This is a genomic window from Amycolatopsis sp. MJM2582, assembly GCF_000754115.1.
Lineage (GTDB): Bacteria > Actinomycetota > Actinomycetes > Mycobacteriales > Pseudonocardiaceae > Amycolatopsis > Amycolatopsis japonica.
This window is the reverse complement of record NZ_JPLW01000002.1, coordinates 1167758-1224291: the sequence shown is the minus strand read 5'-3', so window position 1 is coordinate 1224291 and position 56534 is coordinate 1167758. Positions and strand designations below refer to the sequence as shown.

55 protein-coding genes (2 of these 55 running past the window's edge) are annotated in these 56534 nt (G+C 69.0%); 38 read left to right on the top strand and 17 right to left on the bottom strand.

All coding sequences use genetic code 11. The annotated features are described in order from the left end of the window. Nucleotides 1–337: the 5' portion of a (d)CMP kinase gene (gene cmk, locus ED92_RS15890; protein ID WP_037338623.1), read on the bottom strand. It extends 338 nt beyond the left edge of the window; only the first 337 of its 675 coding nucleotides appear in the window; its start codon is at nt 335–337; its stop codon lies off the left edge, out of view. Between the two features lie 577 nt (nt 338–914). On the opposite strand from cmk, the gene ED92_RS15885 reads away from it, so the two are divergent. Together ED92_RS15885 and katG are read left to right on the top strand one after the other, a co-directional pair. Continuing rightward, nucleotides 915–1346 (top strand): Fur family transcriptional regulator, encoded by a 432-nt coding sequence (locus ED92_RS15885; protein WP_037340115.1) that lies wholly within the window; start codon nt 915–917, stop codon nt 1344–1346. 32 nt (nt 1347–1378) lie between these two features. Next, entirely contained in the window at nt 1379–3613 is a 2235-nt protein-coding gene (katG, locus tag ED92_RS15880) for a catalase/peroxidase HPI (protein WP_037338620.1), read from the top strand. 53 nt (nt 3614–3666) lie between these two features. Here katG and ED92_RS15875 read toward each other — a convergent pair whose 3' ends face one another. Next, entirely contained in the window at nt 3667–4185 is a 519-nt protein-coding gene (locus tag ED92_RS15875) for a DUF4383 domain-containing protein (RefSeq protein ID WP_037338617.1), read from the bottom strand. 102 nt (nt 4186–4287) lie between these two features. Between ED92_RS15875 and ED92_RS15870 the strand changes: the two genes are divergently transcribed. Then, nucleotides 4288–5040 (top strand): ZIP family metal transporter, encoded by a 753-nt coding sequence (locus ED92_RS15870; RefSeq protein ID WP_037338614.1) that lies wholly within the window; start codon nt 4288–4290, stop codon nt 5038–5040. Nucleotides 5041–5055: 15 nt separating this feature from the next. Here the strand turns inward: ED92_RS15870 and ED92_RS15865 are convergent, their stop codons facing one another. From ED92_RS15865 to ED92_RS15855, 3 genes are read right to left on the bottom strand one after another with little or no spacing between them, the layout of a single operon-like run. Beyond that, nucleotides 5056–5511: an ester cyclase gene (locus ED92_RS15865; RefSeq protein ID WP_037338611.1), complete on the bottom strand. Its 456-nt coding sequence runs from the start codon at nt 5509–5511 to the stop codon at nt 5056–5058. Further along, nucleotides 5508–6404 (bottom strand): hypothetical protein, encoded by an 897-nt coding sequence (locus ED92_RS15860; protein WP_037338609.1) that lies wholly within the window; start codon nt 6402–6404, stop codon nt 5508–5510. The genes ED92_RS15865 and ED92_RS15860 overlap by 4 nt, the downstream gene beginning before the upstream one ends. A 12-nt stretch (nt 6405–6416) precedes the next feature. Further along, nucleotides 6417–7427 (bottom strand): hypothetical protein, encoded by a 1011-nt coding sequence (locus ED92_RS15855; RefSeq protein ID WP_037338606.1) that lies wholly within the window; start codon nt 7425–7427, stop codon nt 6417–6419. A 192-nt stretch (nt 7428–7619) separates the two neighbouring features. On the opposite strand from ED92_RS15855, the gene ED92_RS15850 reads away from it, so the two are divergent. From ED92_RS15850 to ED92_RS15835, 4 genes are read left to right on the top strand one after another with little or no spacing between them, the layout of a single operon-like run. Then, nucleotides 7620–9020, top strand: coding sequence for a fatty acid desaturase (locus ED92_RS15850; protein WP_016334611.1), 1401 nt, complete (start codon nt 7620–7622; stop codon nt 9018–9020). After that, on the top strand, nt 9017–9211 hold the full coding sequence (locus ED92_RS15845; RefSeq protein ID WP_037338602.1) for a ferredoxin: 195 nt from the start codon (nt 9017–9019) through the stop codon (nt 9209–9211). Before ED92_RS15850 ends, ED92_RS15845 begins: the two co-directional genes overlap by 4 nt. A 2-nt stretch (nt 9212–9213) precedes the next feature. After that, nucleotides 9214–10545, top strand: coding sequence for an NAD(P)/FAD-dependent oxidoreductase (locus ED92_RS15840; RefSeq protein WP_235213286.1), 1332 nt, complete (start codon nt 9214–9216; stop codon nt 10543–10545). A 1-nt stretch (nt 10546) separates the two neighbouring features. After that, entirely contained in the window at nt 10547–11173 is a 627-nt protein-coding gene (locus ED92_RS15835; RefSeq protein WP_037338600.1) for a TetR family transcriptional regulator, read from the top strand. Here ED92_RS15835 and ED92_RS15830 read toward each other — a convergent pair. Next, nucleotides 11147–11728 (bottom strand): AAA family ATPase, encoded by a 582-nt coding sequence (locus ED92_RS15830; protein WP_037338597.1) that lies wholly within the window; start codon nt 11726–11728, stop codon nt 11147–11149. The two genes, ED92_RS15835 and ED92_RS15830, sit on opposite strands and share 27 nt — an antisense overlap. 70 nt (nt 11729–11798) lie before the next feature. Here ED92_RS15830 and ED92_RS15825 point away from each other — a divergent pair, with 70 nt between their 5' ends. Continuing rightward, nucleotides 11799–12101, top strand: coding sequence for a DUF1905 domain-containing protein (locus tag ED92_RS15825; protein WP_037338595.1), 303 nt, complete (start codon nt 11799–11801; stop codon nt 12099–12101). 3 nt (nt 12102–12104) lie between these two features. Here the strand turns inward: ED92_RS15825 and ED92_RS15820 are convergent, their stop codons facing one another. Next, the gene (locus ED92_RS15820) at nt 12105–13085 is read right to left on the bottom strand and encodes a metalloregulator ArsR/SmtB family transcription factor (RefSeq protein ID WP_235213285.1); all 981 of its coding nucleotides are present in this window, start codon (nt 13083–13085) and stop codon (nt 12105–12107) included. A gap of 66 nt (nt 13086–13151) precedes the next feature. Here ED92_RS15820 and ED92_RS15815 point away from each other — a divergent pair, with 66 nt between their 5' ends. Then, nucleotides 13152–14336 carry an MFS transporter gene (locus tag ED92_RS15815; protein ID WP_037338592.1) on the top strand — a complete coding sequence of 395 codons (1185 nt, stop codon included), beginning with the start codon at nt 13152–13154 and terminating at the stop codon, nt 14334–14336. On the opposite strand, the gene ED92_RS15810 is transcribed toward ED92_RS15815, so the two are convergent. Together ED92_RS15810 and ED92_RS15805 are read right to left on the bottom strand one after the other, a co-directional pair. Next, nucleotides 14323–14544: a hypothetical protein gene (locus ED92_RS15810; RefSeq protein ID WP_037340107.1), complete on the bottom strand. Its 222-nt coding sequence runs from the start codon at nt 14542–14544 to the stop codon at nt 14323–14325. The genes ED92_RS15815 and ED92_RS15810 overlap by 14 nt on opposite strands. 25 nt (nt 14545–14569) lie before the next feature. Continuing rightward, nucleotides 14570–16600 (bottom strand): efflux RND transporter permease subunit, encoded by a 2031-nt coding sequence (locus ED92_RS15805; protein ID WP_052120593.1) that lies wholly within the window; start codon nt 16598–16600, stop codon nt 14570–14572. A gap of 100 nt (nt 16601–16700) precedes the next feature. On the opposite strand from ED92_RS15805, the gene ED92_RS15800 reads away from it, so the two are divergent. From ED92_RS15800 to ED92_RS15780, 5 genes are read left to right on the top strand one after another with little or no spacing between them, the layout of a single operon-like run. Next, on the top strand, nt 16701–17174 hold the full coding sequence (locus tag ED92_RS15800) for a MarR family transcriptional regulator (protein ID WP_037338589.1): 474 nt from the start codon (nt 16701–16703) through the stop codon (nt 17172–17174). A gap of 12 nt (nt 17175–17186) precedes the next feature. Beyond that, complete coding sequence (locus ED92_RS15795) at nt 17187–18653, top strand: SDR family oxidoreductase (protein ID WP_037338587.1); 1467 nt, start codon at nt 17187–17189, stop codon at nt 18651–18653. Between the two features lie 45 nt (nt 18654–18698). Then, nucleotides 18699–19376 (top strand): response regulator transcription factor, encoded by a 678-nt coding sequence (locus tag ED92_RS15790; RefSeq protein ID WP_037338585.1) that lies wholly within the window; start codon nt 18699–18701, stop codon nt 19374–19376. Continuing rightward, a complete protein-coding gene (locus ED92_RS15785; protein ID WP_037338582.1) occupies nt 19369–20763 on the top strand; it encodes an ATP-binding protein in 1395 nt (464 codons plus the stop codon). The genes ED92_RS15790 and ED92_RS15785 overlap by 8 nt, the downstream gene beginning before the upstream one ends. Before the next feature lie 57 nt (nt 20764–20820). Beyond that, on the top strand, nt 20821–21948 hold the full coding sequence (locus tag ED92_RS15780; protein WP_037338579.1) for an acyltransferase: 1128 nt from the start codon (nt 20821–20823) through the stop codon (nt 21946–21948). Nucleotides 21949–21957: 9 nt separating this feature from the next. On the opposite strand, the gene ED92_RS15775 is transcribed toward ED92_RS15780, so the two are convergent. Next, entirely contained in the window at nt 21958–23406 is a 1449-nt protein-coding gene (locus ED92_RS15775) for a DHA2 family efflux MFS transporter permease subunit (RefSeq protein ID WP_037338577.1), read from the bottom strand. 221 nt (nt 23407–23627) lie between these two features. Between ED92_RS15775 and ED92_RS15770 the strand changes: the two genes are divergently transcribed. Both ED92_RS15770 and ED92_RS15765 read left to right on the top strand, forming a co-directional pair. Next, nucleotides 23628–24479, top strand: a complete 852-nt coding sequence (locus ED92_RS15770) for a maleylpyruvate isomerase N-terminal domain-containing protein (RefSeq protein WP_081975805.1) — start codon at nt 23628–23630, stop codon at nt 24477–24479. A gap of 21 nt (nt 24480–24500) precedes the next feature. Continuing rightward, nucleotides 24501–24995, top strand: coding sequence for a MarR family winged helix-turn-helix transcriptional regulator (locus ED92_RS15765; protein WP_037338575.1), 495 nt, complete (start codon nt 24501–24503; stop codon nt 24993–24995). Here the strand turns inward: ED92_RS15765 and ED92_RS41365 are convergent. Both ED92_RS41365 and ED92_RS15750 read right to left on the bottom strand, forming a co-directional pair. Next, nucleotides 24992–25591 carry a DUF6506 family protein gene (locus ED92_RS41365; protein ID WP_052120587.1) on the bottom strand — a complete coding sequence of 200 codons (600 nt, stop codon included), beginning with the start codon at nt 25589–25591 and terminating at the stop codon, nt 24992–24994. The two genes, ED92_RS15765 and ED92_RS41365, sit on opposite strands and share 4 nt — an antisense overlap. 80 nt (nt 25592–25671) lie before the next feature. Beyond that, entirely contained in the window at nt 25672–26055 is a 384-nt protein-coding gene (locus ED92_RS15750) for a helix-turn-helix domain-containing protein (RefSeq protein WP_037338572.1), read from the bottom strand. A 95-nt stretch (nt 26056–26150) separates the two neighbouring features. Between ED92_RS15750 and ED92_RS15745 the strand changes: the two genes are divergently transcribed. Beyond that, nucleotides 26151–26558, top strand: coding sequence for a RidA family protein (locus ED92_RS15745; RefSeq protein ID WP_037338571.1), 408 nt, complete (start codon nt 26151–26153; stop codon nt 26556–26558). 3 nt (nt 26559–26561) lie between these two features. Here the strand turns inward: ED92_RS15745 and ED92_RS15740 are convergent, their stop codons facing one another. After that, nucleotides 26562–27041 (bottom strand): cupin domain-containing protein, encoded by a 480-nt coding sequence (locus ED92_RS15740; RefSeq protein ID WP_037338568.1) that lies wholly within the window; start codon nt 27039–27041, stop codon nt 26562–26564. Nucleotides 27042–27439: 398 nt separating this feature from the next. Next, nucleotides 27440–27871 carry a VOC family protein gene (locus ED92_RS15735; protein ID WP_016334582.1) on the bottom strand — a complete coding sequence of 144 codons (432 nt, stop codon included), beginning with the start codon at nt 27869–27871 and terminating at the stop codon, nt 27440–27442. 102 nt (nt 27872–27973) lie between these two features. On the opposite strand from ED92_RS15735, the gene ED92_RS15730 reads away from it, so the two are divergent. The 20 genes from ED92_RS15730 to ED92_RS15635 all read left to right on the top strand — a co-directional run bounded on the left by ED92_RS15730 (nt 27974) and on the right by ED92_RS15635 (nt 54094). Further along, entirely contained in the window at nt 27974–28630 is a 657-nt protein-coding gene (locus ED92_RS15730; RefSeq protein WP_037338566.1) for a GntR family transcriptional regulator, read from the top strand. Nucleotides 28631–28656: 26 nt separating this feature from the next. Continuing rightward, nucleotides 28657–29151, top strand: coding sequence for a hypothetical protein (locus ED92_RS15725; RefSeq protein ID WP_235213284.1), 495 nt, complete (start codon nt 28657–28659; stop codon nt 29149–29151). Between the two features lie 142 nt (nt 29152–29293). Then, nucleotides 29294–30607 (top strand): sugar ABC transporter substrate-binding protein, encoded by a 1314-nt coding sequence (locus ED92_RS15720; RefSeq protein WP_037338564.1) that lies wholly within the window; start codon nt 29294–29296, stop codon nt 30605–30607. Then, nucleotides 30607–31563: a carbohydrate ABC transporter permease gene (locus tag ED92_RS15715; protein WP_037338561.1), complete on the top strand. Its 957-nt coding sequence runs from the start codon at nt 30607–30609 to the stop codon at nt 31561–31563. Before ED92_RS15720 ends, ED92_RS15715 begins: the two co-directional genes overlap by 1 nt. Continuing rightward, nucleotides 31556–32395: a carbohydrate ABC transporter permease gene (locus ED92_RS15710; RefSeq protein ID WP_037338559.1), complete on the top strand. Its 840-nt coding sequence runs from the start codon at nt 31556–31558 to the stop codon at nt 32393–32395. Before ED92_RS15715 ends, ED92_RS15710 begins: the two co-directional genes overlap by 8 nt. A gap of 32 nt (nt 32396–32427) precedes the next feature. After that, complete coding sequence (locus ED92_RS15705; protein ID WP_037338558.1) at nt 32428–33759, top strand: GH1 family beta-glucosidase; 1332 nt, start codon at nt 32428–32430, stop codon at nt 33757–33759. Nucleotides 33760–33967: 208 nt separating this feature from the next. Next, nucleotides 33968–35443, top strand: coding sequence for an amidohydrolase family protein (locus ED92_RS15700; RefSeq protein WP_037338557.1), 1476 nt, complete (start codon nt 33968–33970; stop codon nt 35441–35443). Continuing rightward, nucleotides 35440–36582: a M20 family metallopeptidase gene (locus tag ED92_RS15695; protein ID WP_037338556.1), complete on the top strand. Its 1143-nt coding sequence runs from the start codon at nt 35440–35442 to the stop codon at nt 36580–36582. Before ED92_RS15700 ends, ED92_RS15695 begins: the two co-directional genes overlap by 4 nt. Before the next feature lie 31 nt (nt 36583–36613). Then, nucleotides 36614–37498 (top strand): hypothetical protein, encoded by an 885-nt coding sequence (locus tag ED92_RS15690; RefSeq protein WP_037338555.1) that lies wholly within the window; start codon nt 36614–36616, stop codon nt 37496–37498. Further along, complete coding sequence (menC, locus tag ED92_RS15685; RefSeq protein WP_037338551.1) at nt 37495–38601, top strand: o-succinylbenzoate synthase; 1107 nt, start codon at nt 37495–37497, stop codon at nt 38599–38601. Before ED92_RS15690 ends, menC begins: the two co-directional genes overlap by 4 nt. A gap of 76 nt (nt 38602–38677) precedes the next feature. Then, a complete protein-coding gene (locus ED92_RS15680; protein ID WP_037338548.1) occupies nt 38678–40348 on the top strand; it encodes a CdaR family transcriptional regulator in 1671 nt (556 codons plus the stop codon). Between the two features lie 139 nt (nt 40349–40487). Then, on the top strand, nt 40488–41756 hold the full coding sequence (locus ED92_RS15675) for an MFS transporter (RefSeq protein WP_037338545.1): 1269 nt from the start codon (nt 40488–40490) through the stop codon (nt 41754–41756). Nucleotides 41757–41999: 243 nt separating this feature from the next. Then, the gene (locus tag ED92_RS15670; RefSeq protein WP_037338542.1) at nt 42000–42911 is read left to right on the top strand and encodes a serine hydrolase; all 912 of its coding nucleotides are present in this window, start codon (nt 42000–42002) and stop codon (nt 42909–42911) included. A 121-nt stretch (nt 42912–43032) separates the two neighbouring features. Then, nucleotides 43033–44421: a serine hydrolase gene (locus ED92_RS15665; RefSeq protein WP_037338539.1), complete on the top strand. Its 1389-nt coding sequence runs from the start codon at nt 43033–43035 to the stop codon at nt 44419–44421. Then, the gene (locus tag ED92_RS15660; protein WP_037338537.1) at nt 44418–45320 is read left to right on the top strand and encodes a serine hydrolase; all 903 of its coding nucleotides are present in this window, start codon (nt 44418–44420) and stop codon (nt 45318–45320) included. Before ED92_RS15665 ends, ED92_RS15660 begins: the two co-directional genes overlap by 4 nt. Nucleotides 45321–45330: 10 nt before the next feature. Then, nucleotides 45331–46929 (top strand): ABC transporter substrate-binding protein, encoded by a 1599-nt coding sequence (locus ED92_RS15655; protein ID WP_037338534.1) that lies wholly within the window; start codon nt 45331–45333, stop codon nt 46927–46929. Further along, entirely contained in the window at nt 46929–47909 is a 981-nt protein-coding gene (locus ED92_RS15650) for an ABC transporter permease (protein WP_037338531.1), read from the top strand. The genes ED92_RS15655 and ED92_RS15650 overlap by 1 nt, the downstream gene beginning before the upstream one ends. Before the next feature lies 1 nt (nt 47910). Beyond that, a complete protein-coding gene (locus ED92_RS15645; RefSeq protein ID WP_037338529.1) occupies nt 47911–49797 on the top strand; it encodes a dipeptide/oligopeptide/nickel ABC transporter permease/ATP-binding protein in 1887 nt (628 codons plus the stop codon). After that, a complete protein-coding gene (locus ED92_RS15640; protein WP_037338526.1) occupies nt 49794–50786 on the top strand; it encodes an ABC transporter ATP-binding protein in 993 nt (330 codons plus the stop codon). The genes ED92_RS15645 and ED92_RS15640 overlap by 4 nt, the downstream gene beginning before the upstream one ends. Beyond that, on the top strand, nt 50783–54094 hold the full coding sequence (locus ED92_RS15635; RefSeq protein WP_037338523.1) for a serine hydrolase: 3312 nt from the start codon (nt 50783–50785) through the stop codon (nt 54092–54094). Before ED92_RS15640 ends, ED92_RS15635 begins: the two co-directional genes overlap by 4 nt. A gap of 41 nt (nt 54095–54135) precedes the next feature. On the opposite strand, the gene ED92_RS15630 is transcribed toward ED92_RS15635, so the two are convergent. From ED92_RS15630 to ED92_RS15620, 3 genes are all read right to left on the bottom strand, one after another. Beyond that, nucleotides 54136–54330, bottom strand: a complete 195-nt coding sequence (locus ED92_RS15630) for a hypothetical protein (RefSeq protein ID WP_037338520.1) — start codon at nt 54328–54330, stop codon at nt 54136–54138. Between the two features lie 263 nt (nt 54331–54593). Continuing rightward, nucleotides 54594–55241, bottom strand: coding sequence for a response regulator transcription factor (locus tag ED92_RS15625; RefSeq protein WP_037338517.1), 648 nt, complete (start codon nt 55239–55241; stop codon nt 54594–54596). Then, complete coding sequence (locus ED92_RS15620) at nt 55229–56428, bottom strand: sensor histidine kinase (protein WP_037338515.1); 1200 nt, start codon at nt 56426–56428, stop codon at nt 55229–55231. The genes ED92_RS15625 and ED92_RS15620 overlap by 13 nt, the downstream gene beginning before the upstream one ends. Nucleotides 56429–56503: 75 nt before the next feature. On the opposite strand from ED92_RS15620, the gene ED92_RS15615 reads away from it, so the two are divergent. Further along, a protein-coding gene (locus tag ED92_RS15615; RefSeq protein ID WP_037338511.1) for a putative quinol monooxygenase crosses the window boundary here: on the top strand, nt 56504–56534 show its beginning. Its footprint extends 296 nt past the window's final position; 31 of the gene's 327 nt are visible here — the first part of the coding sequence; it begins with the start codon at nt 56504–56506; its stop codon lies off the right edge, out of view.

Here is a 56534-nt window from a genome sequence, read left to right as displayed (position 1 = left end):
TGGTCACCCGCTGGCGGACCTCGGCGATTTTGGCGACGGCGGAAACGGCCACGTTGACCCGGGTCGCGCGCAGTTTGTCCTGGGCGTAGCGGTCGGAGGTCAGCAGGCTCTCGGAACGGCTCGCCGTGATCAATTCGTCGCAGAGTCCGGTGACTTTCGTGGCGTTTTCGACGGGAATGCGACGTTGCAGGGCCTCGAAAGCGATGATGCGATAAGTCCTTCCGCTTTCGAGATAGCGTAGATCGAACGATTTCGACAGCGCCAGACAGGTGGTGGTCTTGCCCGCCGCCGCCGGGCCGTCCACCGCCACGACGGTGCCGAGACCTTGTTCGGGCATGGTTTTCCCTTGCTGGTGCACGATGGGTGAAGCCGGACTGTGGGGAACAGGGCGCAGACGCTACCACGGGGGAAGCGTGCCGTGGACGGCCGTGCGAGTGGCCCTGTAGCTGCGGAGACTTCGAAAATCATTCCCTGGCAAGGGTTTGTGTCACTCAGAGGGAGGTGAGCGCGGCCGCGTTCGGCAACGCTCCGGCGCGGCCTCTCACTCGACCAGGGTATCGCGGGGGCACCGGTTTGTGTTTGGAGTACGCGGAAAACCTGCTGTGGTGGTGGAGATTCCCTTTCGTGGGTGCAAGTTTCATCCGAATTTCGCACCTTCGGGTAAGCGTGCGGTCCAGACCAGTTCGGGATATCGCGAGACGCTTCGCAACGCGTTTTCCTCCCGGTTGTTCGTCGAAGAGTGAAATTCGTGACGGGATCTGTAACGAAGGCCACGGCGACGGCGTCGTCAAGGGTGACCGCCCCTCCGGCCCCAGGCACGCGAGGTCCGGCGCCAGGCGCGACTGTGCGGGGTCGAGACACGCCCGGGATCCTGCGAACTTGATTCATTCCAGAAAATGGGTCAGACTGCGGCCGTGCCCACGACCCCGGAGTTCGAGCGGATGCTGCGCGGGGCCTCCCTGCGCGTGACGCGTCCCAGGGTGGCCGTGCTGACAGCGGTACGCGACCATCCTCACGCCGACACCGACTCGATCATCGGTGCCGTGCGTGCGGAGCTCGGAGAGGTCTCTCACCAGGCCATTTACGACGTGTTGCGGGCACTGACCGCCGCGGGTCTCGTACGGCGGATCCAGCCGTCGGGGTCCGTGGCACGCTACGAGTCCCGGGTCGGGGACAACCACCATCACGTCGTGTGCCGGACCTGCGGTGCCATCGCCGACGTCGACTGCGCAGTCGGCCCCGCACCCTGTTTGACCGCGTCGAACGACCAAGGCTTCCTGATCGAAGAGGCCGAGGTCATCTACTGGGGCCTGTGTCCCGACTGTGCGATCGAACCCCGTTCCTGAGCCCTGCAGTTCTGATTCCCGGAAGGATTCCCGTGTCTGACAGCCCGGACGCCGTCATCGGCGAAATGAACGAAGAGAGCGCGGGCGGCTGCCCCGTCTCGTCGGGCCGCCGCAACCATCCCACCGAAGGCGCGGGCAACCGTGACTGGTGGCCGAACCAGCTCAACCTGAAGATCCTCCGGAAGCACTCCGCCGCCTCGGACCCCATGGACGCCGGGTTCGACTACGCCGCCGAGTTCAAGACCCTCGACCTCAATGAACTCGCCAAGGACGTCGACGCCGTCCTCACGACTTCGCAGGACTGGTGGCCCGCGGACTTCGGCCACTACGGCGGCTTCATGATCCGCATGGCGTGGCACAGCGCCGGCACCTACCGGATCGAGGACGGCCGCGGTGGCGCTGGCGCGGGCATGCAGCGCTTCGCCCCGCTCAACAGCTGGCCGGACAACGGCAACCTCGACAAGGCCCGCCGCCTGCTCTGGCCGGTCAAGAAGAAGTACGGCCGCAAGATCTCGTGGGCCGACCTGATGATCTTCACCGGCAACCGCGCGCTGGAGACCATGGGCTTCAAGACCTTCGGCTTCGCCGGTGGCCGCGCCGACGTCTGGGAGCCGGACGAGGACGTGTACTGGGGTCCCGAGCGCACGTGGCTCGGCGACGAACGCTACAGCGGTGACCGTCAGCTCGAAGGCCCGCTGGCCGCCGTGCAGATGGGTCTCATCTACGTGAACCCGGAAGGCCCGAACGGCAACCCGGACCCGCTGGCCGCGGCCCGCGACATCCGCGAGACCTTCGGCCGGATGGCGATGAACGACGAGGAGACCGTCGCGCTGATCGCCGGCGGCCACACCTTCGGCAAGACCCACGGCGCGGCCGACCCGGACAAGTACGTCGGGCCCGAGCCCGAGGGTGCTTCCATCGAGGAGCAGGGCCTCGGCTGGAAGAACAGCTTCGGCAGCGGCAAGGGACGCGACGCGATCACCAGTGGCCTGGAGGTCACCTGGACGCCGACCCCGACCCAGTGGAGCAACTGGTTCTTCCACAACCTCTTCGAGTACGAGTGGGAGCTGACCAAGAGCCCGGCGGGCGCCCACCAGTGGACGCCGAAGGACGGCAAGGCGAAGAACACCGTGCCGGACCCCGAGGACGGCAAACTCAACCGCGCGCCCGGCATGCTCACCACCGACCTGGCGCTGCGTTTCGACCCGGTCTACGAGCAGATCTCGCGCCGGTTCTACGAGAACCCGGACCAGTTCGCGGACGCCTTCGCCCGCGCCTGGTTCAAGCTGACCCACCGCGACATGGGCCCGATCCAGCGCTACCTCGGCCCGCTGGTGCCGCAGGAGACGCTGATCTGGCAGGACCCGGTGCCCGCCGTCGACCACGAGCTGATCGACGACGCGGACATCGCCTCCCTCAAGGAGAAGCTGCTCGCTTCGGGCCTGTCGGTCTCGCAGCTGGTCTCCACCGCGTGGGCGTCGGCCTCGACCTTCCGCGGCAGCGACAAGCGCGGTGGCGCGAACGGTGCCCGCATCCGCCTCGAGCCGCAGCGTGACTGGGAGGTCAACGACCCGCAGACGCTGTCGCAGGTGCTGCGGACCCTCGAAGGTGTCCAGGAGGCGTTCAACGGCGCCCAGACCGGCGGCAAGAAGGTCTCGCTCGCCGACCTGATCGTGCTGGGCGGCGTCGCCGCCGTCGAGCAGGCCGCCAAGGACGCGGGCCACGAGGTCACCGTGCCGTTCACGCCGGGCCGTACCGACGCGACGGCGGAGCAGACCGACGTCGAGTCGTTCGCGCCGCTGGAGCCGACCGTGGACGGGTTCCGCAACTACCGGGGCAAGGGCCACCGTCTCCCGACGGAGTACCTGCTCATCGACCGCGCGAACCTGCTGAACCTGAGCGCGCCCGAGATGACCGTGCTCGTCGGCGGTCTGCGGGTCCTCGGCGCCAACGCCCAGCAGTCGCAGCACGGCGTGTTCACCGAGAAGCCGGGGGCGCTGACCAACGACTTCTTCGTGAACCTGCTCGACATGGGCGTGCAGTGGACGGCCACGTCCGCCGACGCGGAGGTCTTCGAAGGCCGCGACTCGGCGACCGGCGAGGTCAAGTGGACCGGTACCCGGGCCGACCTCGTGTTCGGGTCGAACTCCGAGCTTCGCGCGGTGGCGGAGGTCTACGCCAGCGACGACGCCAAGGAGAAGTTCGTCCGCGACTTCGTGGCGGCGTGGGACAAGGTCATGAACCTCGACCGCTACGACGTGGCGTGATCTAGGTCTGAAAAAGTCCGGGCCCGTCGCTTCCGCGGCGGGCCCGGACTCTTTCACTGGTGCTGCAGATCCGGTTCCGGATAGTCGCCCGCCTTGCGTTCGAGCGCTGTCGTGAAGACACCGAGCGCCATCATGCCGACGCCGAGGCCCAGATGCAGCCAGTTGTCGGCGACGTTGAACGGGAGGAAGTTCCCCGGGCTGCTCTGCGGGATCGCCAGGCCGACGATCCACAGGAGCAGGTAGATACCGCCGCCGACCATGAGGAAGACGCGGGAAGCGGCGCGTTTGCGCGCGGCGAGCACGCCCACCACGCCGAACAGCAGGTGCACCAGGTTGTGCAGGATCGACACCGCGAAAACGCCGAACAACCGGGCTCCGGCATGGTGTCCGGCGAACTCCAGCCCGTCGTAGCCGGTGGTGATGCCCGGGATGAAACCGAGGACGCCGACAAGCAGGAACGCCGCGCCGACGACGAGTGCCGCCACCTGCGGCGGACGCCGCGCGTCACCCCGCTTGAAGCTCTTGCGTTGCTCCGCCGGGCGGGAATCGCGCGCCGTGTCTTCTCGTTCCATGGCGGCCGGGTACCCGGGCCGCTTGGGCGTAATCCTCCGGCGCGCGTCCGGCCACCTGGTCGTCCAGACTGAGGTGTCCGGATTTCGAGCGAGGGGGAACGTGTGGCGGATCTGCTGGCGGCGGGAGGCTGGGGCCTCCTGGCCGGATCGGCACTGCTGCTCGGGGCCGTGGCCGGTTTCCTGGTCCGGATCCCGGGCAGGGTCGTCGCCGGCATCATGGCCTTCGGAAGCGGTGTGCTGATCTCCGCGGTCTCCTTCGAGCTGATCGCGGAGGCACACGAAAAGGGTGGTTTCCTGCCGACCGCGCTCGGTGCGCTCGGCGGCGCGGTGATCTACACCCTCGCGAACGTCGGACTCGCCCGGCGAGGTGCCCGCCATCGCAAACGCTCGGGTGACCAGCAGCCGTCCGAAGCCGAGCAGGCGGGCTCAGGTACCGCCATCGCGCTCGGCGCCCTGCTGGACGGGATCCCCGAATCGATGGTGATCGGCACCAGCCTGCTCGGCGGCGGAAGTGTCAGCGTCGTGACCGTGGCCGCGGTGTTCATCAGCAACGTCCCGGAAGGGCTGTCCAGCGCCGCCGGGATGAAGCGGGCGGGCCGGAGCCCGCGCTATGTCTTCGCGCTCTGGGGTGGCATCGCCGTGATCAGTGGCGTGGCCGCGTTGCTCGGTTACGGCGTTCTCGGCGAAGCTTCCGGTGCCACTCTCGCGGTGATCACCGCGATCGCGGGCGGCGCGATCCTCGCCATGATCGCCGACACGATGATCCCCGAAGCCTTCGGCGACGCGGGGTTGTGGACGGGGCTGATCACCGTGGCGGGCTTCCTGACCGCGTTCGGTCTCTCCCACATCGGGTGATCAGCCGCCGTCGGTTCACACGTCGCCGGACGCCAGCAGGGTCAGCAGTTCGGCGTGCCCGGCCTGGGTGATCAGGCTGGCGGCGTCGAAGTAGATGCGCTCGTTGGTGATCCGGTCCCCGTCGAAGAAGAACACGGCGATGATCGGCACCCGGAACGCCTTGCCGGTCGGCGGACGGCCGTAGAACTCGCCGAGGTTGGTGCCGAGCAGGTCGAACTCGACGATGACCGACTCGTCGGCGAAGTGGTACCGGACGTTGTCGTGCCGCTGGTCCGGAAAGGCCGTCCGGGTCATGCGGTAGTACGCCATGACCTCTTCGTCGCCGTCGAAGATCTGCCCGGTCGCCATGATCTCGTAGTGCGGATGACCGTTGAAGGTGCCCAGCGTGCGGTCGAACTCGTGGGCCACCTCGGTGTCCATGTGCTCTTCGATGATCTTGTGGCGGCGCTCGCGCAGGTCTTCGCTGATCACTGGTCCTCCGGGTCGTTCCTGGTCGCGATCCGGAGCCTACCGCCCGCGGCCTCGTCGTCGGTGCCGTAGAGCAGGCTGCCGCACGAGCGGGAAAGGCAGGTCATGGCCTCGATCTTGTGGCCGGGGAAGTCGCCGATCCGCACCGGAGCCGGGGCGAGCGCGATCGAACCGTCGGCGCGGAGCACGCCCGCCGCGTAGACGGCCGAATCGAACGGTCCCTCGTCACCCGGGTCGGAGGCCGCCGAGACCAGGACGCGGTCGTCCGCGGTGATCTCGACGTCCGACGTGTGCCGGACGTCCGCGGCCGGGTACGGGACCCGGAACGGGATCGACTTCGGCTTCTTGAAGGACAGCTTCGAGACCGAGAACTCCGCGGAGTAGAGCGTGGCGGGCCGGGTGTCCTGACCGCGGTCCGCCCAGACCGCGAACACGCGGTCCTTGACCTTCTTCAGCGCGAAACCCTCGTAGTTGTCTTCCGGATCGCCTTTCGGTACCTGGAAAGTGCCGAGCACCTTCAGGTTCCGGTCCTTCAGCTTGAAGTGGAAGCCCTTGCCGTCGCTGGCCAAAGCGATGAATTCGCCGGTCTTTCCCGGCACCGCTTCGGCCGCTTCCAGGTCGACCGGGAGCTCGCCCGGCCAGTCGATCGAGTCCACCTTGGACACTTCGCCGCGATCGAGCCGGACCCGAGCCGCTCGGTTCTGGCCGGGTTTCTTGTTGTCCCGCAGGACAAGGGCGTCGATCCGGTCGTCGTCCCGGTCGAGGACGGCGATACCGCTGGCGCCGGAGGTCATACCGGTGCCGATGGATTCCCAGCCGTCGCCCGCGAGCGCGACGGACGGCAGGAGCAAGGGGAAGACCAGAGCCGGAAGAATCGCGAGGGAGGCGAGTTTCATGGAGCGCCCCACTCAGCCGCAGGAGAGGGTGCCGGCGCGGAGCGCGTGGCCGCTTTCGTTCCCGTCGTCGGCCCAGACCACCTGCTTGGTCCCGGAGGCGCACGTGGCCGAAATCGCGAAGCCTTCGTTGTTGTAGTCCGGCATTCCGCTCGGACGGTCGTAGGTGGCCGTGACGGCGAACGCGCCCTGCGCGTCGACGGCGAGTGTCGCCGAGTCGCCGCCGCAGTTGTCGTCGCAGACCGCCCACAGCCTTCCGGTGGAAGCCTCGTACTCGAGTTCCATGATCGAGTCGAGCCCGCTCGCGAAGCTCGCGACTCGGGTGTACTTCCCGCCGGCCTGGTCCAGCGCGTAGGCGTAGATCATCCCGTTGCTTTCGAGGCCGACCAGGTAGAGACCGGTCCCGTGGCCGGGGTAGCTGCCCGGGTTGTACGGCGCCTTCGTGCGCTGGTCGACGAACCCCTTGGCGGTGAGGGCGCTGTCCGGGATCCACGAGACGGCTTCGAGACCGTCGTTGGCCGACACCTTCGGCAGGTCCGCCGTCAGATCCCATTCGGCCTTGGCGCTGAGGGTCTTGGCCGTGCCGGAGACGTCGTACCGGAGCACCTTGAGCGCGCTCGTCTTGCTGTTGTCGCCGTCGCGTTCGGTGGCCGCGACCACGCCGTCCGGGGTGGCCACGACAGCTTCGGCGTCGGGGTCGCCCTTGCCGCTGCGGTAGCGCAACTGCTTGCCCGACGACCAGCCGTTGGCGGTGTCCGGCTGCCATTTCGAGCCGTTGCGCACGAGGCGGTACAGCGTGCCGGGGCCGTTCTTGACCGCCCAGAGGACGTCCGGGCCGCCGAACGACAGGCCGCTCATGTTGCCGCCGAGGACGTTCGACCCGTCGGCGTTCGTGACGGCCGACCCTCCCGGCCACGGGCTGTTCGCCGTCGTGGACGCGGTGGCGGTGGTGGCGGGCAGGACCAGCAGGGTCGCGGCGACGGTGGCCACGGCGGCGGGTCGGATCCGGCGGGATGATCTGGGCATTCGCGCTCCTTCGGGGCGGACGAAGTGGGTCGCGGCGGGTCATCACAAGTTAAGTAAGTTTCCTTACGAATACAAGATATCGCCAGATTCTCACGAAATGAAGCAACGCTGGGTTTACAAAGAGTGTCCTCTTGTCAAACTGGCTGTACATCACCTATGGTTTTGTAAACCCAGCCAATGGAGGAGGGTGCGATGAGCGAGATGACGGGCACGATCCCGGCGGGCTCGACCGAACGCTGGACCGACGGCAAGCGGTATCTGTGGCTGATCGGCCTGGTGGTGCCTTCGCTCGCGTTCCTGGCCATCGGCCTGCACGCGGCCACCGGCTGGGGGGTGTGGTTCTGGATCGGGCCGATCGTGATCCTGGTGATCGTGCCGCTGATCGACCTGGTGGCCGGGCTGGACCGCAGCAATCCGCCCGACGACGTGATCGAACGGCTGGAGCGGGATCGCTACTACCGGTGGATCACCTTCGCGTTCCTGCCCATCCAGTACGCGGGTTTCGTGGTGGCGTTCTGGCTGATCGCCCGGGGTGACCTGTCCGTCGCGGACAAGATCGGCCTGGCGATCTCGATCGGCTGCATCGGCGGGATCGGCATCAACACCGCGCACGAACTCGGGCACAAGAAGGAGAGCCACGAGCGCTGGCTGTCGAAGATCGCGCTGGCGCAGAGCTTCTACGGCCACTTCTACATCGAGCACAACCGCGGCCACCACGTCCGGGTGGCCACCCCCGAGGACCCGGCCAGCAGCCGGGTGGGGGAGAGCTTCTACCGATTCTGGCCGCGCACCGTGTTCGGCTCGCTGAAGTCCGCGTGGGGGCTGGAGCGCAAGCGCTACGCCCGGCGCGACCGGCATCCGTTCCGGATCGGCAACGACGTGCTCAACGCCTGGCTGATGTCGGCGGTGCTGTGGGCGGCGATGGCCGTGTGGCTGGGGCCGGGGATCCTGCCGTACCTGGTGATCCAGGCGGTGGTCGGGTTCTCGCTGCTGGAGGTCGTGAACTACATGGAGCACTACGGCATGCGTCGGCAGATGGTCGGCCCGCCGAACCGCCGGCGGTACGAACGCGTGGACCCCAGCCACAGCTGGAACTCCAACAACATCGCCACCAACGTACTGCTCTACCACCTGCAGCGGCACAGCGATCACCACGCCAACCCGACCCGCCGCTACCAGACGCTGCGCGATTTCGCGGAATCGCCGGTGCTCCCGACGGGCTACGCCGGGATGATCGTGCTGGCGCTGGTCCCGCCGGTCTGGCGGCGCGTGATGGATCCGCGGGTGCTCGCGCATTTCGACGGCGACATCTCCCGCGCCAACATCCAGCCGTCGAAGCGGGCCAAGGTGCTGGCGCGGTACGGAACGCGGGTCACCGCGCCGTCGCGGCACGTCGCCGACACGCACGGCGACGCGACCGAGGGCGGGATGTGCCCCGGCTGCGGCTATGTGTACGACGAGAAACTCGGCGACCCACGGGAGGGTTTCCCCGCCGGGACCCCGTGGTCGGCGATCCCGGACTCGTGGTGCTGTCCGGACTGCGGCGTGCGGGAGAAGGTCGATTTCGTGGCACCGGGAAGGGTCGGAGCATGATGAAGATCGAGGCGGACCGCGCGAAATGCGACGGGCTGGGCATGTGCGAGGCGATGGCACCCGACTTCTTCGAAGTGGGCGACGACGGCACGGTCGTGGTGCTCGACGAACAGCCCGGTGAGGAACACCGCCAGGACCTGTCGGCCGCCGTCGACGCCTGCCCGGTCCTCGCCCTGAAACTGCGGGACTGATCATGGCACTGGTCGTCGTGGGTGCGTCGCTGGCCGGGTTGCGCGCGGTGGAGGCGGCGCGCCGGGACGGATACCGGGGGCGGATCGTGCTGATCGGCGCGGAGGACCACCCGCCGTACGACCGGCTCCCGCTGTCGAAGTCGTTCCTGGACGCGGAAGGACCCGGCGAGGTCGAGCCGTTCCACGGCGAGGACGCGTTGCGCGACGAGTTCGGTGTCGAGCTGATGCTCGGCGCGCCCGCGGACGGGCTCGACACCGCCGCCCGCGAGGTTTCGGTGGCGGGAAGGACGGTTCCCTACGAGGCATTGGTGATCGCGACCGGCGCCACCGCGCGGCGGCTGCCCGGTAGTGAGGGGATCGCCGGCGTCCACACGTTGAGGACGGCCGAGGACGCACTGGCGGTCCGTGCGGCGCTCGACGCAGGGGCACGCACGGTCGTGATCGGCGCGGGCTTCATCGGCTCGGAGGTCGCGGCCGCGGCTCGGAAACGCGGGCTGCCGTCGACGATCGTCGAGACGCTCGACGTCCCGCTCGTCCGGTCCGTCGGCGCCGAGGCCGGCGCGGTGTGCGCCTCGCTGCACCGGGAGGCGGGTACGGAACTGCGGTTGTCCACCACGGTCACCGGCCTGGAGTCCGATGGCGGTGCGGTGACGGGGGTCCGGCTCTCGACCGGCGAGGTGCTGCCCGCCGATCTGGTGGTCGCCGGCATCGGCGTCGTCCCGGCCACCGGCTGGCTGGCCGGAAGCGGGGTACCGCTGCACGAGGGCGACGGCGGCGTGGTGTGCGACGCCACGCTCGCGACCGGGGTGCCCGGCGTGTATGCCGCCGGGGATGTCGCACATGCGGCGAATCCGTTGTTCGGCGGCGAGTCGATGCGGCTGGAGCACTGGACGAACGCCGCGGAACAGGGTGCCGCGGCCGCTCGTCACGCGCTCGCGCCGGAAGCGGCGAAGACGTTGTCGCCGGTGCCGTACTTCTGGTCGGACTGGTACGACCATCGGATCCAGTTCGTCGGCACCCCGCGTGCGGACGAGGTGGTGGCCGCCGTCCCGGAGTCCGGTGGTTACACCGCGCTGTACCGGCGCGGGGACCGGATCGTGGGGGCGCTGACCGTCGACCGGCCGCGGGAGATCATGAAGTACCGTCGGCACATCGCGGGGCGGGCGCCGTGGCGTGAGGCGCTGGCGTTCGCTGCGAAGACGGCGCGCGTCTCTCTTCGGCCGGAGGCCTCGGATTTCCGGAGGCGGGCCGCCGATGTGGATGAGCGAGTGACCGGCGAATACCGCGGCCCGGCTACGGAAATCCGAAAGCGCGCCTGGAAAGGCACAGCCTAGAATGACGATCATGAGTGAGGCACCGGTTACGGGAGGTCCGTACCGTCAACCGATCGTCGCGTCGGCGATCGAGCTGACCGTGCGTTCCGGCTGGTCCTCGGTGACGATGAGCAAACTCGCGGAGATCGTCGGCGTCAGCCGCCAGACCGTCTACAACGAACTCGGCTCGAAGACCCAGCTCGCCGAAGCGATGATCTCGCACGAACTCGCCCGGTTCCTCTCGGTGGTCCGGGATGCCTTCGAGCGGCACCCCGAAGACCTCGTCGAGGCGATCCACGACGCCGTCCGCGGCGTCCTCGAACTCGCCGACGACAATCTCCTGCTGCGTGCCATCGTCTCGGCCACGCACGGCGCCGACACCGAGTTGCTGCCGCTGCTGACGGTGCGGGCCGGGAGCCTGCTGAGCGAAGCGACCGTCATGCTGCGCGGGCGAGTCCGCGCCTACGGGCCGCCGCTGGACGCCGCGCAGCTGGACGTGGCGATCGACGTCGTGGTCCGGACCGTGCTGAGCCACATCATGCAGCCGTCGGACACTCCGGCACGCACGGCCGACGCCCTGGCGTGGATGGCCTCACGGGTGCTCGGCGCGACGACGACCCGTTCATTGCGGCATCTCTCGGAGAATTAGCGCCGCGGTCTCCGCCGGGGTCAGCCGGGTGTTGTCGATACGCACGTGATCGTGCCGCTCGATCAGGTCCTGGGCGTGGGTGCGCCACGTGTCGTCGGTGTTCATGACGTAGTCGCGGTCGAGTTCGAGCAGATTGGCGCGGGAGAAGTCGAGGTCGCGCTTGCTGGGTTTGCGGTCGAGGCGGAGTTCGGTGGTGTTCCGTTCGAGGCGTTCGTCGAGATCCGCGTACAGCTCGACGAAACGCGTCCTGCCGCCCCGCGACCGGACGATGTCGACGTACGAGGTGATGAGGTCGGTGTCCTCGGGGAGATCGAGACCCCATACGTAGGTGAAGACGAGGCCGGGCAACGCGGCGTCGGCCGCCTCCTCGATGACGCGGCGGCGGAACTCGTTCACGAGCCTGCCGAACGGCGGTGAGCCGAACGGGAAGATGCCGAGCACCGGCTCGACGGTCATGTGGTTGTGGAACAGCTTGAACCCGGTGAGCTTGCACAACTCCTCGCCGACGGTCATCTTGCCGACGGCGGGCGGTCCGAAGATCACGAAGAAGTCCACTCGGCCACGGTAGTGGGCTCCCGATTCGGGGCGCGCGGAATTTGTCGGTGCCGTGTGCGACGCTCCACCGATGATCGTCGTGTTCGATGCCGAGCTCTGGGTCTGGGACGCCCGCCGTGGGGAGACCTGGACCTTCGTCAGCCTGCCCCAGGACATCTCCGAGGAGATCCGCGAAATCACCGACGGGCCGCGCCGGGGGTTCGGAGCGGTCCGGGTCCAGGTCGGTATCGGCGGTAGCAAATGGAAGACGTCGATCTTCCCGGATGCCAAACAAGGTGCCTATGTATTGCCGGTCAAGAAAGCGGTTCGCAAGGCCGAAGGAATCGAGGAAGGTGATATGGCGAAAGTGACCGTCGAGCTGATCGATCTCTGACCGTCAGAGGAGGCGTTCACCGAGCGGCGTCGTCCGGTAGAGGACGCCGCGGCCGGAGCGTTCACGCGTGACGAGTCCGCTGTCCCGCAGGACCTTGAGGTGCTGGGAGACGGCGCTCGGCGTCACGCCCAAGGCGCGCGCGAGGTCGGTCGTGGTCGCGGGGGAGGACAACGCGGTCAGGAGAGTGGCTCGCGTCCGGCCGAGAAGTCGTATCGTCGTGGACCCGGGTGCCCGGGTTCCGGCGGCCCACAGGGTGCCGGTTCCCCGCGCCGGATAGCGGATCGTGGTCTGGGTCGACGTGTTCTTCTTGACCAGGACGTACGGCGAGCCGAGGACGACGGGGATCAGCACGAGACCGCCGGGTCCTCGCGTGACGACACGATGCTGATCGCGCCACCGCTCGCCGGCCAGGATCACCCGGTCGTCGTGCCAGCGCAGATCCGGATGCAGATCCGCGAACAACCGCTCGGCCCCACCCGCGGTCAGTTGCCGCGCGCGGAACCCGATGTCGGCGTCCAGTGCCGCTCGCATCCGCGGCCAATGCGGCGCGACGAGACGGTCGTGGGCTTCGCGCAGTTCGTTGGCGATTTCGCGCAGGCCGGATCGCGGGTTGTCGGCCAGTGCTGCCGCGGCGCGGGGAAGCTTCGCGCCGAAGACCCGGTCGAGGCTGGCTCTCACCCGGGCTTCGGGGGTTCGCCGCACCGCGTCCAGGTCGTTTTCGAGCGAAGCTCTCGAACCCCGCGGAGCAGGGACAAGGAACTCGGGCCAGCTGAGCCTGCCGTTGACGAGCAGCGGCCAGGTCCGGGGAAGATCGAGCGGCGCGCGATCGAGTTCCTCCCGTGCCCACCGTAGCCAGGGCAGATTGACCGGATTCCGGTCGAGGCCGGCGATCTGCAACAGGCAGGCCACGGTCTCGGACAGTGGCGAGATCGCGAACCGGGTCGCGGCCAGTTCGGAGACGCCCAGCTCGATGGTCATCGGCATCGCTCGAGTATGTAGCCATGAGCTAAATGGTGTCTCCGGAACACCGGACGTCGCCACGATCCGACCATGCCCGACCTACCCCCTGCCTACCGGCGGCTTTGGTGGGCCACCGGGATCGACAGCCTCGGCAACGGCGTCTTCGCGGCGGCGCTGCCCTTGCTGGCGGTGACGGTGAGCCACGACGCCAGAGACGTCGCCCTGGTCTCCGCGGCGACGTACCTGCCGTGGCTTCTGCTGTCGCTCACCGCCGGTTCCGTCGTCGACAAGGTCGACCGAACGAGCCTCATGTGGCGAACGCAGACACTCCAAGCCCTGATCGTCGGTGTGCTCACCGCGCTCGTCGCGGCAGGGGCCGTCACCGTGCCCGTGCTCGTCCTGCTCGCCTTCGCGCTGGGGGCGTGTGACGTCTTCTACGACAACGCGGCGCAAACGGCGGTTCCGGATCTCGTGCCGGAAGGCCTGCTGCACCAGGCGAACGGCAGGCAGCAGGTGGCGATGATCGTGGGCAGGCAGTTCCTGGGCCCGCCGCTCGGGAGCCTTTTCTTCGCACTCGCCTGGACGTTGCCGTTCGCCGTCGACGCCGCGTCCTTCGTCATCGCCGCGGTGCTCCTGGCGAAGCTGCCCGGACGAGGCGGTCAGGCGGAAAGCGCGAAGGTCCTCGATGGGGTCCGGTGGCTGATGAGGCACCGGTTGCTGCGCGCTCTCGCGTTGCTGTTGGGCGTCAACACCTTCTGTGGGCAGCTCGGGAACGCGACGCTCGTCCTGTTCGTGACCGACGTGCTGCATCTCGGCACGGGGGTGTTCGGTCTCCTGCTCGCCGGTGCGGCGATCGGCGGTGTGGTGGGCGGGCTGGTGGTCACCAGGCTGGTCGCCTGGCTCGGCGACCTCCGCGCGCTGCTCGTCTCGCTCGCCGTGAACGCCGTGGTCTTCCTCGGAATGGGGTTCAGCCCGAACATCGCCGTACTCGGCGGGTTCTGGGCTGCGAGCAGCTTCGTGACGACCATTTGGAACGTCGTCACCGTCGGCGTCCGGCACCAGGAGGTGCCGTCCGCTCTGCTCGGCCGGGTCAACAGCGTCTACCGGCTGCTCGGCTGGGGGCTGATGCCGCTCGGCGCGCTGACCGGAGGGCTGCTCGCGCACAGGTTCGGGCTTCGCGTTCCCTATCCCGTCGCGGGCGTCGTGCGCGGCCTCGCGCTCTTGGCCGCGCTTCCGGTGATCGTTCCGGCGATGCGGGGCACTACTCCTCGGTGAGCTCGGCCAGCTGATCCGCGGCGTCCTGGTTCCCGGCCGCGGCCAGCCTCCGCAGTTCGTCCAGGGCGCCCAGTTCGGTCGCCGTTTCGATCAGCTGGTCCGCCGCGTCTCTGCTGCCGCCGTCGGCCAGCTGCCGGAGTTCGGCCAGGTCGCCGCTTTCGGCGGCGGCCTGGATCCGTTCGTCGATGGCGTCTTGATCAGCGCTCATGGTCACCAGGTTACGGGCACGGTGCTCATTCCCGGCCGGTCTTCGCCAGTTTCGACGGCCACCAGATCTTCCGCCCGACGTCCACTGCCAGTGCCGGTACCAGCAGGGAGCGCACCAGGAGCGTATCGAGCAGGACGCCGAACGCGACGATGAAGGCCAGCTGCGCCAGGAAGAGGATCGGCAGGACGGCGAGGGCGGCGAAGGTCGCGGCGAGTACGACACCCGCGGACGTGATCACGCCGCCGGTGACGCGCAGACCGCGCAGCGTGCCTTCCCGCGTGCCGATCTCGCCCGCCTCTTCGCGGACCCTGGTCATCAGGAAGATGTTGTAGTCGATCCCCAGCGCGACAAGGAAGACGAAGCCGAACAGCGGGACGACGGGGTCCGCTCCGGGGAAGTCGAAGACGTGGTTGAACACCAGCGCTGAGACTCCCATCGTCGCGGCGAACGACAGCACCACCGTGCCGATCAGCAGCAGCGGTGCCAGCAGTGACCGCAGCAGCAGCGCGAGCACGAGGAAGATCACGGCCAGGACGATCGGGATGATCACCGTCCGGTCGTGCTCGGAGGTCTCCCGCGTGTCGAGCAGGGTGGCCGTGGGGCCGCCGACCTTGGTGCCGTCGACGGTGTGCACGGCGTCGCGGATCCGCTGCACCGTCGCGACGGCCGCGTCGGAGTCCGGGGGATCGGCGAGAACGGCGTCGATCTTCGCGAGCCCGCCCGCTTCGGTGCTTTGGCGGACGTCCGAGACGCCGGGGACACGCGCCAGCGCGGTGACGGCCTGAGCCTGGCCGGCGGGAGCGATGATCACCGTCGGCGAGCCGGAGCCGCCGGGGAAGTAGCGCGAGAGGACTTCCTGTCCCGCGACGGAATCGACCGGGGTGAGGAAGACGTCGGACTGCGCGGTGCCGGAAGCCTTGAGCTGGGGGAGGAACGCGCCGCCCGCGAGCAGGACGACGGTCGTGACGATCCAGATCGTCCGCGGTGCGCGGGAGACCAGGCCGGAGACGCGTGCCCAAAGCCCGCCGGTCTCGTCGCGCGGCGGGGCCACCGCCGGACGGAAGGGCCAGAAGGCGTTGCGCCCGCACAAGGCCAGGACGGCGGGCAGGAACGTGATGGTGGTGAGGAAGGCGGCGCCGATGCCGATGGCGGCGACCGGGCCGAGTCCCTTGTTGGAGTTCAGATCGCTGAACAGCAGGCACAGCACGCCGAGGATGACGGTCCCGGCGGAGGCCGCGATCGGCTCGATGGTCGAGCGCCAGGCCGTGCGGAGTGCGGTGCGGGCGTCGTCTGTCGTCCGGAGTTCTTCGCGGTAGCGCGAGATCATCAGGAGCGCGTAGTCGGTGGCGGCGCCGAAGACGAGGATGAACAGGATTCCCTGGCTCTGCCCGTTCAGCGCCAGCACGTCGTGCTCCGCGAGCAGGTACACCGCGAGACTCGCCGTGCCCAGCGCGAACACCGCCGACAGCAGCACGAGCAGGGGGAGGAGCGGGCTCCGGTACACGATGATCAGGATGAGCGCGACCACCGCGCCCGCGACCAGGAGCAGCAGCCCGTCGATCCCGCCGAACGCCTCCTTGAGGTCGGCGACCTGCGCGGCGGGACCGGTCACGAGCACTTTCAACCCGTCCGGGGTGTCACGGGCGAGAGACTCCCGCAAAGCCTCGACGCCGTCACCGGGGTCGGTCGTGGCGTCGAGGAGCACGACCACCTGCGCGCCCGCGTTGCTCTGCGGAGCCGGGACGAGCCGTGCGTTCGACGTCCGGTCGGCGAGGAACCGCTTGTCGGCCTCGGTCAGGCCCGACGGCCGCTCGGCGACGACGATCGCCGGGATGACGGCGGCGCTGGAGAACTGCTTCTGGAGCTCGCCCACTTCGGTCGCTTCGGCCGACGCGGGCAGGAAACTGCTGCTGTCGTTCTCCGTGACCTGGCTGAGCTTCCCCGCGTACGGGCCGCTGAAGCCGCCGAAGATCAGCCAGGCGACCGCCACCAGGGCCGGCAGCAGCCACCGCAGACGTGACCGGGTGCGGGCGGGACGTTCGACTTCCGAGATCATGAGCGGATGGCTCCAGTGCTACTTCGACGAGTGAATAGTTCGACCATCGAAATAGTAGAGTGGTCATCCGGGCGGGGCAACGTGAGGGGAGCTACCCGACATGGCTGAGGACGCCGAACAGGTCACGGACGACCTGCTCGTACTCCTGCTGCGGCAGCTGACCGTCGAATCGGACCGGTTCGCGGAACTGTTCGGAGAGAAGCACGGCCTGCACCGGACCGACCTCAACGCGCTCGCGGTGATCATGGACGCCGCCAGGATGGGGGCGCCGATGAGTCCGAGCACGCTCGCGAGCGCGTTGCACCTGAGCGCGTCGGCGACCACGGCGGTGCTGGACCGGCTGGAGCGGGCCGGGCACCTGCATCGCGACCGGAGCGCGACCGACCGGCGCAAGGTCGAGTTGCGGATGCACGAGAAGGCGCGCGAGATCGGGGCCGAGTTCTTCCTGCCCCTCGGACGGCGCTACGCCGAAGCCTGGCGGGAGATGGGGGAGGACGAGCGGCGGGCGGTCGCCCGGTTCCTTCGGGGCACCATCGCCGCGACCGTCGAAGTGCGAGGCCGGCTCGCACCGTGAAGACTCGGGAGCATGCGATGTGTGGTGCTCGGGGCGACGGGATATGTCGGTGGACGGCTGGTGCCGCAACTGCTCGAAGCGGGGCACGAGGTCCGCGTGGTGGCCCGGTCGCCTGAGAAGGTCGCCGAGGAGCCGTGGCGCGACCGGGTTGAGGTCGAACGCGGCGACGTCACGGATCCGTCCTCGATCGAGACGGCGCTGACCGGCTGCGAGGTCGTCTACTACCTCGTGCATTCGTTGGCGCGCAAGGACTTCGTCGACGTCGACCGCGAGGGGGCCAAGACGGTCGCCGAGGCCGCGAAGACGGCGGGCGCGCGGCGGCTGGTGTACCTGGGCGGCATCGTGCCGGACGACGAGGAGTTGTCGCCGCATCTCGCGTCGCGCGCCGAAGTGGGCCGGGTCCTGCTGGACTCCGGGGTGCCCGCGATCGTCCTGCAGGCCGCGGTGATCATCGGCTCCGGCTCGGCGAGTTTTGAGATGCTGCGCTACCTGACGGAGCGGCTCCCGGCGATGGTCACGCCGCGCTGGGTGCGCAACCGCATCCAGCCGATCGCGATCCGGGACGTGCTGCACTACCTCGTGCACGCGGCCGAACTGCCGTCCGAAGTGAACGGTGCCTTCGACATCGGCGGGCCCGACGTGCTGACCTATTTGGACATGATGCGCCGCTACGCCGTCGTGGCGGGCTTGCCGCGACGTGCCGTCGTCCCCGTGCCGGTGCTGACCCCGTGGCTGTCCGCGCAATGGGTCAACCTGGTCACGCCCGTGCCGAAGGCGATCGCGGTGCCGCTGATCGAGTCGCTGGTGCACGAGGTCGTCTGTCACGACCACGCGATCGCCGAGCACATCCCCGATCCGGAGGCGGGGCTGACCCACTACGAGCGCGCCGTCGAACTGGCGCTGTCCCGGATCCGCAACGCCGACGTGCCGACCCGCTGGTCGGACGCGTCGGGTGACGTGGCGCCCTCGGATCCGCTGCCGAGCGATCCGGACTGGGCGGGCGGGACCGTGTACGAGGACAAGCGTGAGCAGTGGACGGACGCCTCGCCGGAGGCACTGTGGGACGTCATCGAGTCCATCGGCGGGGAACACGGGTGGTACTCGTTCCCGCTGGCCTGGTCGGTGCGCGGCTGGGCGGACCGGCTCGTCGGCGGTGTCGGGTTGCGGCGCGGCAGGCGGGATCCGCGACGGCTGCATCTCGGTGAGGCGCTGGATTGGTGGCGCGTCGAGTACCTCGACCGGCCGCGGCTGCTGCGGTTGCGGGCGGAGATGAAGCTACCGGGCCGTGCCTGGCTCGAACTCGGCGTCGAGTCCGATGAGGACGGTCGGACGATCTACCGGCAGCGCGCGGTGTTCGAGCCGCACGGGCTGGCCGGGCACGCGTACTGGAAGGGGATCGCGCCGTTCCACGGCGTCGTCTTCGGTGGCATGGTCCGCAACATCACCGGTGCGGCGCAGAAAGCGAGACAAACGGGGTGAAGGGAGCCTCCATCCGGACAGCGGGCCGTATGGGATCGTGAGCGGATGAGGATCTTGCTCGTGGAGGACGAGCGACGCCTGGCCGAGTCGCTCCGGGCGGGATTGAGCGCCGAGGGTTACGCCGTGGACGTCGCGCACAACGGCCGCGACGCGCTCTGGTACGCCGCCGAACATCCGTACGCCGCGATGATCCTCGACATCATGCTGCCGGGGCTGAACGGGTACCGCGTGTGCCGGCGGTTGCGCGAACGGGGCGACACCACCCCGATCCTCATGCTGACCGCGAAGGACGGCGAGGACGACGAGATCGAGGCGCTCGACACCGGCGCCGACGACTTCCTCCCGAAGCCGTTCTCCTACGGCGTCCTGCTCTCCCGGCTGCGTGCGCTGATCCGGCGCGGGGGAGCGATCCGGCCGGGCACACTGCGCCTCGGCGACCTCGAGCTGGACCAGGCGAGCCACACCTGCCGTCGCGGCGGCGCCGAGATCCCGTTGACCACCAAGGAATTCGCCCTGCTGGCGTATCTGATGAAACGGCAGGGCGAGGTGGTCACCAAGGCGGAACTGCTGGAGAACCTCTGGGATTTCGCGGCGTCGGCGACCGCGAACCTGGTGGAGGTCCACGTGAGCGCGTTGCGGCGGAAGATCGACCTGCCGTTCGGCGCGGAGACCATCCGGACGGTACGCGGTGCCGGCTACCACGTGGTGGGCTCCGGTGCCTAAGGCGTGGCGGTCGACCCGCTTCCGGGTCGCGCTGACGTCGTTCGTGACGTCCCTTGTCGCGCTCAGCGTCGTGTCGGCATGGCTGGTGCTCGATGCCCAGAACCGGCTGGGCAGCGGCGCCGCGCAGGTGGCGAGGGAGCGTGCGGCCGCGGTCGTCCAGGTACTCAACACCGGCGCTGCCCCGGCCGACCTGCGGCTCCTCGTGCGGGCTTCGATCTACGAGGTGACCACCCAGACCGGTGAGCGGGTCGCGTCCTGCCCCGGCTTGCGGTTCGGGACGATAGTTCCGGACGGAGGCTTCGAGTACGGCGACAGTGTCCAGAACCTCAAGCCCGGCGCCGTCGACCTCGCCAGCCGGGAATCCGTCGGCTGCGCGCGTGAGCTCGGGGAAGATCCGGAGAGGAACGGGATCCGGCTGCACGTGGCGGCCACCGTGAGCGGCGACAGCAAGTACCGGATCTACGGCGCCGCCATCGTCGACGAGTCCGGACAGGCGGCGCTCGATTCGGTGCGGGTGACGCTGCTGGTGGGTGTCCCGGTGATCGCCCTGCTGATCGGGGCGATCGCGTGGTTCGCGGTCCGCCGGTCACTGCGCCCGGTCGAGGCGATCCGTTCCGAGGTGGCGGAGATCGGCGCGCACGACCTCTCCCGCCGGGTCCCGGCCCCGGACAGCGCCGACGAGATCGCGAAGCTCGCCGAAACGATGAACACGATGCTCGCGCGCCTGGACACCGCGGTCACCCGGCAGAGCCGGTTCACCTCGGACGCGTCGCACGAACTCCGTACTCCGCTGGCGTCCCTGCGGACGCAGCTGGAGGTGTTGCTCGCGCATCCGGACCGGCTGGACTGGCGCGACGCCTGCCGTAACGCGCTCCTCGACATCACGCGGCTGCAGGATCTCGTCGGAGACCTCGTCCTGCTCGGCAAGCTGGACAACGCCGAGCCGGAACGGTCCGCCCCGGTGCGACTGTCCGAAGTGGTCGAATCCTGTCTGTCCGGGCGGCAGGGTGTCCGCGCCGAGATCGGGGACGATCCGATGGTCTTCGGCGACCGCGGCAGGCTGGAGCGGCTACTGCGGAATCTGGTGGACAACGCGCAACGCCATGCCAGGACCGGGGTCGAGGTACGAACGTCCATTGTGGACGTATTCGCCGTGGTGACGGTGACCGACGACGGACCCGGCATTCCCGCTGCGGACCGCGAGCGGGTGTTCGACCGTTTCGTGCGGCTGGACGACGGACGTGCGCGTGACGAAGGCGGCGCGGGTCTCGGGCTGGCGATCGTGGCCGAGATCGCCCACGCGCACGGCGGCACCGTCGAGGTCGCCGACTACGACGGCGGCGCCCGTCTCGTCGTCCGCCTGCCGTTGGCGGAAATGCGAAGCTGAAGACGTCTTCAGCTTCCTTAAGCTTCGGTTCAGCGTCCGGGCTCGAATCTTCGGGCCATGTTCGCTCCTTCGCTCCGTTCGTGGTGGCGGCCCCTCGGCCACGCCGACTACCTGGCCTCGTCGTGGTTCCCCGGCCTCACCGGTGTGCGCGCGCTCGCCGCCGTGGCCGTCGTGTTCTTCCACTACGGAGGTCCCGTCGTGGACCGCCTCCAGGGCTGGATCGCCGTGCAGCTGTTCTTCGTGCTGTCCGGTTTCCTCATCACGACACTGGCCCTGCGCGAGGAAGACCGTGACGGCCGGATCTCGCTGCGCGGGTTCTACCTGCGCCGGATCTTCCGGATCATGCCGGTGTACTTCCTGCTCCTGGCGCTGACCACGGTCGCGGTGGCGATCGCCGGGACGTATCAGAGCAGCAGGCTCGCCGACGCCATGCCGTACTACCTCGTCTTCGGCAACGAACTCGTCGACTTCAACACGCCGTATCCGACCTCGTGGTCACTGGGGGTGGAGGAGAAGTTCTACCTGGTGTGGCCGGCGCTGCTGGTGCTGACGTCGTTCGCCAGAAGCGGGAAGGCCGCGTTGCGCCTGCTGCTGGGCGTATCGGCCGTTCTCGGCGTGGTGCTGTTCGCGGTGCCGCTGGCACCGTCGCACACCTGGGCGAGCCTTTCGGTGCATTACTGCTCGCTGGTCGTCGGCTGTCTCTTGGCGATGACGCTCCACCATCCGCGCGGGTTCGCCCTGGTCCGGCCCTTGACCAGCCCGGCAGTCGCCACGGTGATCGGCTGCGGGTTCATCGTGCTCCAGTTCTCCGTCGGTCCGCTGGCGAAGGCGCTCGGCGGGCATTGGCAGTTCGTCGTCCCGGTCTACGCGGCGGGCTCGGCGCTGTTGCTCGTCGCCGTCGTCTCGCCGGGCCCGGTGCGGGCTCTGCTCGCGAGCAGGCCGCTGACGTTCGTCGGAGATCGTTCGTACGCGCTCTATCTCGCCCAGACCGGCGCCGCCGGGGTCACCGGCTGGTTGCTGCCCAGCGGACTCGCCAAGGCCGCCGCGACCACCGGTGTCGCGCTGGTGTTCGCCTGCGCGCTGCGCCGCTGGGTCGAACAGCCCGCCATCGCCTACGGCCGGAAGGTGCTCGAACGACGCGCGCCCGCCGAGCCTCCGGTGGAGGCCACGGCGGGCGCGCGGTGAAGCGGCGGATCAGTGGTGAGCGGCGGCCGGGGTGCCGCCGGCGCTCTTCTTGACGAACAGCGAACCGACGAACGCGGCCAGCCCGACGCAACCGGCGACCATGAACGTGGTGCGGATACCCGCCGAGTCGGGGCTGGCCGCCCCGGCCGTGGTCGTGCTCGCCGTGGCCACCGCGATGAACACGGCGGTGCCGAGCGCGCCGGCGAGCTGCTGCAGGGTGGCGAGGATCGCGCTGCCGTGTGAATAGAGGTGCTCGGGCAGCGACCCGAGCGACTCGGTCATCAGCGGGGTCATCATCAGGCCGAGCCCGCCCATCAGCAGGACGTGGATGGCGATGGCCGCGATGAGCGGTGATTCCGGGCCGAGCAGCGCGAACAGCCACAGCGAGACCGCCATCGCGGCCGCGCCGGGGATGACCAGGGGCCGGGGGCCGAAGCGGTCGTACAACGCGCCGACCGGGCGGCCGAGCAACCCGAGGACCAGACCGCCGGGGAGCACCGCGAGCCCGCTGACGAACGTGCTGGTGCGCAGGACGGTCTGCAGGTACAGCGGAAGCAGGATCGCCGCGGCGCCGAGCAGGCACATGAACAGCAGCGCCGTCAGCACCAGCGAGACGACGAAACTGCGGTGGGTGAACGGGCGCAGGTCCAGCAGCGCGCGATCTTCCTTCTGCAGGCGCAACTGGCGCCAGGTGAACACCGCGAGCGCCGCGGCCCCGACGACGATCGGCACCCACGGCGGCACCGGCTGGTGTCCACCCGCGGACTCGCCGGACACGGACAGGCCGTACAGCACGCCACCGAAACCGACGGCGGACAGGATCACCGACAGCACGTCCAGCGGAACCTTGCGGGTGTCGCTCTCCAGGCGCAGCTGAAGCAGGCCGACCACCAGGGCGGCGAGCGCGAGCGGCAGCACGATCCAGAACATCCAGCGCCAGCCGAGCGAGGAGAGCACGGCCCCGCCGATGGTCGGGCCGATCGCCGGGGCGACCGCGATGACGATGGTGATCGTGCCCATCGTGGCGCCGCGTTTCTCGACCGGGACCAGGCGCATCACCGTGGTCATCAGCAGCGGCAGCATCACCGCGGTACCGCAGGCCTGGATGACCCGGCCGGTCAGCAGGAGCGCGAAGCCCGGGGCCAGCGCGCTGACCAGGGTGCCGGTGCTGAACAGGGTCAGCGAGGCGAGGAAGACCTGGCGCGGGGTGAACCGTTCGAGCAGGAACCCGGTGGTCGGGATGACGACCGCCATGGTCAGCAGGAAGCCGCTGGTCAGCCACTGGACGGTGGTGGTCGGGACCTTCAGGTCGACGGTCAGGTCACGCAGCGCGACGCTCAGGATGGTCTCGTTGAGGATCATCACGAACGCGGACAGGACCAGGACCCCGATCAGGAGCCCGGCTTTCGCCGGTGCCCGTTCCTGGTCTTGGGTGGTTTCGGGCAGGGTCTCGGTCATCAGTGAAGGGCTCCTGGAAGGGCGCGGGTCCGCGTGGGTCGCCTTCGACGACGGCAACGGTGACAGCGAAGGCGAGGGTGAATTCGTCCTTCAGTCTGCCTGTGCCGGTCCTTGCCTGTCACGTGAATTTCCGTAGTGAGTACGGTCACTGCCCTTTCGGGCGGCCTCGGACAGCACGTCGGCGGAACGGATTTTCGGTGGTGGCACGATAAAATCGGCCTGTGACCAGAGCGATCACGGCGGAGCGGTGGCATTCGGTGCGGCGAGCCTATCGGGTGACGGGCGCGCGATTCGCGGAAACGGTGGGCCGCGTCCGGGATCCGGCGGCGATGGTCACCGCGGAGTGGACGGTGGCCGAAACGGTCGCCCACGTCGCGATGATCGCGAAGATGTACACGACGCTGGTCCGCCCGGACAGCGCCCCGGTACTGGACGCGCGCGGCCGGAGCCAGGTCGAAAAGACCACTGTGGACACGGTTTCCGTATTGAACGGCTTGGTGCTCCGGGACTTTCCCGAACGCGACCTCGGTGTGCTGGTGACCGGATTGCTGGCGGACATCGAAGAAGTACTGCGCGTGACCGAGGACGCCGACCCGGCGACGTTGCTGGACTGGCTCGGGGATTCGAAGGTGCCGCTGGCCGGTGTGCTCGCCCACCTGGTCAACGAACTGCAGATCCACGGCTGGGACATCGCCAGGGCGCTGAGACTGCCGTGGACGATTCCGCCGGCCGACGCGGCGTTGTTCTTCGATCTCTTCCTGGTCGGTGTGCTGGGTCACGACGTCGGGCACCTCCTCGACACCGACGAGCCGCCGCGCGAACGACGGATCGCCGTGGCGTTCCGGTCGGCCTACACGTCGCCGGTCGTGCTGGTGCTGCATCGGGGACGGGTGAGCGTCGAGGAGCCCGGAGGCCCGGTCGACGCGCGGATCTCGTTCGATCCGCCGTCGCTGAACCTGATGCTGTTCCACCGGGTCGGCAAGGTCCGTTCCGCGCTGACGGGCAAGATCGTCATCGGCGGTCCGCGACCGTGGCTGCTCGCCGCATTCCTGCGTGTCGTGCGTCTGCCCTGAGCGCACGGCTAGGCTTTCGCGGTGCCGAAGGATTCCATCGACCGCATGGTCGACGAGTGGGCCGCCAGCGACGGTGCGCTCGACGTCAGCGCCCTGCAGGTGGTCGGCCGGTTGTTCCGCACCGCCGGGCACGGCCAGGCGACCGTCGTCGAGGCACTTCGGCCGTTCGGTCTGAGCTATGCCGACTTCGACGTCCTGAACACGCTCCGGCGGCGCGACGATCCCGGCGGGACGCATCCGCGGGATCTGGCGGAGACCGCGCTGATCACCTCCGGCGCGATGACCGCGCGGCTCGACCGGCTGGAGCGGAGTGGCCTGGTGAAGCGTCACTCCGATCCCGAGGATCGCCGCGCGGTCCGGATCCGGCTCACCAAGGCCGGGACCGACCTCGCGGCGAAGGCGCTGGACGCCGTTCTCGTCGCCGACGAGGACATCCTGTCGCCGCTCAGTCCCGCGCAACGGCGGACGCTGGCCGCGCTGCTGAAGAAGCTCCTCCTGCACGCCGAAACGGGCTAAGCGTTCTCGGTCTCGAACTCCGCCTTGTACGCGGCCGCGCGCTCGATCGAGTCGACCGGCCAGGCGACCAGGCTCACCAGGACTCGGTCGCCGACGGCCGCCGCGACGTCGCGGGCGATGGTCAGCGAGGTGCCACCGCAGATCTCGATCGCCTCGGTCCCTGCGTCGGCCAGCTCGCGGGCGATCCGGACCGCGGTGGGGGAGTCCGGCACCGAGACCACCGTCGTCCTGCCGCCGCTCGCGTGCTCGCGGACCAGGCGGTGCTTCGCCGGATCGGCACTCGGATGCCCGACGAAGACGGTGGCGGAATCGCGGATCGGCCGCGGCGCCGGTGCCCCGTACCCCGCGACACCGACCGCGGCCCGGCCGTCGACGGCCTCGATGACCTGAGCGGCCGAAGCGAGGTCGAAACCGCGGTACAGCTCCATGAGCCGGGCGCCGTCGGCCACCGCCTCGGCCGCGACCTTCGCGGCGGCGGCGCCGTCCGGAACCCAGACGAGCAAAGCCTCCGCGTCGCCGAGGTCCTGTGTCACCCGATCGGTTCCGGGGTCGGAACCCGGCTCCAGAAAGAGGAACAGATCGATGTTTTCGCTCATGACACCCACCCAGTTAGCTTGGTATTGAACTACTTGATGCCAAGGTCAACCGGCCGGGCTCGCCGCGTATTCCGGAAAGTTCAGGCGGGAGCGTCGAACCGGCGCCGCGAGTCCTCGATGTGGCCGAGGAACCGGTGGGTCCAGTCGCACATCCCGTCGACCGTCGCGCGCAGGCCGTGGCCCGCCTCGGTGAGGGTGTAGTCGACGCGCGGCGGCACCGTCGGATGCACGGTTCGCTCGAGCAGGCCGTTGCGCTCCAGCATGCGGAGGTTCTGGGTGAGCATCTTGTGGCTGATGCCCTCGATGTCGTCGCGCAACTCGGTGAACCGCCGCGTGCGGTCGCCGATCGTTTCGATGATCAGGAGCGCCCACTTGTTGGCGACGTCGGAGAAGATCTCGCGCGCCAATGAGTCCGCCCGCAGGAGATCGGCGTCGTCCGAACCGTCGAGCTGCTTGGTCACCATCAGGTTCCCCAGTCACGAAAAGGTGCGTTCTTCCAGGTCGCCGCACACTCTCCTACAGTTCCTGGGTAACCACAAGTGACCTATGAGGAGTACGGATGAGCATCACCCTGGTGAATCCCGCGGGACTGCCGAAGATCCCCGCCTACCGGCAGGTGTCGATCGCGACCGGGTCGAAGCTGGTCTTCATCGCGGGGCAGGTCTCGTGGGACGCGGACGGGGCCCTTGTCGGCGAAGGCGACCTCGCCGCCCAGGTCGAGCAGTGCTACCTGAACGTCGGTGCCGCGCTCGCCGGGGCCGGCGCCACCTTCGACGACGTCGCGAAGGTGACCGTCTACGTCGTCGACTGGACGCCGGACAAACTCGCGCTGTTCCTCGAAGGCGTGGACCGTGCCGCCGCGAAACTGGGCGGTACCCCGGTCCCGCCGGGAACGCTGATCGGTGTCGCGGCACTCGACGTGCCCGAACACCTCGTCGAGGTCGAGGCGACCGCGGTCATCGACTGAGGCTCACTGACCGCGCGCGGCACGCCAGATGGGGCTGTCGACGTAGTGGTTGTCGTACTGCTTCGAGGACGCGGCGATCTCCGAAGGGTCCGCTTCGCCGCGCGCGACCCGGTCGAGGAGGCGGTAGTAGTCGAAGCGGGCCATGCCCGGTGTGAAGGTGACCAGGACGTCCGCGTCCGATCCGGCGGCGGGCCCGAACGCGTGCGGCACCCTGGGCGGCACGGCGAGGAAGTCGCCCTTTTCCAGGGTGTGCAAGGTTTCCTCGACGAGGACCTGGAGTTTCCCTTCGAGCACGAAGAAGAACTCGGTCGCGCGGGTATGGAAGTGGGCCGGAGTGCCGAAGACGCCGTCCTTCAGGGTCGCGCGGTTCGCGGTGAAGCCCCCGTCGGTGGTGTCCGAGTCGGCCAGCAGCGTGATCTCGCTGCCCGGCGCGTCGCTGACGATCTCGGCGTCGGCGGCCCGGAGGAGAATGGGGTCGAACATGGTGGCGGCTCCTTGGTTCTGCGTGTTCAGCAGGCTCGCTGACAGGACCAAGCCTCTCCCGGGGGCGGAGGGTCATCAACGCGGAAAGCCGCGCTGATCGATAATGCGGAGGTTATCGATGCGGCTGGCTGTCCGTGAAGGCCTCCTTGAGGGACTCTGGGTCCCTCAAGGAGGCCTTCACGGACTTGGCGCGCCCCGGAGCGGGAAGCGTTGATGAGGGATTTGGGACGTTGAATGTCCCAAATCCCTCATCAACTACGCGGAGTACGAAGTCTTCCACTGCCTCGATGGCCGCCACATGTGCCTCGCTTGCATCAGCAGTCGCAACTGCAGCGCGTGAAGGCCCCCTCTCCTCGGCTCAGCCGAGGGAAGGAGTCCTTCACGCGCTCGCCCATAGGTCAGGCGGCGAAGACCTGCGAGTCGTCGGCGAAAGCCTTGAACTCCAGTGCGTTGCCCGCCGGGTCCAGCAGGAACATCGTCCACTGCTCACCGGTCTGGCCCTCGAAGCGGACGTAGGGCTCGATGACGAACGAAGTGTCCGCTGCGCGCAGCCGGTCCGCGAGCTTCTGGAACTCCGGAACCGTCAAGATCAGGCCGAAGTGGGGGACGGGCACGTCGTGACCGTCGACGGGATTGTGGATCCGCTGCGGCCGTTCCGGGGCGAGGTGCGTGACGAACTGGTGGCCGTGGAGGTTCCAGTCGATCCAGGTGTCGGAGCTACGGCCCTGTTCGAGGCCGAGGACTTCGCCGTAGAAGGTGCGCGCGGCGGCCAGGTCGTCGACGGGCATGGCGAGATGGAAGCGCGGGATGGGGGAGTCGAGGACGGTCATTCCGAGAGATCCTTTCCGGCGGGGCGAGCACTTGTCGCAATGTTAACATTAGGACAAAGAGTACGGTCGCTACGATCGGGCGGTTCCGGCGGAAGGATGAGGATGAGCGAACCCGGCAGGGTGGTGCCGGCGCGTCGTCGTGGGCTGGCGGACGAGGTGGCCGACAGGGTCAGGGACGCCATCTTCGGCGGCGCCTATCCGCCCGGCGCGCAGCTGCGCGAGGTCGAGCTTTCGGAGGCGCTGGGTGTCAGCCGTGGTCCCGTACGGGAGGCGCTGCTGAAACTGGAGCGCGAGGGCTTGGTCCGCAGTGAATGGCATCGCGGCGCGATCGTCACGACGCTGTCCGATGTGGACGTCGCGGAGCTCGACAGCCTGCGCTCGGCCCTGGAACAGCTCGCCGTCCGGCTCGTGGTCGCGAACGCACCCGAGGCGGACCTGGCCGCGATCGACGAGGTCGTCGACCGGATGGACCGGGCGCGCGACGAACACGAGATGGTCCGCTGCGACATCGACTTCCACGACGCGGTCTACGCCGCCTCCGGGCATCGGCGGCTCGTCGAGGCGTGGCAGGCGATCCGCTCCCAGGTGTACCTGTTCCTGCTGACGCGGATCGGAGTGAGCTCCGACGGCTACCTCGCGAGCATCCCGGCCGAGCATCGACGGCTGGCGTCCGCGCTTCGTGCCCGCGATGGCGAGAAGGCGCTCGAACTCTTCGCCGTCCACCGCGGCGAGGCCTTCGCCGTGCTGACCGGTAAGTGACCGTGCTCAATATCCGGTTCAACGACTTGGCCGCCGCCGCGCTCGACCAGGCGGATGCGATACCGCCTGACCGGCTGGCGCCGGGGCTGCGGGAGATGATCGCCGACGGGGTCGTTCTGACCGGCGAAGTGCTCACTCTCGGTGGGATTCCCGACTGGGCCGGACGGCCGCCGGGAAGGCAGGCCGACCTGACCGACTGGGAATGCTTCGTGAGCAGCTTCCATCTCGAAGACCACCTGCCGATCGAAGTGGGAAGCCTGCCCGACGGCGAACCGGTGATCTCCGAAGCGGATCAGACTCTGATGTTGCGTCACGGCCTCAGGTTCGCGCTCGAGATCGCCAAAGCGGCGCCGGTCCCCGTTCGATGCGTCGTCGGCGCCAACAGTACGAACGGGACGTTCCGGTTCCACCGTGCCCGGCCGAGGGAGTCCTGGCTTCACAGCGATCTGGACGCCTATCGTATGGAGAAGGTGATCACCGTCGATCGCGGTCCCGCGACCCTGGGCGGAACCCCCTGGTGACCGATACGGCGCCGAGGCGGACGAAATGGTGCCCTGGGTCTTGACGCCAAGGTGGGCCACGGCTTAACTCAAGCCCTGAAATAAGGCGTGTCCCGGGTCACAGGCCCGGACGCGGCTTGGCCACTCACCCCGAGGACCATCGATGCGAATCGGAAAGATCGCTCCCGCGCTCGTCCTGGCGCTGGCGGCCGCCGCCACGACGGCGTGCGGCGGCGGCGACACGTCGTCCAGTGCTCCCAAGGAGCTCGTGTACTGGGCGTCCAACCAGGGCACCAGTCTCGACAACGACAAGGCCGTCCTGCAGCCCGAACTGGACAAGTTCGAGAAGGCCTCCGGGATCAAGGTCGAGCTCGAAGTCGTCCCGTGGACGGATCTGCTCAACCGGATCCTCGCGGCCACCACGTCCGGCAAGGGGCCGGACGTGCTCAACATCGGCAACACCTGGTCGGCCTCGTTGCAGGCGACCGGGGCGTTCCTGCCGTTCGACGACGCCGCGCTGGAGAAGGTCGGCGGGAAGTCGCGGTTCCTCGGCCCCTCGCTGGCGGCCACCGGGGCGAGCGGACAGCCGCCGGTCGGCGTACCGCTCTACGGCCAGGCGTACGGCCTGTACTACAACAAGAAACTCTTCGCCGAGGCCGGCATCACCAAGCCGCCGGCCACCTGGGAAGAGCTCGTCGAGGACGGCAAGAAGCTCACCAAACCTGACAAGGGCCAGTGGGGGCTGTCGCTGCAAGCCGGCCAGGTCACGGAGAACAGCCACCACGCGGCGATCCTCGGCGCTCAGCAGGGTGCGCAGTTCTTCACCGCCGAGGGCAAACCGCAGCTCGCGTCGGATCCCTCTGTCGCGGCCGTGCGGCAGTTCGTCGACCTGATGCAGAAGGACAAGATCGTCAACCCGGCCAACGCCGAGTACGCCGACACCGCCAAATCCCTCAAGGACCTGTCCGACGGCAAGGCCGCGATGTTCATGAACCAGGCTTCCGCGGGGTCGTTCAAGAACATCGGGATGGACATGGCGAACCTCGGTGTCGCACCGATCCCGTTACCCGCCACCGCGCCGCCGAACGGCCGGAAGGTGACCAGTTTCGTCGCGGGCATCAACATGTCGGTCTTCAAGAACACCAAGAACCCCGACGCCGCCCTGGATTTCGTCAAGTTCATGGTCTCGGCGCCGGAGCAGGCGCTGCTCAACAAGACCTACGGTTCGCTGCCGACCGTCCAGGACGCGTACAGCGACGCGGCGTTCCAGACCGAAGACGTCAAGGTGTTCCAGAACGTGCTCGCGAACTCGGCCGAGCCGATGCCGCAGGTTCCGCAGGAATCGCAGTTCGAGACCCTGATCGGCACCGCGATGAAGGGGATGTTCGCCGACGTCGCGGCGGGCAAACCGGTCGACGAGGCCAAGATCCGCGACCAGCTGAACCAGGCGGACCAGCAGATCGCGGCCGGTGGTTGATGCCGACCGCGCTCGACGAAGCCCCGGCCGTGAAGGCGGCCGGGGCCCCCGGACCCCAGGGTGTCCGGCGCAAGCGGCGCCGGGTCGCGCTGCCGTATCTGCTCCTGCTTCCGGCGATCCTGCTCGAACTGCTCGTCCATCTGATCCCCATGGTCGCCGGGCTCGTGATGAGCTTCTTCAAGCTCACGCAGTTCTCCATCCGGGACTTCTCGTCGGCCCCGGCGGCGGGGCTGGACAACTACAAGTTCGTCCTGGACTTCAACGCGGCGGCGGGGAAGTCGCTGCTCGGCTCGTTCTGGATCAGCATCCTCTACACCGTCCTTTCGGTCGGGTTCTGCTGGCTCTTCGGGACGTCGGCGGCCGTGCTGATGCAGAAGAACTTCCGCGGGCGCGGCCTGCTGCGGACGCTGTTCCTGGTGCCGTACGCGCTGCCGATGTACGCCGCGGTGATCACCTGGTCGTTCATGTTCCAGAAGGACACCGGCCTGGTGAACGACCTGCTGGGCACCGATTCCTTCTGGCTCATCGGGGACAACAGCTTCTGGTCGCTGGTGGTCGTCTCGGTGTGGCGCAACTGGCCGTTCGCGTTCCTGATCGTGATGGCCGGGCTCCAGAACATCCCCGGAGAACTGTACGAGGCGGCCGCCATCGACGGCGCGAGCTGGTGGCGCCAGTTCCGGGCGATCACCCAGCCGATGCTGCGCCCGGTCAACCAGGTATTGCTGCTGGTGCTGTTCCTGTGGACGTTCAACGATTTCAACACGCCGTATGTCCTTTTCGGAGCGTCCGCGCCGAAGGAGGCGTCGCTGATCTCGATCCACATCTACCAGAGCTCGTTCGTGACCTGGAACTTCGGCCTAGGCTCGGCGATGTCGGTGCTTCTTCTGCTGTTCCTGCTGATCGTCAGCACCGTCTACTTGGGACTGAACGCACGCCGGAGGAACGCCGTTGTCTGAGCCTCGCTGGGTCCCGTGGGCCCGCCGATTCGTCCTCGGTTTCCTCGCCCTGTTCACCCTGATTCCGCTGTACGCGATGGTTTCTTCGTCGCTGAAGCCGCTCGGGGACGTGCAGGGCACCTGGGAGTGGATCCCGACGACGCTGACCATCCAGCCGTTCTTCGACATCTGGGAGACCATCCCGCTCGCCGAGTACTTCGTGAACAGCCTGGTCATCTCCGGGTCGGCGGCGATCCTCTCCGTGGTGATCGCGATCTTCGCGGCGTACGCGCTGAGCCGGTTCCGCTTCCGCGGCAAGAACTTCTTCAAGATGACCGTGCTGTCCACGCAGATGTTCCCCGGCATCCTGTTCCTGCTGCCGCTGTTCCTGATCTTCGTCAACATCGGCAACACCACCGGCATCGTCCTGTACGGCTCCCGGCTCGGGTTGATCATCACGTATCTGACCTTCTCGCTGCCGTTCGCCATCTGGATGCTCGCCGGCTACATCGACTCGATCCCCAAGGAACTCGACGAAGCCGCGATGGTCGACGGCACCGGGCCGTTCGGCGCGCTGATCCGCGTGGTGGTCCCGGCGGCCATGCCGGGCATCGTCGCGGTGGGGATCTACTCGTTCATGACGGCCTGGGGCGAGGTCCTGTTCGCGTCGGTGATGACCGACTCGGGCACGCGGACCCTCGCCGTCGGTCTCCAGGAGTACTCCACCCAGGTCCAGGTGTACTGGAACCAGGTCATGGCCGCGTCCCTGATCGTCTCCGTCCCGGTCGTCGCCGGATTCCTTCTGCTCCAGCGTTATCTCGTCGCCGGGCTCACCGCCGGTGCCGTGAAATGACCCGCCCGTCGTTTCGTACAGAGAGGTCCGCCTTGAATCTGCACCTGCCCGCCGATTTCCTGTGGGGTGCGGCCACCGCCGCGTACCAGGTGGAAGGCGCCGTCGACGCCGACGGCCGCCTCCCGTCCATCTGGGACGACTTCGTCCGGGTCCCGGGTGCCGTCCTGAACGGCGACACCGCCGACGTCGCGTGCGACCACTACCGGCGCTGGCCGGAGGATCTCGCCATCATGAAGCGGTTGGGCCTTGACGCGTATCGCTTCTCCGTCGCTTGGCCGCGGGTGATCCCGACCGGTCGCGGCACGGTCAACGCGGCGGGTCTCGACTTCTACGACCGGCTGGTCGACGCGTTGCTCGAAGCCGGGATCCGGCCGTTCGCCACGTTGTTCCATTGGGACCTGCCCTCGGCGCTGAAGGGCGGCTGGCCGGAGCGTGACACGGCCTACGCGTACGCCGAGTACGCCGCCGTCGTCGCGGCTCGGCTGGGAGACCGGGTCGCGGACTGGAACACCGTGAACGAACCCCTGTGCTCGGCTTGGCTCGGCTATCTCGAAGGCCGGTTCGCCCCTGGCGTCAAAGACCTCAAGCAGGCCATCGACGCGTCGCACCATCTCCTGCTCGCGCACGGCCTCGGCGTACAGGCGATCACCGCCAACGCCGCGAAGCCCGCCAACGTCGGCCTGGTGGTCAACCTCAGCGGGATCGAGCCCGCGTCGGACTCCACCGCGGACGTCGAGGCGGCGAAGCGGATGGACGGACACGTCAACCGCTGGTGGCTCGACCCGTCGAACGGCCGAGGCTACCCGGCGGACATGATCGAGGTCTACGGCGTCGAACCGCCCGTGGTCGGCAATGACCTCGAAGTGATCTCGACGCCGGTCGGCTTCCACGGGCTGAACTACTACTTCCGGCAGATCGTCGAGGACGACCCGGACGGTCCCGCACCCCGTGCCCGGCAGGTGCCGGTCGAGGGCGCGGCGACCACGGCGATGGGCTGGGAGATCCACGGACAGGGGCTCGCGGACCTGATCCACCGGCTCGCCAACGAGTACGGCGCCCGCGCCATCTACGTCACCGAGAGCGGGGCGGCCTTCGACGACAAGGTCGCTGAGGACGGTTCGATCCACGACGCCGACCGCATCGCCTATCTGGAGGAACATCTGGGCGCGGTGGCCGGGGCCGCCGAAGCCGGGGCGCCGGTGAAGGGTTACTTCGCCTGGTCGCTGCTCGACAACTTCGAATGGGACAGCGGGCTGAGCAAACGGTTCGGGCTCGTGCGGGTCGATTACGACACGCAGGTCCGCACGGTCAAGGCGAGCGGGTACCGGTACGCGGAGATCATCGCGGAACACCGGAAACGCTGAGGGGTCCCGGTACGTCATGAAAGGGCCGTTCAGGACATATTTCGTCCTGAACGGCCCTTTCATGACACCCGACCCGCCGGGGCTGAGCCGGCAAGCGGTTCGTGCGGGCGGATGGACCGAGGGGTCCGGATTCGTCGCGCGGTACGAACGGACGTCCGCCGAAACCTCCTAGGGTCGCCATGAACGAAGCGATCCTAGGAGGCGAAGTATGCGGACACTCTTGCGTGGCGGTCGTGTCGTCGATCCCGCGACGGGCTTCGACGGTACGGCCGACGTGCTGGTATCCGACGGGGTGGTCACCGCCGTCGGGGAGGGTTTGACCGCCGAGCCGGGCGACGTGGAGATCGACGTCCGCGGGCTCGTCGTCGGACCGGGTTTCATCGACCTGCACAGCCACGTGCACACCATCGCGGGCCAGCGGCTGCAGGCGATGGACGGGGTGACGACCGCACTCGACCTCGAAGCCGGGCTGATGCCGATCGAGCGAGCGTATGCCGAGGCGGCCGCGGCGGGACGGCCGCTGCACTACGGGTTCTCCGCGTCCTGGGGTGCCGCGCGGGCGCAGGTGCTCGCCGGGATCGAGCCGGACGCGAATATCGACAGCGGTTTGGCGGTCCTCGGAAACCCTGTCTGGCAAAGGACGTCGTCGCCCAAGGAACTCGCCGCATGGCTGTCCCTTGTGGACGGTGAGCTGGCCGCCGGTGCGCTCGGCGTCGGCGTGCTCCTCGGCTACGCGCCCGACACCGACCCCGGCGAGTTCCTCGCGTTGGCCCGGCTGGCCAAGGAGGCCGGGGCGCCGACCTACACCCACGTCCGTGAACTGGTCGAGGTGAATCCGGAGACGCCCATCGACGGCTCGGCGGAGATCGCGATCGTCGCGGCCGAGACCGGCGCGGCGATGCACCACTGCCACGTGAACAGCACCTCCGGCCACCAGATCGAGCGCGTGCTCGCGGCGCTCGAAGCCGGGCGCGCGGCCGGGTCGCGGGTGACCGTCGAGGCCTATCCGTACGGGGCGGGCAGCACGGGGATCGGCGCGGCGTTCCTCTCACCCGAACGCCTGAAGATGAAGGGCCTGTCCCCGTCCAGTGTGATCATGCTGGAGTCGGGGGAGCGGATCGCCGACGAAGGCCGCCTGCTCCAGGTACGTGCCGAGGATCCCGGCGCGCCGTGCATCCTGGAATTCCTCGACGAGAGCAGCCCGCACGACCTCGGCCTGCTGCACCAGGCGCTCGCGTTCCCGGACGCCATCGTCGCCAGTGACGCGCTGCCCGTGTACTGGAAGAACGGCACGAGCGAGAGCACCGAATGGCCGTTGCCGCCCGGCGGCGCGACGCATCCGCGCACAGCGGGGACGTACGCCAAGACGTTGCGGCTCATGGTGCGGGAGAGCAAGGCCTGGACGTGGCTGGAGGCGTTCCGGCGCTGCTCCTACCTGCCGGCCCGCGTACTCGACGAGGTCGCTCCCGGCGCGCTGGCGAAGGGACGGCTGAACGTCGGGGCCGACGCCGACATCGTCGTCCTCGACCCGGAAACCATCACCGACGCGGCGACCTACTTCGACTCGACCAGGCCGTCGGTCGGCGTCCGGCACCTGTTCGTCTCGGGGGTCCCGGTCGTCACCGACGGGAATCTGCGCACGGATGCGTTTCCCGGCAAGCCGTTGCGGGGTGAGCCTCGATGAGCGACCTGCTCGCCGACATCGAGACGCTCGTGCGCTGCGAGTCGCCGTCGTCGGATCACCAGGCGGTGGCCCGCAGTGCCGAAGTGGTGGCCGAGGTCGGACTGAGGCTGCTCGGTGCGGAGCCCGAGCGGATCGTCGTGGACGGGGTCACCCATCTCCGCTGGCGATTCGGCGACGGCCCGCCCCGGGTGCTGCTGCTCGGTCACCACGACACGGTGTGGCCCCACGGTTCGCTGGAGACACATCCGTTCTCGGTGCGGGACGGGGTGCTGCGCGGCCCCGGTTGCTTCGACATGAAGGCGGGCGTCGTGATGGCGCTGCACGCCGCGGCGACCGTTCCCGACCGCGACGGACTGTCCATTCTGGTCACCGGTGACGAGGAGATCGGTTCGCCGTCGTCCCGTGCGCTGATCGAGGAGACCGCGGCGGGCTGTGACGCGGCGTTCGTGCTGGAGGCTTCGGCCGACGGCGGTGCGCTGAAATGCCGCCGCAAAGGCGTTTCCCACTACCGGGTCGAGGTCGTCGGCCGCGCCGCGCACGCCGGCCTCGAACCGGAGAAGGGCGTCAACGCGGGAATCGAGATATCTCACCAGATCCTCGCGGTGGCCGCGCTCGCCGACCCCGCGGCCGGGACGAGCGTGACACCCACCGTCGTCTCGGCGGGAACGACCGTCAACACCGTGCCCGCCGCCGCGAGCGTGGCCGTCGACGTCCGCGTATGGGACGAGGCCGAGCAACTCCGCGTCGACCGGGCCATGCGGGCACTCCCTCCGGTACTGGAAGGAGCCGAGGTCCGGGTGACCGGCGGGATCAACCGGCCGCCGCTCGAAGCCGGCTCGTCGGCCGGATTGTTCGCGCTGGCCCAGGACCTGGCGGACGAACTCGGCCTCGGGGAACTGACCTCGGCGTCGGTCGGTGGCGCGTCGGACGGCAATTACACCGCGGGTATCGGGATTCCCACGCTGGACGGTCTGGGCGCCGTCGGGGGCGGGGCGCACGCGGATCACGAACACGTCGTCGTCGCGGAACTGCCGCGCCGCACCGCTTTGCTGGCCGCACTCGTGGAGAACGTGCTCGCGAAACGGGATCCGTCCGGTGCGACGAATCGCGCGGGCGAATCTGGTACGGCACAACGGTGACTCGGCCGTCGTGCGGGGAAAGGATTGTCCCGTGACGAATCTTGCGACGAACGCGGAAAGCCTCGCGTCGGCGGAGGTACGCGACGAAGCCGTCGCCGCCGCGCGGGCCGCGGCCGCGGCTTCGGGCGTCGAAATCCGCGAACTCACCGAAATCGCCGAGCTGGCCGCGGTGGTCGGCCTGTTCGAGTCCATCTGGCGATCGGCACCCGGCGCGCGGCCGGTGAGCACGGAACTGCTCCGCGCGATGTCCAGCGCGGGGAACTACGTCGCGGGCGCCTTCGAGAACGGTGAGCTGCTGGGGGCTTGTTTCGGATTCTTCGGGAGTCCCGGAAAGGCGAGTCTGCACAGCCACATCGCCGGTGTCGCCAAGGCGGGGGCAGGCCGCGGGATCGGGCACGCGCTCAAACTGCACCAGCGCGGGTGGGCCCTGCTCCAGGACGTCTCGGTCATCACCTGGACGTTCGACCCGCTGGTGCGCCGCAACGCCTATTTCAACCTGGGGAAACTCGGCGCGCGCCCGATCGGCTACCTGCCCGATTTCTACGGTCCGATGGAGGACAGCATCAACGGCTCGGGCGACACCGACCGGCTGATGGTCGGGTGGGATCTCAAAAGCCCGGAGGTCCGTGCCGCCGCCTTCGGAGAACCCGTCCTCATCGACGCCGAAGCGCTGGGCGCGGTGAAGGCGCTCACGGTCGACTCCGACGGCGGCCCGAGCATCGGTTCGGCCGACGCGCCGACCGTGCTCGTCGCCGTCCCGCCCGACATCGAACGGTTGCGCCGCACCGACCCCGGTCGCGGCACCGCGTGGCGCGCCGCCCTGCGTGAAGTCCTCGGTGGACTGATGGCGGACAACGCCCAGGTCACCGGTTTCGATCGTGCCGGCTGGTACGTGATCTCGAAGGAGCAGTCGTGAAACTCAGCGGTGTGGAACTGCGCCGGATCCGGATGCCGCTCGTGGCCCCGTTCCGGACGTCGTTCGGAACGCAGTCCGAACGGGAACTGCTGCTCGTCCGCGCGGTGACGCCGGCGGGTGAGGGCTGGGGCGAATGCGTCGCGATGGAGGCGCCGCTCTACTCGTCGGAGTACAACGACGCCGCCGAGCACGTGCTGCGCACCCACCTGATCCCCGCCCTGCTGGCCGCGGAGGACGTGACCGCGTACAAGGTGACGCCGTTGCTGGCGAAGTTCAAAGGGCACCGGATGGCGAAGGGGGCGCTGGAGATGGCGGTCCTCGACGCCGAACTCCGCGCGCACGAACGGTCCTTCGCGGCCGAGCTCGGGTCCACACGCGACTCCGTGGCCTGCGGGGTCTCGGTCGGGATCATGGACTCGATCCCGCAGCTGCTCGACGTCGTCGGCGGCTACCTCGACGAAGGCTATGTCCGGATCAAACTGAAGATCGAGCCGGGCTGGGACGTCGAGCCGGTCCGTCAGGTACGTGAGCGCTTCGGTGACGACGTGCTGCTCCAGGTCGACGCGAACACCGCGTACACCCTGGGCGACGCGCCCCTGCTGTCGCGGCTCGACCCGTTCGGGCTGCTGCTGATCGAGCAGCCGCTCGAAGAGGAGGACGTGCTCGGCCACGCCGAACTGGCCAAGCGGATCCGGACGCCGATCTGCCTCGACGAGTCGATCGTCTCGGCCAAGGCCGCCGCGGACGCGATCAAGCTGGGCGCGTGCCAGATCGTCAACATCAAACCGGGCCGCGTCGGCGGTTACCTCGAAGCCCGCCGGGTGCACGACGTCTGCGCGGCGCACGGCGTGCCGGTGTGGTGCGGCGGGATGATCGAGACCGGACTCGGCCGCGCGGCCAACGTCGCGCTGGCCTCGCTGCCCGGTTTCACGCTGCCGGGTGACACCTCGGCCTCCGGCCGGTTCTACCGCACCGACATCACCGAGCCTTTCGTGCTGGACGCCGGGCAGCTGCCGGTACCGACCGGACCGGGGCTCGGCGTGACTCCGATTCCCGCCATCCTGGACGAGGTCACCACGGAGAAAACGTGGATCGGTTCGTAGCGCGCCACGAAATCCGGGGTTAGATTTGGTCGGATTGAACCAGTCGGTTCCGTGAGACCGGGTTTAACTTCGGGGGGTGCTGACACCGGTGCCCAGCAAGCCGCATACGAGCTTGGGACGCGTCCTCGAAGACCTCGGGGACGTGCTCCTGGAGCCGGTCGCGGTCGGCCGGACCACCCGCAAGCAGCTGGGCGGGGTGGTCATCCACGATCCGCACGACGAATCCGAAATCCCTGGCGGGGCCGTCGTGCTCGGCGTCGGGGTGCGGGATCGGGACGAGATCGTCCGCCTCTTGCACGACGTGGGTGCGCGAGGCGCGGCGGCGCTCGTCGTCCGGTCTCCCGTCACCCCGGCGCCGGAACTCCGCCGTGCCGCGGACTCGTCCGGGGTCGCCCTGCTCGGCCTCGCGCGCGGCGCGTCCTGGGCACAGCTCGCCGCCATGCTCCGGACCTTGCTGGCCGAAGAGGACGTCGGCGAGGTCTCACCCCAGACGCTCGGCGGAATGCCGTCGGGAGATCTCTTCGCGCTGGCCAACGCGATCGCCGCGCTCATCGACGCGCCGGTGACCATCGAGGACCGCAGCAACCGGATCCTCGCGTTCTCCGGGCGCCAGGACGAAGCGGACCCCTCCCGGGTCGAGACCATCCTCGGCCGTCAGGTGCCGGAGCGGTTCGCCCGCGGCCTGGAACGGGACGGCGTCTTCGAACGGCTGTACCGCGACCACGCGCCCGTGTATGTCGATCCGCAGCGGTACGACGACAACGAGATCGCGATCCCGCGCGTGGCGTTCGCCGTCCGCGCCGGCGACGAGGTACTCGGGTCGATCTGGGCCGCGGTGCGGGAACCGCTCAGCGAAGAGCGGACGCAGGCGCTGATCGACGCCGCCAAACTCGTCGCGCTGCACCTGCTCCGGCTGCGTGCGGGCGCCGACGTCGAACGACGGCTGCGCGCGGACCTGGTGAGCACGGCGCTCGAAGGCGGGGCCGGCGCGCCGGAGGCGATCGCCCGGCTCGGCCTGCTCGGCCAGCCGTCGATCGTGCTCGCCATGGGCCTGCTCGGCGCGCCCGATCCCGAGGACGATCTGAGGCTGGTCGCGGACCGTCAGCGGGTCGCCGACGCGCTGGCCATGCACCTGAGCGCCGTCCAGCCCCGGTCGGCCGTCGCGCTGGTCGGCGACGTCGCCTACGGAATCCTTCCGATGCCCGGCGGGCACGCCGACTGCCAGGAGCGTTCGGTGCGGGTCGCGTCGACCTTCCTGGAGCGCACGGGACGCCGGGCGGCGGCCGCGATCGGCATCGGACCCCTCGCGCTCGACGCGTCCGGGCTGCACGCCTCCCGCGACGGCGCGGACCGGGCGTTGCGCGTGCTGCTCACCAACGGCGGCGCCAAACGCGTCGCGACCGCGGACGACGTCCACGTCGACGCGCTCATGCTCGATCTGGCCGATCTCGCCGCGGCCAGGGGAGACGTCGCGACAGGACCTGTCGCGCGGTTGCTCGCGTACGACGCGCAGCACCAGTCACAACTGGTGCACACCCTTCGATGCTGGCTCGACGCCTTCGGTGACATCGGCGCCGCGTCCGCGTCGGCCTACGTCCATCCGAACACCTTCCGCTACCGGCTGCGGCGGCTCGCCGAGGTCGGCGAGATCGACCTCGACGACGCGGGGGAGCGGTTCGCGGCGATGCTGCAGTTGCGGCTGCTGCCCCGTGACGCGCGGACCGGACCGCCGGGCCCCGAAGACTGACGTTGGTCCTCCGGCCCGAAACGACGGCCGATGTTCGTGTGATCGCACGAACTCCGCTCGACTGCCGCGTTTCAGAATGAGTGATCGGCGCCACGCTCGCGTCGTTCTCCTTTTCTCCCCAAGTTTCCGCGGAGGCGCCATGACGGCAGTGGTCAACGAGGACACCTGGACAGCACGGCGGATCAACCGGACGGCGCTCATCACGATGGTGGTGATGGTGTTCGCCTGGGCGGTCGACTACATCGACCGGTTCTCGATCGGGATGGCGCTGCCGATGATCGGCGCCGAATTCGAGCTCAGCAAGACCCAGCAGGGCTGGCTCGTCACCGTGTTCGCGCTGGTGTACATGGTCTGCCAGATCCCGGCGGGTTTCCTCGCCGACCGGTACGGCTCGCGGGGGCCGATGCTGGCCACGCTGCTGCTCTGGTCGGCGTTCACGGCGATGACCGGGATGGCGGGCACGTTCGGCATGCTGCTCGTTGTCCGCGGCCTTTTCGGTGTGTGCCAAGGACTTTTCCCGGCGGCCTCGTTCAAGGCGATCGCCGAACGGACCACGCCCGGCAATCGCGCGACAGTGACCGGTGTGATGCTGTCCGCAGGCGGGATCGGGGCGGGGCTGGCGCCGTTGATCGTCGGCCCGCTGCTGATGGCGGTCGGCTGGCGGCACACGTTCTTCTGGATGGCGGGTGTCGGCGCGATCATCGGCGTGGTCGTCTGGACGCTGCTGCCCAAGGCGCTGCCCGAAAGGCTGAGCAGCCTTCCGCGCGACGAGGCCAAGACCCCGGAAGTCTCCCGCAAGCAGGTGCTGAAGTCCTTTGTGGTCTGGAAGTTCACGCTGTTGTTCTGTGCCACCAACATGCTGAACTACGGCCTGATCACCTGGGTGCCCAGCTATCTGCTCGAGGCGCGGGGTCTGACGCTGAACCAGACCGGTGTGCTCGCGGCGATCCCGATGCTGGTCAGCATCGGCACCACCATCCTCGGCGGCTGGCTGTTCGACCGCTACTTCCATGACCACGGCCGGTGGTACCTCAGCTCGATCGCGCTGGTGACCGTGGTGCTGCTGATCCTTATGGTGTCCGCGGAGACCACGGCGGAGTTCACCCTCTACGAGACGCTCGCGCTCGCGGTGTTCGGCATGGCGACGATGGCCGTCTTCGGACTGCCGCTGCGCGTGCTGCCCACGGCGGTCACCGGGATCGGGATGGGAGTGATGAACTTCGGCGGCCAGGTGGCGGGCGCGGTCGCGCCGGTGGCCATGGGCTGGCTCGCCGACGCGTTCTCCTACACCGCGGCGTTCGGTTTCCTCATCGGCACGACGTTCCTCACCGCCGTGATGGCGTTCTGGGTACCGCAAAACCCGGCGCAGTTCACGTTCTCCCCGGCCGGTTCCCGCTCGGCGTCGTGAGTGCGCCGGATCGCTGATCGAAGCATGTCGCGAAAGCCACTTTCGGGACATCTGACATCGCGAAAGTGGCTTTCGCGACACGGCAGGCGACGGCCGGGGCGGAGTTCGGCGACCGGCCGCGTGAACCCATCCGACGGCGTTGCGAAAGCCACTTTCGCAACCGTCAACGTTGCGAAAGTGGCTTTCGCAACACCCTCCCGGCCCCCAGCACCACTCACGACCCCAACACAGACAAGGAGTTCCATGTCTACCGCGTCCCAAGTCACCGAAAGGATCAACGAGCGCGCGAAGGAGGTCGGAGTCCGGGTCCGGCTGCACGCGGCCGAAATCGACGGCTCCCGGAGGATCGGCGTCGACGAACACGCCCCGGTCGTCACGGCGTCGGTCTTCAAGGTCCCGATCGCGCTCGAACTGGCGAAGCAGGGAGCCGAGGGCGCGCTCGACCTCGGCGAGCGGATCACCGTCCCGCCGGGGCATCCCACGCCCAGCCCGTACGGTCTGGCCACCTTCCGGCACGAGATCACGATGTCCTGGTACGACCTCGCGATCCTGATGATCGGGATCAGCGACAACGTCGCCACCGACCTGATCCTCGAGCGCGTCGGCAAGGAAGCGACCGAGAAGACGTTGCGAGACCTCGGTTTCGAGCACACCACCGTTTCGCAGGACTGCGGTGAGGTGCTCCGCGGTATCGGGGAAGACCTCGGGATCTCCTACGAGGACGACGAAAGACTGCTGACCGAGCTCCCGATCGAGCGGATCAAGGCGTTGCGCGCCCTGCAACCGGAGCACAGTTGCGCCACGACCGCGGAGGAGATCACCCGGCTGCTCGGGCTCATCTGGCGCGACGAGGCGGCGGCTCCGGCAGCGTGCGCGGACGTCCGGCGCTGGATGGACCTCCAGGTGTGGCCGCACCGGCTGCGGTCAGGCTTCCCGGACGACGGGATCCGCGTCAGCGGCAAGACCGGGACCCTGCCGTCGGTGCGCAACGAGGTCGGCGTGGTCGAGTACCCGGATGGCGGCCGTTACGCGGTAGGGATTTTCACCGACGCGGTCGACGGGCGGTCGCGCGTGCCGGAGCGGGACGCGTTCATCGGTTTCGCCGCGGCACAGGCCGTCGAATGGCTCAGGCTTCCCGAGGCCGACCGCGAATGATTCGTCCGCCCGGATGAATTTTCCCGCCGCTCTCGTCGTTCCGCACGAACCGGTGACGCCCGTCACCGGCCTAGCATTCCGGGAACCGCCGGACCACCCTTTCCACGGACAAGAGGTGCGCATGTCGAAACTTTCCGAAATCGATACCTGGCTCGCGGAGAACTTTTCCGCCCTTCTGGAGAGGCATCAGGTGCCCGGCGCCGCCATCGCGGTCTTCGCGAACGGCGAGGTCATCGACCACGCGGCCGGAATCCTGAACAAGAACACCGGTGTCGAGTCCACAGTGGACTCCGTATTCCAGATCGGGTCGATCACCAAGGTGTGGACCACCACCCTGGCGATGCAGCTCGTCGACGAAGGCAGGCTCGACCTCGACAAGCCGGTCCGCGACTACCTTCCCGAGTTCACCCTCGCGGACGACGACGCGGCGTCGCGGATCACGGTGCGGCAGCTGACCTGTCACACCTCCGGATTCGAGGGTGACATCTTCACCGACACCGGGCAGGGCGACGATTGCGTCGCGAAGCTCGTGGCGACGCTTTCCGACGTGCCCCAGCTGTTCCAACCGGGGGAGATGTTCTCCTACAACAACGCCGGGTACTGCGTGCTCGGCAGGATCGTCGAAGTCCTGCGCGGCAAGTCCTACGATGACTGCCTGCGCGACCATCTCTTCACGCCGCTCGGCCTGACCCACGCCGCGGCCGGGCCCTACGACGCGATCCGGTACCGCGCGGCGATCGGGCACCTCCAACCGAAGCCGGACGACGAGCCGGTGTCCGCGCCCGCCTGGGCGTTGACGCGGTCCAACGTGCCGGCGGGTTCGCATCTGGCGATGCGCCCACGCGACCTGCTGACCTTCGTGCGCATGCACCTCAACGAAGGCCGCGCGGACGACGGCACCCAGGTCCTGAAGCCCGAAACCGCCCGCGCCATGTGGGAACGCCAGGTCGAACTGCCCTACCTCGGCTTGATGGGCGGTGCGTGGGGCCTCGGCTGGATGATCTTCGACTGGGACGGCGGCCCGGTGATCGGGCACGACGGCGGCACCATCGGCCAGTCCGCGTTCCTGCGCGTGGTGCCGGGCAGCAACGTCGCGGTGGCCCTGCTGACCAACGGCGGCAAACCGCTGCACCTGTACCTGGACGTCTTCCGGAAGGTGCTGGGCGACCTCGCCGGCGTCGAGGTCCCGCCGCTGCCGGAGCCGAACGCCGCGGAGGCGCCGGCGGACCCGTCGCGCTATGTGGGCGAGTACTCGTCGCAGGTGGCGGACATCGTCGTCACGCAGGACGAAGAGGGTGGCCTGTGGCTGGAACGCACGATGAAGGGCATGTTCGCCGACCTCGGTTCGGCGCCGGAGAAGACCAGGCTGCTGGGCTACAAGGGCGACACCCTGGTCGCCGAGCACGACGGCCTCGGCCTGCACATGCCGCACGCGTTCGTCGGTGACGACGGCACCGGCCGGGCGTTGTTCGTCCACACGGGACGGGCCGACCGCCGGGTGGCCCGGTGACGGCGATCGCCGACGAGATCGAGGCCGTCTTCGCCGAGGCGGGGGCGCGCGGATTCGTGCACGCGCGCGAGATCGGCGTCCCCGACGGCCCCGAAGTCGGTGTCGGCGCGGACGATCCGGTCGTGCTGGCGTCCGTGTTCAAGATCCCGGTGGCGGTCGCCTTCGCCCGTGAGGTGGCCGCCGGGCGGATCGACGAGACCGAGCGGACCCGCGTCACCGCGCGGTACCGGATCGGCGGGATCGGGACCGCCGGCTGCGCGGACGACGTCGAGATGAGCTGGCGCGACCTCGCGCATTTCATGCTGACGATGAGCGACAACGCCGCGACCGACGTCGTCTACCACCGGGTCGGGCAGGAGGCCGTCGACCGGGTGCTCACCGACCTCGGCCTCGCCAGGACACGGCTGGTCGGCTGCTGCGAGGACCTGTTCGCCTCGGTGATCGCCGATCTCGGCGCGAAACCGGACGACGACCTGGAAGCCGTCTTCGCCGCGGCGACCGAAGAGCAGATGTGGAAGCTCTCGGTGCTCGACCCGGAACGCACGACGTCGTCGACGCCGAGGGAGATCACCGCGTTGCTCGACGCGATCTGGACCGACCGCGCGGGCGACCCGGCCGCCTGCGAACGCGTGCGGACGATCATGGCGCAGCAGATCTGGCCGCACCGGATCTCGTCCGGTTTCCCCTCGGGGGTCGCGATCGCGGCCAAGACCGGGACGCTCCCCGCCGTCCGCAACGAAGCGGGGGTGGTGACCCATGTGGACGGTCGCCGCTACGCCGTCGCGGTGTTCACCCGCGCCGAATCCCTCGCCGACCGCCAGCCCGCGGTCGACTCCGCCCTCGGTGAGGCCGCCCGCCTCGCCGTCGATCACCTCCGTGCGCAGACCGTGACCCAGTAGGAGAAACCGCATGAAGAAAGCCCGGCTCACCGCCGCGATCACGAGCGTGGTGGCCTTGACCGTGAGCGCGTGCGGGGGGACGTCGCAATCCGGCCAGGACCGGACCGCGAACCAGAAATTGACCGAGGGCAAGACCTTCACGATGGCGATCGGCACCGATCCGGGAGCACTGGACCCGGCGATGACCGTGCTCTCGGTCGCGCTCGACATCGGGCGCTACCTCTACGACAGCCTGATCAACCTCGACGAGGCGGGCAAGCCGATCGCCGGCCTCGCCGAGAAGTGGGAGGCCACCACGACCACGGCCTCCTTCACCCTGCGGAACGGGATCACCTGCGACGACGGCACGCCGCTGACCGCGAGCGACGTCGCCGCGAACGTCAACTTCGTCGGCGATCCCGCCAGCAAGTCGCCGATGTCCGGGCTCACCGTCGCGCCGGGGACCAAGGCGACCGCCGACGACGCGGCACGGAAGATCACGCTCACCAGCGGTGCGCCGGACGCGTTCCTGCTGCGCAACGTCGGCGGCCTGCCGATCGTGTGCGGCAAGGGCGTGACCGACCGGCAGGCGCTGGCCAAGGGCAAGTACGGCACCGGCATGTTCACCATGACCGAGATCGTGCCGAACGACCACTACACCCTCACCCGGCGCAAGGATTACGCGTGGGGGCCGGGGGATTGGCAGCGTGAGCAGCCCGGACTGCCGGAAAAGGTGACCTTCCGGGTCATCCAGAACATGACGACCGCCGCGAACCTGCTGCTGTCCGGTGAGCTCAACGGCGCCCGGATCACCGGCCAGGACCAGCAGCGGCTGCGTGCCCAGAAGCTGTTCAACGGCGAGCAGGTCGTGCCGATGGGCGAGATGTTCTTCAACCAGGCACCCGGCCGGGCGGGAGGTGACCTGGCCGTGCGTCGCGGACTGGTGCAGGCACTCGACCTCGCCCAGATCGGCAAGGTGCTCACCAGCGGCTCCGGGGCGCCCAGCCAGGGGATGGTCACCACCGAACCCAGGGCGTGCGCCGGGGACGCGGTGGCGGGCAAACTCCCCGCGTTCGACGTCGCCGCCGCGAAGTCGGCCCTCGACGCGGCCGGCTGGAAGCCGGGAGCGGACGGGGTGCGGGTCAAGGACGGCAAACGGCTCGCGCTGACCGCCATCTACGGCACGCAACTCGGGCCGACGATGGCGCCCGCGGCGGAACTGATGCAGCAGTCGTGGAAGGCCGTCGGCGCCGATGTGACGCTCAAGGGCCTCGACAGCCCGGGGACCAGCCAGGTGCTCTTCAACACCGGCGAGTGGGACATCTCGCTGGCACCGGTGACCTTGCTGCTGCCGAGCCAGGTCGGCCCGTTCGTCTCGGGACCGAAACCGCCGGCGGGCACGAACTTCGCCCATATCGAGAACGAGAAGTACACGTCGCAGGCCGCGCAGGCGGCGCAGATGTCCGGTGAGTCGGGCTGTGCGACCTGGCTCGCGGCGGAACAGGCGCTCATCGAGCGGCTGGACGTCGTGCCCTACGTCAACTCGGTCATCCCGACCTTCGGCAGCAACGCGCGGTTCAAGGTCATCTTCGGTTCGGTGGAGCCCTCGTCGATCCGGATGTACAGCTGATGGCCGTCTCGGTCGCCCCGGCCGGATTGCGCGGCAACCCCTGGCTGTCGTTCGCCGTGCGCCGCCTCGGCCGGTTCGCGATCTCGTTGTGGGTCCTGATCACCACGGCGTTCCTGATGATCCAGCTGATCCCGGGCGACCCGGTCCGGGCGGCGCTCGGGCTGACCGCGCCGGTCGAGCTGGTGAACGCTCGGCGGGCGGCGCTCGGCCTCGACGATCCACTGTGGCTGCAGTACGTCCACTACCTCGGCGGACTGGTCACCGGTGACTTCGGGACGTCGATGACGAGCGGGCAGCCGGTCTCCGAGGTGATCGGCGACCGGCTGCCCGCCACCCTCGAACTGGCGTTGCCCGCCTTCGTCGTGGTCATCGCGGTCGCGATCCCGCTGGGCCTGCTGTTCGCCGTGCTGACCCGCGGCGGACGCCGTCGGGGCGGCGAGCTGGCGTTCACCTCGACGACCGTGCTGCTCGCGGCCATCCCGGAGTTCCTGCTCGCTGTGGCGCTGGTCGCGTTCTTCTCCGTCCAGCTGGGCTGGTTCCCGGTCGCCGGGAACGCGGACGCGAGCTCGTTCGTGCTCCCGGTGATCGCGCTGGCGCTCGGCCCGGCGTCGGTACTCGCCCGTATCGTCCGGGTGGAGACGCTTTCCGTGCTGGGCAACGACTTCATCCGCACCGCGCGGGCGAAACGGCTGCCCGCGAGGCTGGTCTACCTGCGGCACGCGCTGCCGAACGCGTTGACCGCGACGCTCACCATGGGCGGGCTGATGCTGACCGGCATGGTCGCCGGGACGGTGCTGGTGGAGAACGTCTTCGCCTGGCCGGGCCTCGGTTCGACCATCGCCCAGTCGATCCTGCAGAAGGACTATCCGCTGGTGCAGGGGATCGTGCTGGTCTACGGCATCGGGGTCCTGCTGGTGAATCTGACGGTGGACGTGCTGCTGGCCGTCCTCGATCCGCGTTCGACGATCCGGGAGAACTGAGATGGCGAAATGGTTCGCGGCCCTGCGCACCCCGGTCGGCGCGTTCGCGGCGGCCCTGCTGACGCTGGTGCTCGCGCTCGCGGTGTTCGCGCCGATCCTGTGGCACGACAACGCTTTCGCGATCGACACGAACGCCATCGGGCAGGGACCGTCGGCGGCGCATTGGCTGGGCACCGACGACCTCGGCCGCGACATCCTCTTCCGCGTCCTGGTCGCGACCCGGCTCTCGGTCCTGCTCGCGGTGCTCGCGACGGTGATCGGAGTGGTGAGCGGGCTCGTGCTCGGCACGTTGCCCTCGCTGCTGCCACGCCCCGCCGCACGGCTGGTGACGTCCGCGGTGAATATCGCGGTCGCGTTCCCCGGGCTGTTGCTGGTGTTGTTCTTCTCGGTCATCTTCGGGGTCGGGACGCACGGTGCGGTGTTCGCGGTCGGTTTCGCGCTGGCACCGGCGTTCGCGCGGCTCGCGCAGACACTGTCCGCCTCCGTCGCGGGGCAGGACTTCGTGTCCGCCGCCCGGATCTCCGGGGTCGGCCGGATACGGTTGCTGTTCCGGCACATCCTCCCCAACATCGGCGAACCGCTGGTGGTGAACGCGACCATCGGCGCGGGTGCCTCCCTGCTGGCCTTCTCCGGGCTGTCGTTCCTCGGCATCGGTGTGCAGGCACCGGATTACGACTGGGGACGGCTGCTCGGCGAAGGGCTCAACGGGATCTACGTCAACCCGGCGGCCGCGCTCGCGCCGGGCGTGGCCGTGGTGCTGGCGGGGCTCGCGTTCAACCTGGTCGGTGAGACCGTCGCCGGGGTGATCGGCGTCCGCACGGGGCTTCGCAAACTCGCGCCGCGGCCGGTCACGCCCGCCAGGGAGGCCGCCGCCGACGACCGCGACGACTCGGTGCTGGTGGTGGAGAACCTCCAGGTGGCGTTCCCGCGTCCGGCGGGCTGGACCGTTCCGGTACGCGGGGTGAGCTTCACCGTCCGGGCGGGCGAGGCGATCGGGGTCGTCGGTGAGTCGGGCTCGGGGAAGAGCCTGACCGGGCTGGCGGTGTCACGGCTGGTCGAGGCACCGGCCGTGGTCACCGCGGACAAACTCGAATTCGCCGGGAAACCGGTACTGACGACGCCGGAACGGGAGCTGCGCGGGCTGCTTGGCACCTCGCTGGCGATGGTGTTCCAAGATCCGATGACGTCGTTCAACCCGACCAGGCGGATCGGCCGTCAACTGGCCGAAGTCGCCGAGCAGCACCAGGGACTTCCGCGTGCCAAGGCCTTCGAGCGCGCCGTGGACCGGCTGCGCGCGGTGCGGATCCCCGCCGCCGAACGCCGCGCGCGGCAGTATCCGCACGAGTTCTCCGGCGGGATGCGGCAGCGCGCGATGATCGGTATGGGTCTGATGGGCGACCCGAAGCTCATCATCGCCGACGAGCCGACCACGGCGCTGGACGTCACCGTGCAGCGGCAGTTGCTGCGGCTGCTGGCGCGGACCAGGGCCGAGCGGGACACGGCGATCATCCTGATCAGCCACGACATCGCGGTCGTTTCGCAGACTTGCGAGCGGATGCTGGTCATGTACGCGGGCCGGGTGGTGGAGGATCTGCCGTCCGCCGCGACGCCGCGGCATCCCTACACGCGGGCCCTGATGGCCGCGACGCTCGACCTCGAAACCGATCGTGAGGCTCCGCTGGCGGTGATCCCCGGCCGTCCGCCGGAGCCGGATCGCGTGCCCAACGGCTGCGCTTTCGCCGACCGGTGCCCGTCGGCGACCGACCGGTGCCGCCTCGAAGACCCGGCGTTGGAGCGCGTGGACGACGAGCATCGCGTCGCCTGCTGGTATCCCGCGCCGCTTTCCCAGCCCGCCAAGGAAACCGTGACCGCCGGAGGTGCGGAGTGAGCGATCTCGTGTTCGACGCGGTGAGCGTGCGGTACGGCGGCAGGCGCGGACTCACCGCCGTCGACCGGGTCGGCCTGACCGTCCCTTCCGGACAGGTCGTCGGGCTCGTCGGTGAATCGGGCTCCGGGAAATCGACGCTGGCCCGTGCCGCCGTCGGGCTCTCGCCGATCAGTGCCGGACGTGTCCTGCTGGGTGGCGTGGACGTGCGCAAGCTGCCCCGGCGTCCTCCTTTGCAGATGGTGTTCCAGGATCCGTATTCCTCTTTGGACCCCCGGATGAGCATCGGGGAGTCGATCACCGAGGCGATCCCGCGCGGCGTCTTGCTCGGCCGCGCCGCGCGCCGGGACGAGGTCGCCCGGCTCCTGGAGCTGGTCAATCTCGACCCCGAGCGGGCGGCCCACCTGCCGGGGCAGTTGTCCGGCGGCCAGCGGCAGCGGGTGGCGCTCGCCCGCGCGCTGGCCGGACGGCCGGAGGTGCTGATCGCGGACGAGATCACCTCCGCGCTCGACGTTTCGGTGCAGGGAGCGGTGCTGAACCTCGTCCGGTCGGTGCAACGGAGGCTGGGCCTGTCGATGCTGTTCATCTCGCACAACCTCGCGGTGATCCGCTATCTCAGCGACATCGTCGCCGTGATGTACCTCGGCCGGATCGTCGAGGTCGGCCCGGCCGAACAGGTGCTCACCGATCCGCAGCACCCGTACACCCGGGATCTGCTCGCCGCGGCGCCGTCGGCGACCGGTTCACTGCTCGACGTCGGTGACGCGAGCGAGACCGCCGACGTCGAACCCGCCGACCCGCACCAGCCGCCGGCCGGATGCCGCTACCACACCCGCTGTCCGGTCGGCCCGCTCGTGCGGACCGGCCGCGAACTCTGCCTCCAGGCGGACCCCTCGAAAGACTCGGCACACCGACGTCATTCGGCGGCCTGCCACTTCAGCGAAAACGAGAGCCACCAGCTCACGATCTCCAGAGGAGCAAGCGCATCATGACCCGACGTCTCGGTCTCGACGACCTGTACGACATCGCCGTCCCCAGCCAGCCTTCGCTTTCCCCGGACGGCGACCGGATCGTCTACGTCCTGCGCACCGCCGACCGCGACGAGGACCGGAACGTCTACACGCTCTGGGAGGTCGGCGCGACCGGAGGCGAAGCGCGGCAGCTCACGCGCGGAACCGCCGACATGGCACCGAAATGGGCGCCGGACGGCACGCGGATCGCGTTCCTCCGTGCCCAGGACGGACCGCCGCAGGTGTGGTTCCTGCCGTCGTCGGGCGGGGAGGCCGAACGGATCACCGAACTCCCGCTGGGGGCGGGTGCCCCGGTCTGGAGCCCGGACGGCGGCAAGATCGCGTTCTCGGCCGCGGTCGACCTCGCGGGCGGTGAACTGGCGCCGAACGCCCCCGTGGTGGCCGACCGGCTCGACTTCAAGGCCGACGGCGCCGGGTTGATCAAGACCATCCGCAAACATCTGCACGTCCTCGACGTCGCCACCCGGGAAGTCCGGCAGGTGACCTTCGGCGATTGGCACGCGGGGGAACCGGCCTGGTCGCCCGACGGAACCCGGCTGGCCTTCTCCGCCGGGCGTGACGGTGATGCGGATCTGACCTTCCGCTCCGGCGCCTACGTGCTCGACGTGACCACGAAGACCTCCGAGCCGCGGTTGATCGGCTCGGGCGAAGGGATGGCGGGCACGGTCGGCTGGACCGCCGACGGCACCGCGCTGCTGGTGGTCGGCAGGCCCGACACCGAGGTCGGGCACCTGGGGCTGTGGCGGGTACCGCTCGACGGTGGCGATCCGGTCGACCTGACCGCCGCGCTGGACAGGAATGTGATGTCCGGCGGCCCCGGCTATCCGGGAGCCCTGCCGCAGGTGACCGAGGACGGCGCCGTGCTGTTCGGCGTCCGCGACCGCGGGTGCACTCATCTGTATAAAGTGGACACCGAAGGCGGGACGCCGCGCGCGGCGCTGGCGGGCGCGGACCGCGTCGTGTCCGGAATGGACATCGCGGGCGGGCGGGTCGTGGTCGTCCTGGCCACGGGCACGTCGTTCGGTGAGGTCACCCTCGTCGACTCGGCCACCGGCGCGGTCGACGTGCGGACGAAGCACGGCGAGTCCGACATCGAGCTTTTCCGCCACGAGGAACGGGAATTCACCATCGGCGACGGCACCGTCGTCCACGGCTGGCTCCTGCGGGACCCGTCACGAACCGGTGCGGCGCCACTGCTGCTCGACATCCACGGCGGGCCGCACAACGCCTGGAACGGCGCGGCCGACTCGATCCACCTCTATCACCAGGAACTCGTGGCACGAGGCTGGGCGGTGCTGCTGCTCAACCCGCGCGGCAGCGACGGCTACGGCGAGGACTTCTACACCGGCGCCGTCGGCGCGTGGGGGGTCGCCGACGCGGCCGACTTCCTCGAACCTCTCGATCACCTGGTCGCCGAAGGGATCGCCGACGCGGACCGGCTCGCCGTGGCGGGCTACAGCTACGGCGGGTTCATGACCTGCTACCTGACCAGCCGCGACGACCGCTTCGCCGCCGCTGTCGCCGGCGGTGTGGTCAGCGACCTCACCAGCATGGAAGGCACGTCCGACGCCGGGCACTACCTGGCCGTCGGCGAGCTCGGCGGTTCGGCTTGGGACAAGGAGAACGAGCGGTTCTCGCCGTTCGCCCGCGTCGCCGACGTGCGGACGCCGACGCTCGTCGTCCAAGGCGCGAACGACGACCGGTGCCCGGTCGGTCAGGCCGAGCAGTGGTTCGGCGCCCTGCGTGCGCGCGGTGTCCCGTCGCGGCTGGTGCTGTACCCGGACGCCTCGCACCTGTTCATCCTCGATGGCCCGCCCTCGCAGCGCGTCGACTTCAACCGGCGTGTCCTCGAGTGGGTCGAGCAGTACGCCGCGCCCGCGGACGGGGTGTCGCGGGTGCCGATCGAAGCGGCGCACTGGCGGCGACGGCTGGCCGAACTCGCGCGCAAGCACCGCGTCCCCGGAGCCGCGCTGGGCATCACGCGCGTCGGCGATGACGCGGAGGTCTTGGCCTCCTACGGCGTGCTGAACACGAAGACCGGCGTCGAGGTCACCGAGGATTCGGTGTTCCAGATCGGTTCGATCTCCAAGGTGTGGACCGCGACCGTGGTCATGCAGCTGGTCGACGAAGGTGTTCTCGACCTCGACGCCCCGATCGCCGACGTCGTCCCCGAGCTGCGGCTCGCCGATCCGGACGTCGCCAAGCAGGTGACCATGCGGCATCTGCTGACGCACACCAGCGGGATCGACGGGGACGTCTTCACCGACACCGGCCGGGGCGACGACTGCCTCGAACGCTATGTCGAAATCCTCGACCAGGCCGCGCAGAACCACCCGCTCGGCGAGACGTTCTCCTACTGCAACTCGGGTTTCGTGCTCATGGGGCGGGTGATCGAGAAGCTCACCGGGCAGACCTGGGACGCCGCGATGCGGGAGAAACTGTTCGCGCCGCTCGGTCTCACCCACACCGTGACGCTGCCCGAGGAAGCGCTGCTGCTCCGTACCGCCGTCGGGCACGTCGGTGGCGCGGACGAAGACCCGAAACCCGCGCCGGTCTGGGGATTACCGCGGAACATGGGCCCGGCGGGCCTGATCACCGCCACCGCCAAGGACGTGCTCGGCTTCGCGCGGCTCCACTTGGCCGGCGGTCTCACCCCGTCCGGTGAACGGATCCTGACCACGGCGTCCGCCACCGCGATGGCCGAGAAGCACGCCGACCTGCCCGACAAGCACTCGCTCGGTGACTCCTGGGGCCTCGGCTGGATCCGCGACGAATGGAGCGGACGACGGGTCATCGGCCACGACGGCAACACGATCGGGCAGTCGGCGTTCCTGCGGCTGCTGCCCGATCAGGGGCTCGCCGTCACGTTGCTCACCAATGGTGGCAACGCTCGCGACCTGTTCGAGGAGCTGTACCGGGAGATCTTCGCCGAACTGGCGGATGTGGCGATGCCGCGGCCGTTGACGCCGCCCTCGTCTCCGGTCACCGTCGACGGTTCGAGGCACGTCGGCGTCTACGAGCGGGCCGGGGTGCTGATGGAGGTACTGTCCGAAAAGGACGGACTGCGGCTGCGGCAGACCGCCACGGGCCCGCTGGCCGAGCTGATGCCGGAGAAGACGATGGAATTCGACCTGGTCCCGGTGACCGATTCGCTCTACGTCTGCCGTGAGCCGGGCGCGCAGACCTGGATGCCGGTCACGTTCTACACGTTGCCGACCGGTGAGCCGTACATGCACCACGGCGTGCGCGCGACGCCGAAGGTGTCCTGAAAGCAGTCGGCCCGCCCGGACTTCCGGGCGGGCCGAAGTGTTCAGGCCCTGCGCCGGGCGACGTAACGGACGATCAGCAACACGATGCACACGACCGCGACGGCGCCCGCGATCGTGCGGAAAGTCCAGTCCAGCCCCGCGAACTGGCCGATCGCGTTGACGGCCGAGCTGACGAGGAGGACGAGCCAGAGGGAGGCGGTGACGAGCGTGCCGCCGGCGTTTTTGGTGTCGTTCATGGGAAAGACGCTATGGTCCGGCGGATCGGGGAACCAGGGGAGTGACCCCCGTCGTGGGGTGGTGCCAGCGCTACCGCGCCTGCCGGGTCATGTTCGCCATCGACGCCATTGACGAGGTCCTCCCTTGATCAAGCTCCGAGACGCGTGTGGCCCTCGACGGCGCCTGGCACGCCGAGCAGCCAACCTAGGACCGGTCAGGTGAATCGAGCGGGTAGGCCGCGCCACGAAGAGATTCCGGCCCGCCCTTACCACTCACGAGGGCGTCAGCCTTTACCGCCCAAGTAGGCCAGCACCGCCAAGACCCGCCGATGCCCGCTGTCCTCCGGCAACCCGAGCTTCGCGAAGATGTTCCGGATGTGCTTGTGCACCGCGCCGTCGCTCACCACCAGCAGTTCGGCGATGGTGGTGTTGTTGTAGCCCTCCGCCATCAGCCCGAGCACCTCGCGTTCGCGCGCGGTCAGCCCTTCGAGCGGATCGGTCGCCCGGCGGTGCGCCATCAGCTGGGTGATCACCTCGGGATCCATCGCCGTCCCGCCCTTGACGACCCGGTCCAGCGCGTCGAGGAACTTCTCGACCTTCCCCACCCGCTCCTTGAGCAGATACCCGACGGCACCCTTGCCGTCGGCCAGGAGTTCCGCGGCGTAGCCGGTTTCGACATGCGCGGACAGCACGAGCACGGGCAGCCCGGGGTACATCTTCCGCGCCTTGACGGCCGCGCGGAGGCCCTCGTCGGTGTGGGTCGGCGGCAGGCGGACGTCGGTAATAACCGCGTCGGGCCGGTCCTTGGTGACCAGTTCGTGGAACTCCTCCACATCGTCCACCGCGGCGACGACATCGATGCCCGAGGTGTTCAGCAGCATCACCAGGCCTTCGCGCAGCAGCGCGTCGTCCTCGACGATCACGACCCGCATGGCAACTCCACTTTCAGTACGGTCGGCCCACCGGCGGGGCTCGACAGTTTCAAGGTCCCATCGAAGGCCTCGGCCCGCTTGCGGATCCCGGACAGGCCGCTGCCCGCGGCTTCGTCGGCGCCGCCGTGGCCGTCGTCGCGGATTTCGATGAGCAGGGTGTCGGCGGTGCCGTCGAGGGTGATCCAAGCGTGTTCGGCGCCGGAATGCTTGGTGATGTTGGCCAGCATCTCGGCGACGACGAAGTAGGCGGCCGCTTCGACGGCGGCGGGACGGCGGCTGCGGCTGCGAACGTCCACAGTGCACGGAACCGGGCAGCGGTCGGCCAGCGCGGTGACGGCGCCGTCGAGGCCGCGGTCGGTCAGCAACGGCGGATGGATGCTGCGCACGACGGTCCGGAGTTCGGCGAGCGCGCCGGTCGCGGTGTCCTGCGCCTTGCCGAGCAGTTCCCGTGCCCGCTGCGGATCTTTGTCGAAGAGCGAATCGGCGATCCCCAGCTGCAGGACCACCGCGGCGATCCTCGCCTGGGTCCCGTCGTGCAGATCGCGTTCCAGCCGACGGAGTTCGGCGCCGTGGGCCTCCAGCGCGGCGGCCCGCGACGCGGCCAGTTCGACGACGCGGTCGGTCAGCACCACCCCGGGCGCCGGCCCGAGCAGCCTGCGCGCGATGGAAGCCTGCCAGCGAGCCAGACGGGGATACAGGAACAGGAGCGCGATCATGCCGGCGCCGGTGACCGCGCTGAGCGCCGCGAGCGGCCACGACGTGACCATGAACCCGAGCGAGCTTTCCACTCCGCCGGGCACAAAGGGCCAGATGAACGCCGTGACGATCTGGCGGACCCCGCCGAGCGGGAAGGCGATGGCGAAGATGCCGATGAGGAAACCGGTGGCGGCGTGGAAGGCGAGCCAGGCCAGATCCCGTCGCGAGGCAGGGTCGGTCACCGGGTTCCCGGATCGGTACGGCTCGGGGATGGGCTCGTCCAGCAGGCGGGCCGATCGCCGTCGTTCGAAGTTGACCGGATACCTGATCAGCCTGAGCGCGTGCGGCACCGCCGGGATCCCGACACCGAACGGGCACATCATCAGCACGAACAGCATGCCGACGAGGACGAACCAGGAGACGATGGACGAGGCCGCGCCGACCGCCAGGTACCGGATCGCGGACCAACAGGACCGGAGCCGGGTGATCACCCCGTCAGTCTTTCATCCGGCCGCCGGCGGCCTCGGAGCGGAGCGCGTGAAGGCCCGCTTTGCGATACTCGGACCATGATCCTGATCGTTCTCAAAGCACAGATCC

What these genes read in the sequence shown, in the direction of transcription:
- ED92_RS15670 (WP_037338542.1), top strand. Translation starts at nt 42,000, where the DNA reads ATGTCTACCGCGTCCCAAGTCACCGAAAGGATCAACGAGCGCGCGAAG.
- ED92_RS15835 (WP_037338600.1), top strand. Translation starts at nt 10,547, where the DNA reads ATGACGATCATGAGTGAGGCACCGGTTACGGGAGGTCCGTACCGTCAA.
- ED92_RS15845 (WP_037338602.1), top strand. Translation starts at nt 9,017, where the DNA reads ATGATGAAGATCGAGGCGGACCGCGCGAAATGCGACGGGCTGGGCATG.
- ED92_RS15740 (WP_037338568.1), bottom strand. Translation starts at nt 27,041, where the DNA reads ATGTTCGACCCCATTCTCCTCCGGGCCGCCGACGCCGAGATCGTCAGC.
- ED92_RS15735 (WP_016334582.1), bottom strand. Translation starts at nt 27,871, where the DNA reads ATGACCGTCCTCGACTCCCCCATCCCGCGCTTCCATCTCGCCATGCCC.
- ED92_RS15750 (WP_037338572.1), bottom strand. Translation starts at nt 26,055, where the DNA reads ATGGTGACCAAGCAGCTCGACGGTTCGGACGACGCCGATCTCCTGCGG.
- ED92_RS15665 (WP_037338539.1), top strand. Translation starts at nt 43,033, where the DNA reads ATGTCGAAACTTTCCGAAATCGATACCTGGCTCGCGGAGAACTTTTCC.
- ED92_RS15635 (WP_037338523.1), top strand. Translation starts at nt 50,783, where the DNA reads ATGACCCGACGTCTCGGTCTCGACGACCTGTACGACATCGCCGTCCCC.
- ED92_RS15655 (WP_037338534.1), top strand. Translation starts at nt 45,331, where the DNA reads ATGAAGAAAGCCCGGCTCACCGCCGCGATCACGAGCGTGGTGGCCTTG.
- ED92_RS15855 (WP_037338606.1), bottom strand. Translation starts at nt 7,427, where the DNA reads ATGCCCAGATCATCCCGCCGGATCCGACCCGCCGCCGTGGCCACCGTC.
- ED92_RS15720 (WP_037338564.1), top strand. Translation starts at nt 29,294, where the DNA reads ATGCGAATCGGAAAGATCGCTCCCGCGCTCGTCCTGGCGCTGGCGGCC.
- ED92_RS15805 (WP_052120593.1), bottom strand. Translation starts at nt 16,600, where the DNA reads ATGATCTCGGAAGTCGAACGTCCCGCCCGCACCCGGTCACGTCTGCGG.
- ED92_RS15650 (WP_037338531.1), top strand. Translation starts at nt 46,929, where the DNA reads ATGGCCGTCTCGGTCGCCCCGGCCGGATTGCGCGGCAACCCCTGGCTG.
- ED92_RS15630 (WP_037338520.1), bottom strand. Translation starts at nt 54,330, where the DNA reads ATGAACGACACCAAAAACGCCGGCGGCACGCTCGTCACCGCCTCCCTC.
- ED92_RS15825 (WP_037338595.1), top strand. Translation starts at nt 11,799, where the DNA reads ATGATCGTCGTGTTCGATGCCGAGCTCTGGGTCTGGGACGCCCGCCGT.
- ED92_RS15675 (WP_037338545.1), top strand. Translation starts at nt 40,488, where the DNA reads ATGACGGCAGTGGTCAACGAGGACACCTGGACAGCACGGCGGATCAAC.
- ED92_RS41365 (WP_052120587.1), bottom strand. Translation starts at nt 25,591, where the DNA reads ATGAGCGAAAACATCGATCTGTTCCTCTTTCTGGAGCCGGGTTCCGAC.
- ED92_RS15715 (WP_037338561.1), top strand. Translation starts at nt 30,607, where the DNA reads ATGCCGACCGCGCTCGACGAAGCCCCGGCCGTGAAGGCGGCCGGGGCC.
- ED92_RS15815 (WP_037338592.1), top strand. Translation starts at nt 13,152, where the DNA reads ATGCCCGACCTACCCCCTGCCTACCGGCGGCTTTGGTGGGCCACCGGG.
- ED92_RS15860 (WP_037338609.1), bottom strand. Translation starts at nt 6,404, where the DNA reads ATGAAACTCGCCTCCCTCGCGATTCTTCCGGCTCTGGTCTTCCCCTTG.
- ED92_RS15840 (WP_235213286.1), top strand. Translation starts at nt 9,214, where the DNA reads ATGGCACTGGTCGTCGTGGGTGCGTCGCTGGCCGGGTTGCGCGCGGTG.
- ED92_RS15700 (WP_037338557.1), top strand. Translation starts at nt 33,968, where the DNA reads ATGCGGACACTCTTGCGTGGCGGTCGTGTCGTCGATCCCGCGACGGGC.
- ED92_RS15745 (WP_037338571.1), top strand. Translation starts at nt 26,151, where the DNA reads ATGAGCATCACCCTGGTGAATCCCGCGGGACTGCCGAAGATCCCCGCC.
- ED92_RS15850 (WP_016334611.1), top strand. Translation starts at nt 7,620, where the DNA reads ATGAGCGAGATGACGGGCACGATCCCGGCGGGCTCGACCGAACGCTGG.
- ED92_RS15730 (WP_037338566.1), top strand. Translation starts at nt 27,974, where the DNA reads ATGAGCGAACCCGGCAGGGTGGTGCCGGCGCGTCGTCGTGGGCTGGCG.
- ED92_RS15645 (WP_037338529.1), top strand. Translation starts at nt 47,911, where the DNA reads ATGGCGAAATGGTTCGCGGCCCTGCGCACCCCGGTCGGCGCGTTCGCG.
- ED92_RS15625 (WP_037338517.1), bottom strand. Translation starts at nt 55,241, where the DNA reads ATGCGGGTCGTGATCGTCGAGGACGACGCGCTGCTGCGCGAAGGCCTG.
- ED92_RS15810 (WP_037340107.1), bottom strand. Translation starts at nt 14,544, where the DNA reads ATGAGCGCTGATCAAGACGCCATCGACGAACGGATCCAGGCCGCCGCC.
- ED92_RS15775 (WP_037338577.1), bottom strand. Translation starts at nt 23,406, where the DNA reads ATGACCGAGACCCTGCCCGAAACCACCCAAGACCAGGAACGGGCACCG.
- ED92_RS15800 (WP_037338589.1), top strand. Translation starts at nt 16,701, where the DNA reads ATGGCTGAGGACGCCGAACAGGTCACGGACGACCTGCTCGTACTCCTG.
- ED92_RS15790 (WP_037338585.1), top strand. Translation starts at nt 18,699, where the DNA reads ATGAGGATCTTGCTCGTGGAGGACGAGCGACGCCTGGCCGAGTCGCTC.
- ED92_RS15780 (WP_037338579.1), top strand. Translation starts at nt 20,821, where the DNA reads ATGTTCGCTCCTTCGCTCCGTTCGTGGTGGCGGCCCCTCGGCCACGCC.
- ED92_RS15695 (WP_037338556.1), top strand. Translation starts at nt 35,440, where the DNA reads ATGAGCGACCTGCTCGCCGACATCGAGACGCTCGTGCGCTGCGAGTCG.
- ED92_RS15875 (WP_037338617.1), bottom strand. Translation starts at nt 4,185, where the DNA reads ATGGAACGAGAAGACACGGCGCGCGATTCCCGCCCGGCGGAGCAACGC.
- ED92_RS15795 (WP_037338587.1), top strand. Translation starts at nt 17,187, where the DNA reads ATGCGATGTGTGGTGCTCGGGGCGACGGGATATGTCGGTGGACGGCTG.
- ED92_RS15820 (WP_235213285.1), bottom strand. Translation starts at nt 13,085, where the DNA reads ATGCCGATGACCATCGAGCTGGGCGTCTCCGAACTGGCCGCGACCCGG.